Source organism: Paenibacillus sp. J22P15 (assembly GCF_056269345.1).
The window spans coordinates 1-54,227 of record NZ_JBWDNT010000029.1 but is presented as its reverse complement, the minus strand read 5'-3'; the positions used below and the strand labels follow the sequence as shown (position 1 = coordinate 54,227).

The window sequence follows — 54,227 nt, the reverse complement described above, 5'->3', positions numbered from 1 at the left end:
TCAATAAAATGTGAAGCTATTGGCTATCAAATGAGCCCTTGACAAGCTAAAGACCGATTCTCTGTCAGAATCGGTCTTGGGTTTTGCCTAAAGAAGCGGCGGTACGATATACACTTGGCAACATACCGCATTGCTCACGGAATACCTTGCTGAAGTATTTCTCGTTCGGATACCCAGTCTGCACCGCAATCCAATAGATTGGCCGGTTTGTTCTTCCTTCTCCGTCGTCAACTCGAACCATAAGCCGTCGGCGACAGACTCCAAATTACCACTGCCCATAGAAGGACGGTATCGTTCAAATTTAATCTTTGTGCTGTAGCTACTTCATATAAATGAACTTCAAATTAAAAAGGCGGGTCAGGCATTATGTTACCTGCCTGACCCGCCTTATCTTGTATAAATAATCATCAATATGCATAATAATCAGTTTCCAATGGATTCTGCAACAAATGGTCTAACGAATTGTTCGATGACAAAGTTAGTGAAACACTTAGCTTGATAAATAAGTGAAAAAACACACCCATTGACAAAATAAGTGGATAAAAAATGACTGAGTTTCTACGTTAACCACACCATTTTGACAAAGTACAAGGTTTCAGAAAGAAATAAAAAACCATCCAACCCAAAAAAGACGGATGCAGCCACAACTCCAGCACTACTCAAATAGTAACCTTCTGACCAGCGGAAAGACGGCACATCACATTATTAACACCATATTTTATGGATGGAAAATCTCACTCATTCATCAATACACTAATCGCAATTCAGAGGTTATTGAAGAACAGAAAAAAGAGTGGAAGCCCGCTCCACTCTTTTTTATAACTCTTACACTATTTCAGAAGAAGATTTGCGCAGTAAAGATTGATCATTGATACGTCCATAGGACGGTTTACGTTTCTCGATTGCCAAAGCTCTCTGAGTATAATAGGTCAGACTCATTTTTTTCCCAGTTGCAAAGCATGGCACCTGCGAATAATGCTTTGCCCGTATGTCTTTGATCAAGAGAGAGCTAAGGTCCCAGGGATCATAATGGAACTCCACAGTGTTTTGATTAGAAGACGAGAACAGCATTTGCAATTCAACCGAATCATAGTGGAGATTCATCCACTGAATACCGTTCGACTTGAGAAAACTCTTTGCTGTAGGTAATAATGCGATTGACCATGTGGGGACATCTTGCACGAATCGATTGACTTTTGGACTTACTTGCGTATGAGGCGCTACCATGCTAACAAGACAACCTTGTTCTCTCTGCGTACATGCTTCCAATACGGCGATAAAATCTGAGAATGACATGGGATTTATCGGCGCAACTTGCCTACTTAGTCCTCCACGCTCCGCCGTTATCGCTTTTGTTAAACCACGAATCAGGCTTTCCTGCAACTTTTTGCAAGTTATTCCCAGTATTCTGAGGGGTCTGTGTGTGAGAATAAAACAACGATATACCGATTTCTTCGGAAATGGTCTTAATCTTCTGACTGTGAAACTCTTTTCCTTTACCTAGGATCAAGTAATTTGGTATATTATCCGTTTTCAAATTGTTATGGTCATTTGAATTTTTTTCTCGGTATTGATGAGTAGCTAGCAATGCGTTTCGAAGCGCCAAAAGCGCATGTTCGTAAGACGTTGAGTGCAAGGCCACATGATATCCGATCAAGCGATCAGAAAACAAATCAACGGCAAAGGTGACATATGGTCTTCCTAATACCACTTCTTTCACTTGATCCATCAGGGTAACATCAAAAACAACATCATCGATCAAAATACTCTGAAGCGTGCGTGTTGTTTTCTCCATTCTCTAGGAACCCATAGTATAACCTCCCTTTAGTACCCTTCAATGCAACCTGCCTCCCCCTTCATATTAAGAGGCAATACGCTCCTTCATTAACTTAGACAAAAGGATTCTTTAATAGCCTCCCCTTCTCGTCCTTGGAAATGAAGTTATTTCTCTCGAATGCGACTGACAAATCCCTTCGTGTAATACATTGGCGATTATCTTTAAAAACTACCTTTGACGCAACTTCAATTATTTTTTTCACAGAGTAAATTAACCCGCCAGAAGCTTCAAAAAACAAGTCAGCTACTTCTGGTTCCCCTAGATTTGACAATTCCTCAAAAGGTAACATCTTATCAATTTCCTTTAATAACTTTGTAAACTCTTCTCTTTCTTCTTTGCTATCATATTTAAATCGTTCGATTTCATGAGAAAGCATCGTGCGTCTAAAGAGTTGGCTATTTTCAGTTAGGATAACTTTGGAATTCAGGTATCGATCATCGGGCACATCGAGTCCGAAAAATGCGAAAGCAATGCCTGTTTCGTTAATAATATCCTTAAAAGTATCAGCGGCTTTTTTTAGTGTTTTCTTTTTATCACGATCAATGATATTGTGAAATTCATCGACCATGATTAGTTCTACTCCACATTCACGTAAGGTGTTTGTAAGTCTGTTCATCAATACAGTAAGGTTTTTCCCCGCGGTTGGATTAGGGGCCATTAGGGCCCTAAGCATTTCGATAACTATGCTATTTGGAGACATAGATCCTTTCAATGTGACGTTTAATATATTCTTCTTAATCTGTCTCCCATATTTAGTTTCCTCCTCTCTTTCTACATAAAAATTCTTGTAATACTGTCTAAATAATATCGTCTTGCCAACACCTACCTCGCCCGTAACAAGTAGTGATTGTGGATCTCGTTCTACGATGGCATCTTCATGGCAGCTTCTTATGTCCTTCATGCCGCGCATGAACATTTTGTATTTAACTGTAATCGATTCAACAAGGGCTATTTTCTGTGCGTTGGAAAGATCACCCATATGACGTCTCACCCCAGTCATCGTCGTCATAAACTTCTAGCAAGTCATTTCGGATTTCTATGCGTTCCTCAAAGGCAAGCTTAATTTCTTTCTCCATTTTTTGAACCTGCGTTGGATCTTGGTTAGAGTTGCCAAGTAACATTTTAGTTAGACCCCGCTTCATCTTTCTAAATTTTCGTACTTCCTGCTTAGCTTCCTCGATGTTATCGTGATAGGCGTAAGCGATAGTTAAGCCATATTCTTCTTCGGCTTTATTACGGATGGCTGAAACCTTGTTCCTCGTTAGGTTATGAATCTCTAAATGTAACCCTTTCGCATAGTCGTATCTGGTGCAGTATACTTCGATGTAACGTTTGTTCATGTCGTCATATACATATAAAGTTGAAATATCTTCAGGGTCGTATTTCAAAAGCACCTGATTGTCGGCTCGATCGCGGAATAACGTTAGTAGGTCATCTGATTTGTACAATAAATTGGACCAGTGAATACCATCTTTTTGAATTTTTCTGAAAGCATGAGGGAAGAGCATAATGGTGGCTTCCCTCATGTCGTGATATTGATGTGGGGGAGTAAGAGCGACCCCCTCCTTCCAAAGATCCATTGGCACACCTTCCACACCTGTGTGAAACGATAGGGAATAATCGTGCAGAAGCCACCGAAAAAACATTCTCAAAAACGTTTTGAACCCAATACTCGCTTTTCCTTCCGAATCGTATTCCTTATGTTTTCTCATTTGTGTGTTATTAAAGGTGGTTCCAATTAAAGCATGGCTTAATTGTTCGTTAAAGGTTCTAAGAAAGCGCTCGATAATACCTTTGGTCCATGGTCGTTTGATTTTGCAGTATTCTGGTGATATTCCTAATTGACCACAAGCATTTTCAATATTTTTGTTCTGAAACTCTGGACCATTATCTAGCAATATTTTTTCTGGCACGCCATTCGCATACCATTCATATTTAAGAAATGGATATTTTTTCTGGATATTCTTTTTAGATATCATATTTCGAAGTGTAAGCATGGTGGTTTTATAACCAGGACTATCAAAACCGATGTTTACACCAACAACATACCGTGTACGCATATCAATTGCTGCAGTCAGAAAGGCACGTGGCAACAGGGCGCCCGAATCATCGTCTCGTAAAAACAAGTCGATCGGTGTTGAATCCATTTGAACAATTTCCATCGGCTTTGACGGCATTTCCCATTCTCTGATGTGCCCGAATTTCGATTTAACATATAGCGGACCGTATTGTTTTTTCAATAGTTGATATTTGTTTAACCGCTCGACGAGCCGATATATAGTTCGAATATGTGGTAATACAAGCAATGGTTCGCCATTTTTTTGCCGCGAGAAATTTTTGTGATTGATTTGAACTTTAAGTTCCTTGAATACACCTTGTACTGTTCTCTTTTCCTTTTTAGCATAATGATCTCGAACAATCCGCATAACGAGTATATATTCGTGTTCACCAATGGAACGGTACACCCCTTTTCCGCCACGATTTCCCTTGTTATTTATTAGAGATCGTTCATCTCGACCGTTCTCTAAATAAGTACTGCGCCATCGGACGAGCTGCGAACTTGACGTTTTGATTCCCTTTTCCCTCAATTGAATCAACCGTTCCTTATATCTTTTATTTAACGACCTGCCATCTGGATCAGGGTACAGAAGCGGCTGGATGCATTTAAATCTAAATTTCGCTTCGCGTTGTTCCTCCTCGGAGTAAAAGCTGAGGTCAGGCTTATGCCGATCTTTAATATCCTCGTTCGTTTCTTCTTCCTTGGGGGCTAGTGCATTAGGTGTTAGGAAACGCAGGCGTTTTTTCGGATCCATCTCATTCAACAGGTCAATGATCTTGTCGTAGCTATATTCATTGATTATATTTCGATTGGATTTAGCAATAAAGATTGTCTCTTCAACACTACTATGATTTTCTTTTCTGCTGAACTTACCTGTGATGGCGTAACTGATTCCTTCTACAAAAAATTCCGTACCTACATCAATGTCAACTACGCTCACTTTTAAACCTCCCTCCAAATGAAAATCTTGCTTTTTAAATATCATTCGAGACATTTGTACTAAGCATACGGTTAAAGACCCTTGCCGTTAAAAATTCATTTTTGATTAAGCGGATATCGCTGGCGCGTATATGAAAATCCCCGAAATTCTTGGCGTTCCAGGTTATACCTAAGTCAATCGTTTTATTTTGAATTAAACGAAACAGACCACCATATGAAACTCGTTTAATCGAATGTAATTTTATCCATTTCGCCTCCTCGCAGTTAATCGTATATGCATTTTGGATTAATTCTTTAAATAATTCATCGACGTGGCGGGAAGCAAAGAGATTTTTTTTATATCCATCAATGTTAGGTCCAATTATCGGCTTCAAAAACCCGTTTTGCACAAGACTGTAAACAGCGTTTACACCAACGTTTAATTTTCTTGAAACGTCGGTCAGACAAAGTATAGATCCGTAATTCATTATCCATTCATCTACCACCTCAGGTTTAAATACCATTATTTTTCCGTCTTGATATTGCTTAGTCTCATATGAAAGAACGCCTGTTTTTGCAAGATGTAATAGTCTTTTCCTCGTTAATCCAACGCGTTCCTGCGCATCATTTAGAGTTAAATATGCGGTCAAATCCTGGACTTCATCCCTCGGTATCCATTGCTTCATCAGTTCATTTCTGTAGAGCTTCTCTTCATTTTTCAAATGATAGATAGTAAATAATTCTCGGTAATGTGGTGCTGAATGAAGAATTTTGGTTAATGCTTCCTTTTGGCTACGATTATAGCGAACATACCTTTTTTTCATAACTCGAATTTGCCTGGATTGGACGGCCATTAGTAGCCTAGTAAATTTCTCCTCAGTAGCATTAACAATTAAATTGTGCGCAATTGCAACGACCATTGAAATTCTTGATAAACTACTGTCGTCGCGCTCGAGTTTGTGGCTACAACCTTCGATATCAGAATTGATAATAAGCGCACGGAACGCGTGGAATAGTTTAAAATAATCACGCTTTGTTAGCTTTTCCTGTTGTATATTCTCTATATAGTCTATATTCATGAGTAGAGACTGAATAGAAGATTGTGTTTCAAGAACAATTGTGTCAGGTATGTTAAGAGGCGCATCGGTATACCTGTAGGCACATTCACATAAATCATTCATCAATTGGGTCATCTGGATTGATTTAAAACAAGAGGGACATCGATCAATAAGCAAACATTTATGTTTGACACAAATACATACGGTTTTCACATCCCAAAGGAGACGATGGTAATGGTTTTCTTTTAAACACAAAGGGCAATACCGCTTTGCATGAGTACAGTAAAATCTTGCAAACAAAAACCTGTTACCATCATCTTTTTTTCCTATATAATCTTCGTCAAATTGGTTTAGTGCCATCCTTTCTATTTGATCAGAGTAATGTGAGCCGATTATTGCTGGCAGGTTGAATCTGATGACCTCCCATCTTAAATAATTGAGAACTGGAATTTCGTAAGTGTTCAGCAATTCAGTGACACTAAAAAGGTGATTCGCCGCCGCCACACGGTGAAGGTAGCTGTGCAAGCTTTCGCGTTCGAAAGGTTTCGGTCTAGTCAGTACCACTCGATCTCCTCCATCATATTTGACGTAACATTTGTCTTTTATACATACCGATATACATAAAGTAATGTCCATTTAGTAAATTTAAACACGCAATAATCCCCATTTATTTTCCCTTTGTTTGGTTTTTAATAGAAATAAATAAATAAAAAATAAAAAAACATATTTTTTATGCAAGAAAATATAATAAAAATTTAATGAGAATTCTCTAATATTAATAAAAAAGACGACCTCTATTGCAGGTCATCTTGAAATCGAATTAACTTCTTGCCATTATTAATTCATTGCGTTTTAACAGAAGCAATAACTCATGCACTTTAGAAAGTCCAATACAAAACCCATTAGCGATAGCTCATACTGCTGTTTTTGTTCATATTTGATATCTTCATGTTTCTGATCAAAGGCTCCCAGAACTAATGAAGATGATCTGACAAGTTGTCATACATCCAGAACACGTTGGCGTATGAAAGTGCATATTTCACATTTTTGGGAAAGCCATCCCTTCTTTTGCGCTACTTCGGGTAGCGACATATACTCCTATTTGGGAAGTATCAATGCCAGCCCCACATCCTTATAGGAAAGTGGATGAAAACCTATCGTACGAAACTGTATTTTGCAGTTATTACGCGATTAACTAGTGCCTTATGCAGCTGGCACTCATTTGTTATCCCACTCTATGTGATAACATTTTTTTGTTGGAAGCATATTTCAATTTCCACGCTCTAAAAGTAACTTTCAAGTGCTACAAAAATAACCATATTTAGAAATTGCTTGTAAGGTTCGTCGGAACAAAAAAATAACAAAAAAACGAACCTAGAATTTGATTCTAAGATTCGTTGGGACACAAGTTGTATATTAAGCAAAAAAGAACCTCAGATTGTTTTCACAGGTAAATGGTTAAACAACATTATTTGATGTTGCTAACATTAACAAGGGTCACTAATCATATTTCTTATTTCTACGACATTCAACCAATACTGCCGCGCGTAACCTTTGCTTATGTCAGTCAGTCTGCCATCCTTGATCCACCTCCGTAACCGATATTGAGATATTCCAAAATTAATAGCCGCATTGGGGATGGTCAAGTTGTTTCGCAAAAAAAACTCCACATATGATTTATCAAAGAAAAAATGCTTTCTGCCATCTTTGAGTGTCAGAATTTTACTCGGAATAAGGATTTTATGCTCAATAAACTGATGCATGGTCTTTTCTCCAATATGTAACATGTTTTTGACTTGTGTCATATTGAAGCCTTTTTCCCGCTGTTTTTCTTCCTTTAATAAAAGAACACATTTTCCGAGCTCTTCTCCATCAAAATAAAAATCCCCAATCGTCGAAATTCGTCTACTAGACACTGGACGGAGCCGTTTGTCTATCATCCATTGAATGAGTTGCACTATAGTAAGTCCCAGATTGTTGTATTTTTGAATGGCTTGAGTTATTGAAATCTTTCCATCAATATTATCTGTACAGAAGCATCCACAATCCCGTAGGATTTGTTGAACTTCCTTTTTATAAATCAATCCGCTTTGATCGAGTGTATTATCGATATGGAGCAAACCTGCTTCAACTAGCGCTGGAATGATACTACGTCCTAATCCTAGATACTCAGCCGCGCATTCACGCGTAATCCATTTGTTCTTTTCTAACAGTGCCTTTCGAAAATCAGTTTCATTGATCTTCAACAAGGTTACTTTTCCCTTAACGATATGTCTTCGATCGATTCCCTTTACTAGCCTATTGATCCCCTCATAGGTAAGACCTGTAGTTTGTTTTAACTCTTCTTTTGATACATATTTACGCTGCATAAGTAAATCCCTCTCTTTTTTAAACACAGACAAATGAGGTCGAACATTTCCCTTATCCAACTGTTCAAGATAAAACTGGTTGTAGGCAGCCCGTAACTTAAGAAAATCATCACCACTGATCAGAGCTTCAAATTGTGACTTTTGCATATACTTCACGTCATGATGTTTTTTATTAAACTCGTGAAGCACCTGATATAAATGATGCGGAAAGTCCTGATACATCCAAAATACATTCGCGTATTGCAAAGCATTTTTGTTGTTATCCCTCGATCCACTTCTACGATTGTGGAAAAACTGGAGTATTCCCTTCTCTTCCGTAAAACTATAAAGTCCTTCTAATAAAAAAAAGCTTGCGTAAGCCAATCTTAACTGGAAGCATAATGAAAATTCGCCTTCCCTTGGATTGCTGTCACCAAACATTAAGGATTGCAACCACTTTTGCGAATGGTAAAGCATTGAGTCCTGATCAATGCTTTCGACCTTAACATGAATGTATTGAAAAGCACAACGCATGCAAACACCGCCCATTAATTGATGGAGAGTTATCATACTATTACATCGTTGACACAAATCAAGCAGTTTTGTAGCGTGTTCAACACAAATTGTCACAGGATGAAAGCACCACGCAATGCGGTGATATTGTTTTTCTTGGATACACAGCGGGCAATACTTCACTCTATTCTTTATTATGATCCGATTGTAGTTTACGGCACTCACTATTAATTGAAACTTTGATGCAGTCATTTGCAGCAGTTCTCTTTCGGTAACACACGAAAGTCTCGCAATCAAATTAATCGATTGTTCTGAAAATTCGTTATTGATACTAGCCCGCATTTTTGCACCTACAATTTCCAAAAAGGAGCTGTCGAGATCACAACCATTTAATTTTGCTGCTCTATACAAATAACTGATCAAACTTTCTCCACGACAAGTTTTCGGCTGAAATAATAATTTCATCACACAATACCCCTTCTACGTAATCTACAAATTGTATGAAATATAATTATAGAGTTTAACCTAAACGACATTTTTATTATTACTTCTTTGATTATTTTACTTATTTGATTTATTTTGTATCTTGCAAACTTCGCCTCTGCTTCCCTTCTTCAGAAATCAAAATTTATTTTTCTTTTTACTCTCAAATTATGTAGGTCATTTGACCAGTCCGCCTCCTCAGTACGTTCATTCGTTTTCTCATACTTACCACTAAACGATAAAAAGTTTAAGCTTCCTATGATATAAAACTCTTCATCACAAATTAACAACTTCTTGTGTGTGTTCTGGCGCTTCATTTTAAAAAGTTCACCATATTTTTTAAATGAATATTGAATAATTTGTGCATTTTTAAAGGTTATCTGTTCCATGTTTCCTATTAGATCTCTAAACCCATATACAAATTTGATTGTAACACCCCGCTTTAAGGCTTCTTCCATCAATGGTAAAATCTCATCCTCCATTACATTCATACTTATCCATGGAACGATTATATCGAATTCAAATTTCGCCCCTTTTAAGCCATAAATCAAATTTTCTCTTATTTCTTCATTTACTAGTGTCCTTGTTGTCGTGATCAATCTGCTATTAGTGATACCATTTATTATTTTAGATACAAGTTGATCCATATCATTTTGAAATAATGATCTTTTCTCTGGAACATCAGACATAAATTCGATTCTCCATTTATATATATTTAAAAACATATATTCAGTTACTAAAAATCCAATTGACTCAGATGCTCAATTTTTACTCCGCTACTGAAAAGAATTCAATTGATTAATCTAACTCAACCATCATAAATTGTTGACTATAGTCTACAGTTTTATTCCTGTCACACATTTTTTTGTAAGAGCTAAGATTAAAGGTATGTGGTTAATAAATGTGAAATCTGGGAGGCGCTTATTTTGAAAGATGTTCAAAACGCATTCGGCCAAATCCTTTATGCGCGTAGAAGCCAAGCACAGATGTCTCAAGAGTTATTAGCTACACAATCTGGATTAGATAGGACATATATAAGTATGCTAGAGAGAGGTAAACGACAGCCAACTATTACAACAATATTTTTGTTGTGTAATGTTCTAGGTATATCACCCAGTAAATTTATTAAAGAAGTAGAAAATACCCTATATTCTTTTTGAAATCCGAGAAAAGATATAATTAATACGATAAAGTAAAAAAGCCAGGTCAAAGACACTCTTTGACTTGGCTTTTTATTCAATAATTTATCTATTCTTTAAATCTTTAAAAAGATTTCATTTCACACAAAAAAAAGGAACAATGATCAAAACGTAAATAATCAAACGATCAAAAAGAAAAAAAAAAAAAACAAGCCTTGTTTAATGAATGGATTGTTTTTTACTAGACTTAGTTAAATGATAATGTGCCTTTGGTTTATTTTTATGGTTCAATACCTTTGCTTATCAGCAGGCTATTGATATGCTCCTCTGTTAAGGGATCGGAATAAAGTACCTCGATTAACGTTATTCCCAGTTCACTGCACATCCTTGCCTTTTTTTCATCTCGCTCTATTACTTTTTGGAGCGCAGCTTCTCCTCCCCACGCTTTAATCGGGTGAAAATGTTGTTGCCCTTGGTATTCAAAACCTAACTTCAAATCAGGAATATAGATATCCAGTTCCATACCTTCCAGCCATTTTGGGTGATGATGCCTAACGATTTCGTAATCAAGAAAAATATTTTCAACGATTTGATAAAGCAGGGTCTCGCTTACCCAGACTTCTCCAACTTTTTTGAAACCGAATTCTTGTCGAACGATATTCTCAATCTTTTTTGTAAAAGTTCTACTCGTTTGGGTAGTTATTTTATTTAACCGCAACATCTCTTCGGCTTCTTCCACTCTTACATTCGTCAAATATACGATCTCTTCAGCAGCGATATCTGTTCGTTTGGGGCCATATACCATATCCTTTATACGTGCGGTCACTTTTTCTGATTCGTGATTGGCAATGATTATGTTTTGAATATCTTCTAGAAATTCAATCGGACAAACATCTGGTAAATATAAGGTAATGGTATCTGAAATACCAAGCTTATAAAATTGTTGCTTATAATACCAACCAAATTGCTGCATAAATCGTCCGCCGTACATTTCGTGGCAATATCTTAACGTTGGTGGTATTAAGTTACAGCGATGACATACGCCTTTTACAAATCGAATTTGGGATAATGGGTTTTCGTGATTCATCATCGATTTTTTGGCAATAGATCTAAGAAATTGATAACTATCTAAAGGAGCGTGATGACCTGGGCAAGGGGTTCTTATCAGGTTGTGAGATACTTTTAACTTTAAAAAAGGTGGAATCATCATTATCACTATAATTGATGCTAATCGAAATCTTTTGTTCATATTTGTTCCCCAGTAAATCAGAAAAATTTACCGTTAAGGAAAGCGTATTTCCTCCGTATCCACTTGGAGGAAAATCTGCTGATAACTCGACATACTCTTGATCGCCGACTTTTAAATTTAGATTTAGTGGTGTAACGTTCTTATCGAACCTATCTAGCGTAGGAAATTCAATTTGAACGGCGCTTCCTAAACCAATGTTTTGTATAGCAAACTTGAGCGTACGCAAATTCATCATATGCCCGTCTATTTGATTTTGCATAAGAAAAAAATTAATCATATGATACTTTTCAAACTCGTCGTCATCGCTTTGATCGGTTACATTTAAGTAGGGCATGATGCTTATTCGTTTTTGATCTTCCACCGATTTTGCATCTGTTATATCTTTATCACGGTAGTAATTTAATGATAACTGGATACTAACTAATGTAACGACGCCGCTAATGACCGAACCCAATATGCTCCCATTAAAGCCAATCCAGTCATTATCATGAGCGACTTTAATAAAGGATTGCGCTCTGAGAATAAGGTTTAAAATATAACTAATAAGTGACCATCCTGCAATGCTTATTAAGGCTATAACAATTATTTTCCCTGGTTTCATGAGATAGCTCCCAACAATTTTTAATCATAGTTTACCATGTGCAGCGCAGCTGCTAATAGATGAAAATAAACGAAAACCCTTAGTTAACTAAGGGCTTTTTCTTTCTACGAATCTAACTCATTATTGATAATCCGTTATTCCTACTCTATATGTTTTAGCTTCCACTCGGCTTTTCACCGTGGCCTCAAAGTATTTTTGTTCATTCGGCAAAATCTCTTCACTATCAACCGCATACGTCCAGTCCGTGTCAATAACGTCCCCGTTAGCGTCTATTAATGCGATTTTCACCTTCACGTACGAGTGGTTATCCAAACTTTCATTTTTTATTTTCCCTGTTATGTAAACATAATCTCCATCAATGTTATACGTGACATCAGATATTTTAAGAGGTGCTGCAGCCTCTGCAGCCTGTTGTATTTGTTCTTCCAGTAATTTGCCCGCTCTTGGCGCTATGGCACTGATTCGGTCAGCCTTTTCCACTTTGTCCAATTTAGCAATCATTAGGGCAACCTCTTCTTTGAGATCAAACTTCTCCTTTAGCTGGTCTAGATAAGCCCCTCTTATTTCGGAAAATTTCGCACTTAAACCCAGTTCCTCTGCTTTTTCTTTTTGACTATCCACATAAAGAAGGCCAAGTAACAACGTATCAAGCGCTTCTTCATAATTTGAATTAACGCCTGTTTTGTAGTACACATCATTGTCTAGATACATGCTGGTAAATTCAATAAACTGAATCTTTTCAAATAATTCTTTGTCTTTTGCTTTCGCGGTTAATGTTTTCGTTAAATCATAGGCAGCATTGTAATCACTCGTCTCGTATGCTTTGCGGGCATCTTCAACCTTATTTCTGTAGTTTTTCTCGATTAGAACATTGACAATAACGCTAATCGCAACGACAAGCAGCAAACCTAAGCCTACAATCATAAAAACTCTTTTTTTCTCCGAATTTGATTCTTCCATCTTTCTTACTCCTCTACTAGATTTATATAGGTCTTTTACACTATAGCATATATTCCTATTATTTCCGTGTTAATAATTTACATTGTACATTCGCACACAACCTTCTAAGTCATGAATTCTAAATTAAGGCTTCAAAAATGAGCAGGCCGTCGCAGCGTCTGCTCATCAATGTGTGGTATTCAACTTTCGTTACCCTAACCTCAATCACCGCCAATAGCGTCACCTTCCAGTTTTCTTAATTCATTTGTTAGTTCAAAGATAAAATCACAATGAAGTTGTTCCATATGTGAATACTCTCCATCCTCTTTGTAAACAGAGAATTGACAAACAAAATTTATGTAAAATCGTTCTTTACCAAAATAAAAACCTGTGGTGCTTCCGCTAAATCTGATCAATATTTAGTTAGAATATACTTCACAAACAATAGCATGGTAAGATCTTTTTAACTATATTTATTACTTTTAGTCTTGAATTTTAAATCAAATGAAAACAGCTTTTAGTAAAACGGATAATTACACTATCGTTACTCGTTAACTGAGTGAGACTGCCAAACGAACCACGGCAGTCTCGTGGTATTATATTATTGAGAAAGATCATTTCATAAGCATATCGAGTCACGTAGGGGCGAATGGTATTAGGTATATAATATAGATATAGCTTAGTTGAATAGTATCTATTTACAGAATATCGTTACACATATGAAGTACCTAAAATAGGGGGAATATAATGAGTAATGTTAATAAATATGGTCTGTCAAGGGATATTCGGGAACCGATAAAACGAGAAATCCGTCAACGGTGTGGGTTTGGTTGTGTTAATTGTGGGCTAGCAATATATAAATATGAACATGTAAACCGCAATTTTCATTTTTTTAATCCCTTTCCATACATACATTTTCGCTTTTCTATATGTAAGGACAGGACACTACATTTAACACATTTGCATGCTATCTTCACTTTCTTCAAAGATGCATTATTGAACTATACTGCCCGTTAGCTTAATAAAATGAGCAGACCATCGCAGAGCCTGCTCATTCATGTGTATTATTTAACTATCGTTCCCCGTTAGTTCAACAGAGTATCTTATCAAAATTTGTCTTTATTGTTTCATTATTTTATATGTCCTTGACTAATATCTTGTTTCGCCAAATCTAAAGCCACTGCGATTTTAATCTGATTCCACTTGCTGAGCCCCTTACTCAAAAACTCAATAGGTCGCACATCTATAATTGGATCAGTTTTATTATCAACGCGATTTAGCTCAATTTTAATAATCGAGTGAGTATCCACCAAAAATGTGATAATGTCCTCGCCCTGATCGGGTATCCAATAAAGAATATAAGCTGTTTTCATTGCAGGAAATGTTTCTTTAATAATGTTTAAAAACCTACGCATGGACATATCGTTAAATAAATGAATTCTTAAGGCTTGCAGTTCTGTTCTGTATGTCTGTTCTGTAAGAGTCCCTCTAAGTTTCATTCTATGCCTTCTTTCCCAAAAGACCCTTCAGTGATAATCGCAATTCCCAAAGATGAGGTTTAACGAATTAGTACAGTGTTTATTCAAGATCATACCACGTTATCCTGCCCGTTAGTTTAATAAAACGAGCAGGCTACCGCAGTGCCTGCTCGTCGTTGAGTGCTATTGAACTAACGTTCCCCGTTAGCTTAATCAGAAATGCCTCATGTGGACCGAGGAGCGAATGCCCCGAAGCGTGGATTCGCTTTTAGATGAACTATCCTATTCATCGAAATTAACCTGCAAGTTATTAATAATCATCCCATAAATGTCCTCTTTCACGATATCCAGCATAGTTGTAATGACAAATATTCATTCCAAGCGGTTCTTTGCAAATATTAATTTTGAGTAAAAAATCAATTATTTCATCTGGTAGCTTTGGATGATAAAAAGGTAGTTCTGAATTTTTTATTTTCATAAGTTTTTGTAACAATGATTTATTTGGTCCTGCTTGTCCTTCAGGATTAGAGACAACAATCGTTTCCTTTGAATCAATATCATATCGTACATCATTTCTACAGAACATTTGGATTGAGTAATGATTTAGAAAAGTTTCATCTGCTTTTTCATATGAGATTATCAAATAACCAATTGGGGTAATATTTCTTCCTCCAGATTCATTCGTTAGAAAATGATTAATCTTTATAATTGTTGTTCTATCGCTCTGATTTGTTATATTCAATTCATACTGGTTTAAGATGAATGTTTCCATTTTTCTTCTCCTCTTTTTCGCGAACTTCGAAGAATCGCCTTGCCTAAGGTATTCGTGAAGTGATTACGCTATCCTGCCCGTTAGCTTAATGAAAAAGGAGCAGCTGCCGCGGTGTCTTTAATGAACTAACGTTTCCTGCTAGTTCAATCACTGTTCGTAATTGCCGACCAGTTAATACACTACAATACATAAGATAATTTAATGTGTTTCTCATATGTTTCTTTATCAATAGTATTATCAAAATACTGCCTGTCTTGATCAGATACATATCCAGCAAAGTCTTTTGATTTGTTCAGCATGGTGAAAGGCTTTAAAGTATTAATGACACGTTCAGCGATAGAAACTAGCTCCGCTTCGAATAGCTCATTTTTAACTGTAACATCATGATCAAACCGTGGTTTCCCTTGTCCATCATAGATTTTAAGATAAAGTTTCATGTAGCTGTTTAAGGGCTCAGGCAATTCTTCATGGATCATATATTTAAAATCCCCAATACCATGATACTTTTGCCATTCTTGTCTTTTAGGTTCTAGCTGTTTTCGTTCCAGGTAGGAATTCAATGCATCTTTCGTATTTACGTAAATGATGATGTCACTATAGTACGGATCAACATATAGAACATAGGCATATACTTGATTATTACTTGTTGTCTTGGAAAATTGCTCAAGCTTTACCTCACAATAATTCAGTATTAATTGGTACAATAAATTACTGTCTACAACTGTACAAGACATATCATTGTCCTCAGTATACTCAAATGTACCATCCATCTTATAGACGATGTAACCGCCTGAATTAACAGCAATATTTTGAAATTCATCAAAAAAACTCTTCATACAAATCCCCCATCATTAAATAACTACAAAGCAAATATGTAGCTCTTTTATTCGATTAAAGTTGAAAATATCCTTTATTATTCGCAGAAATGGTAAAGAATAACTACTCCGCTAAACTGTCCGTTAGTTAAGAATACGGCAGCCAGATTCATGGCAGCCGTATCATCGTGTTTATTCAGCTATCGTTTCCCGTTAGGTTAATAAATTAATTTATCGTTTTATTCACTTGTGATGAGTTCCACCTTATCATGCGTAACATTATATGATGCTATAAAGTATTTGGAAGACAGAAGAATTGCAATTTCTTTCTGATAGTCTATCCCTGGTATTTGATAAACTTTTTTTGAACCGAACACCTTGTTGGATTCTGTTGTACCTAAAGGCTTTCCAATTGATACAACTTGTTGCCCAGTTATTTTATAATCTTGTTGATTCCACTTAACATGACTTGGAAGCAATCCGATTCTTTCTTTTTTTACTTGAACAGATGTTGCTAGTTGAGAATTACCACAAGCAGACAAAATAAACAGGAAAATTAGAATAACAAACTTAAACTTCATCATTTACTCCTCCCAGTTACTTGTATCATTTAATCCGCTATGGCGTTCTCCTAATTTATTTCTATGACAGGGGATTATTTAATAGAATTTATTTGTCCAATTAGAGTTAAATTATGTATATTGATGGCCAACTCAACTATCCTGCCCGTTAGCTTAATAAAATGAACAGGCCACCGCAGCGCCTACTCATCATGTGTGTTATTCAACTATCGTTCCCCGTTAGCGTAACATAGGACTAGCGTTTTTTTCTATATGGAAGTAGAATGCTTTCTACCCATTCATAAAATTTATTTTCTGCTTCTTCGTAGTCATACACCTTTAAAATCACAGCACCAAACAATTCATGTCTTGGCTGAGTCTTTGCAAACAAACCCGTATCATGACTATCATCGTAGTAAACAACCCATTTGCCATCTTCAAAAAAAACAACAGCTTCTATATCATTGCCATCCTTGTAATACCCCAAGTGCCAATGGCTTATTTCCATTTATTCTTTAACTCCTTCATTGCAGAATAATTCACCACTAAGTATAGGTTCTAAACATTATGGTTTATTCAACTATCCTGCCCGTTAGTTCAATGAAAAAAGCAGGATACCGTAGTACCTGCTCATCAATGTATATCATCGTGTCCCGTTACCTCAAAAGATCTTGATAATTTGGGGGGAAATCATTCTTATCTGGTCCTCTAACATGTTCAAAATTTTTAAGCTCAACTCCAGCTGGCGAGATTCGATATATAAAAACATCTTCACCGACAGGGATATGAGGTCCAACTGTTGGACGTACATCAAGAGTAATCAAAAAATCAAAACCACGGAAGCCATTAACCCTTTTTATATCCTTCACATCAACAAAATAAGGATAAATATCGGGTGAACCTGGTACAGAAAATACATCCGAATACGCCTCAGCAAGTTTCTCTCTCATATGAGGAAGCAAAAGCAATACGAGCATATCTTGAAGTTGCAATTCTCTTGAGTCCTTAAGTGGCTTCTCATCAACTGCATTACAAAATTGCGTTCCAACCAATGAGAATAGGATTACAAAGCATATTATTACCCTCAAGAACCTCGATCCTTCCTTTACCTTAATCCACCAAACATAGATTAATCTGTCCAGAAAAGAGAGGTTTATTCATTAACCTAAACTGCCCGTTAGCGTAATGAAGGGCTACCACATGGCAGCCCTTTCGGTGTTCAACTATCGTTCCCCGTTAGCGTAATGACGGTTCAATAATTTTCGAGTTCCTGCTTTATATCATTCAGCAGCACGTGAACCTCAAGAACTGCAGAATCATCTCTGTTCCAAAAGATGGACGGCTTATGCTGTGCTTCCTCTATACCAGGTAACCAGTCATTAATAAACTCGTCCAATGAGATACTCTGTACGTTATAATTAGACCACTCTTCAAAGGCACAATACTCCGCAAACTCTTTCTTTGGCCAGAATGGAATAAGCAATCTCCCGTTAATGTCTGAAGTCATTGCCCAACTGTCATCATACAACCCCCAAACTTCTTCAGAGTCAGCAATCTTCTTAATAAAGTACTCATATCGAATATTCGCTGGAAGATTGATGATGGCTTCGAATTCTTTCTGATTCAAAATATCTTCTCCTTAAGAATTGAACTAAAGTTACCCGTTAGCTCAATCATTTATTTCATTTTCCTAGTTTTCTGTTAATTCAAGAACGTTACTCAATCTTTAAACCATCTGGAAGAATAATTTCACCATCATCATCACTAACATTGAAAAATCCAACGTCATGCTTAATTGCTAACTTGCGAACATGTTCATACGCCTCTTCAGCTACTGACCATGCAAAGGCGATATAAATAGCATTCGATGCAACGCAATAATCGGCTAATCTCTTCTCTAGCTCCTCGTTCTCGTTTATTTCCTCATCAGATGGTGCAAATGTACCGTTCATTGTCGGAAATGTTTTAATACTTTCTTGAAACCAATTTTGTAGTGATGTAGTTGTGTGTGATATCTCGTTATAGTCGACATCTACGCTCCAGGTTGTTAAGTTTTCATACCAAGCCATAAAATCTTTCTTTGTTTTTGGAGCTTTCGTTTTTTCAAATACCATTAAATCGTAGCTCATTAATCTTATACCCCCAATGGTAATTCGGTAATTTAGGTGTTGGCGTAAATTTTAGCAGCTGTTGCTATTGAAGATAACTGCCCGTTAGTTCAATGAAAAAAGTAGGATACCGTAGTACCTGCTCATCAATGTGTATCATTCAACTATCGTGTCCCGTTAGTTCAATTAATCCTTGCTAATAGCTCATCAATTTATTCTTCAAAGTCCTCGTCTTCTTCATCCTTTGTTGGCTGGTATTTCATTCGTTCAAGATCATCTTTTAGCTCCAGCAAGTGGTGAAAAATGTATTATCGTCCCTATAATTTTTAATATAGTAATTTGTAAATTATATACCCTATAACCAATAATAAAATTATTATTCCAGTTCCTTTCCACCTCAAACCGCCAAATAAACCAGCTAAATTTCCAAATTCAGCACGATTTACTCCATCACTAAACGCACCAAAAGGGTTGTTTTTTAATTCTTCTTGTCTTAAACGTTCTCTTAGTTCTTCAGGTGTTTCTTTTCGAGAATCCATTTAACCACCTCCTGAATAAACCTGCCCGTTAGTTTAGTGACTCAATCCAAGGATGCTCGGTATATACGAGCTTAAGCGATGTTTGCAGCCAAGTTTTTTGTTCATCATTCAGGTAATTAACAATATTCTTAAAGTCCATTTCGTCTTTTGGTTCTGGGTTCTTTGATTTGAATAGCAATGTAATTTCAGGACTTAAGTATGGGATTCCGTTAGCTGTAATTAATATCGTTCTTTGCATCTCTCGTTGTATTCGAGAATCCCTGCGATATATCCACCAATCATTGTCGGATTCATTTAAGAGGATCTCGATCTTCTCAGTAACTTTTTCTGCGTAGGTTTCATGGATAGGCAGTTCTAATATTTCATTTTCAGACCACGTTATTATTTTCCCACCTTGGACCTTCTTATAATCCCAACCAGTCAGATATTCTCGTATAGCTAATTGATGGTCTCTTAAAATAGCTATTTCAATGTCAGAGTGATCTCGTGTTACTTTGCCTAGATAGAGATCGATCGACCATCCTCCAGCAATAGCCCAAGGCATACGAAATTCATTCATTATTTTGTTTACTTCAACACACTTTTCGATTAGAGCTCACCTCACAGTCTCATTTCCAGTTTATTTCTTCACCATTGTTCCAGTATCCTGCCCGTTAGCGTAATGAAAAATGGAGCAGCTGCCGACTGCAACTGCTCCATTTTGTATTTAACTAACGTTACCCGTTAGTTTAATTCCGCGAGCCCCTACCGCGCTTTGTATTTGATTTCAAGAACGATAAATTCAATCACTCCTTAAAATCGAACGTCTGTCTTTCTGATTCACCAAGTTTGCGTTTCAATTCCTCGATTTCGGCGATTAGGATGGCTTCTTCTGCTATGCGTTTGGCTCGATTTTCCTGAACGATCTGCAGCGCGGTCTTTTGATTTGGAAATGGAATCACATTATCATCGGTCATGCAAAAATCCCCCTGTCGTATCCTAGTTTCGAAAAGGAGCCAAGTTTCAGCAACGGATCGCGAGGAGCTGTTTTATTGAACTATCGCTCCCCGTTAGTTGAATCATCTTTGAGTTTTTCGACGGTATCCCTCTTCTAGGAATTGTTTCAAACCTTTCGTTCTTTTTTGGATAAATGTATTCCAAAAAAACCTTCCTTTTTCAGCCAATTCTTCGTGTGAATAACTTCCTTCTTCGAACTTTCCCCAACAACCATCTTGAGTAAGTTTGTCCCATCCTAAGTAATCTGCGTAAAGACGGTTTTCTGAAGGTATGTCTGAACCCATTGATTTTGTTTTAACCAATTCAGGACAAAGCCACATAGCTGTACAAACGGACAATAAACCACCATGCATTTCGTTCAAGCCTTGTAAGCCTGCCATTTCTAATGATTCTTCCCATGCATTTTGGTTGTTATGATATGCGGAAATTAAGATTATCTCAGGGTACTTGTAATTAATATGCTTGACAAATGCCCCCTCCCAATATGAGCCTCCATGTCCAGTGCACACCAAAAACTTCCTAAAACCTTGTCTTATTAGGTTGCAAATAATTTCCTCCAACATGGCTGTCAAAATATTAGGACTTACCGTAACTGTCCCCTTGAAATTGGCGTGTTCTTCAGAGGTATTAAACGGGATTGTAGGTAAAACGTAAGCATTCAATTCTCTCCCATAAGCATCAGCGTATAACTCTGCCATAAGCGTATCTAAATGCATTGGCAAATACGGTCCAAACTGTTCGGTTGCCCCTACCGATAGAACAACAGTGTCAATCCCGCTAATTGAAATTTCCGTTGTCGTGTTCTTAAAACTAAGCATACTAACACTCCCTAAAAAGCACGATTACATAATATGTATTAAATTATACCATTTTAAAGCTGTTGAAAATGCCTATAACTAAACTATACCTACAAATGAATATTGAACTCTTCTGCCCGTTAGTTCAATCTTGTCTGTCAATTTTCCTGCCGTACAAGACAACAAAATTATAATACTTATATATACAGTCTACATCCGAAAAACCAATCTCTTTCAACCATCTTATCTGACTTTCTAAAATTGCCATTTTATCAAGTTTAGTTCGTTCATACGCAGAAGCAATTTCTTCTCTTAATAATTCACTGGACTCTACTTTTCTTTTCCAATCGTTTTTATATAATGAATCGAGAAACTTTGTGTTACCAAGAATTTGGTCGGCATTTATGAACACCCCACCTTCCCGCAAACTCTGAAAAGTGTTTTTGTATAGCACCTTTTTTTCTTCATCTAGAAGATGATGTATAGAAAGGGCAGACACAATAACATCGAACTTATTTTCATAAACATAATTTGTATAATCAGCGACAATGTATTTTACATTATTCATACCATCGAATCTCGATTTAGCTACTTCTATCATCTTTTCAGAAATATCAATCAAAGTGAGGTTTGCTTTCGGATATTTTTTTAGCATCAAAGATGACAATAATCCCGTACCAGCACCTAAATCTAAAATACTTGGGGTCTCGTTTCCTGTCTCAGCAATTGATACCGCTGTACCATAAAAATCATCAAAACAGGGTATAAGATTCCTACGTTGCTTGTCATACGCATTCGCAACTTGATTAAACTTTAGAACTACATCATTATTATTATTTTTACTGTTGTCCACTGCGCACACCTCCAATTAATTCCATTACAATTCAAATCATATAACAATTCAGTTCATTAAAATAATATATAATATCTATACTTCTAATAGTATTTGCCTATAATCATTTGGTATCGCATGACTAAGCTATCCTGCCCGTTAGTTGAACAAAAGGCTGCCAAGCGGCAGCCTTTTCAGTATTAAACTATTGTATCCCGTTAGTGGAACCCCTGTAGGTAATTAATCAAATCGATAAGAAACCTTGCCTTCGTCCAAGTAATAGGTTTCTCCTTCGTCGCCTTGTACTATTGCATTTAACTTACTAGCCAGATCTATCATTTTTTCAATAACATGATCTTGGGCTCGTGGTATGTATAATTTTCCCATGTCGTACCAAAAAATAGCTGCATCTTCACCTTCAAAAGTCCAGATATAAAGCGGCCCGTCTTCGTGTTCTATGGTTACTCCCTCTAATTCGGTTACTGGGCCATGAGCGACTCTGAAACTGCTATCGTTTTTTACGATTTCTTCGTATTCTTCATAATTTATTGGTGTCTCTTCGCTATAGATCCATCGTTCAGCACGGGTAATATGAATATCATATGACATATAATTATCCTCCCCATTAATTTTTTTGTTTTTTACTTATTTCGGTAGGAACTTTTAAATCCCTTTTTTGAGTTTCTTCATTAGCGTAATCTGCCCGTTAGTTCAATAGAAAAGAGGAGCTATCACATAGGAAGCTCCTCCGCTATCGTCTCCCGTTAGTTGAACGAGAAAGCAAACTTATTTTAACACCTTCACTTTGTACTTAGCTTCTAATCCAATAGAATTGGCTATTTCGATTAAAGTATCTGCAGGCACTTTATTCTCAATTCTTTTATCAACCCATACCCAGTACTGCCAACCGTTTCTTTCAAAGACAAGAGCGTTTATACGTTCGTTAAACATAGTGCCATATACAGCATTTGTTCCATCCTCTAACTCATATGTTCGGATGACCTTATTTTTTCGTATAATCTCTTTTTGATTTTGTGCTGCTGGTCGAATATCAATTACGTAGTGATTCGGGGCCGAGTTATCACTAACATATTCGATTCGTAATTTATCATTAATATTATAATTAGTATCGATATTGCACTTTCCAAAAACATGTGTGAATGCTACTGGAGGTAACATGACTGGCAGTTCGATGTCTCGATTGAAGTGTTTTTCAAATTCCAGTACGGCATCGTCCACAGATTTGTAACCAGATTCAAAGTAGATTTTTTCAAAAGGTACACGTTCATTATTCGGAGATTGATCAGCGTAAGTGGTGGAAGATGCATTGACAAACAGACAGTAAATAATTAAAACATACAGTTTCATTTTCATTATCGCACCTGCTCTTTTTTCAGGTATTCTTCCCTAGATGATTATGATTAATGACTGTCTGTACTATTCAACTAATCTGCCCGTTAGTTGAACAAAAGGCTGCCAAGCGGCAGCCTTTTCAGTATTAAACTATTGTTCCCCGTTAGTTCAATGGAATTTCTTACATAAAACTGCTTATAAAGTAGAAACATAACCATGAGGTGACGAGAATGTCAAAAGTACGCCATGGTTATGTTTTAAGGATATCGATATCAATATTATTGACTTTCTTAGTTTCATTCACAACTTCTTATGCACAAGGGTTTCCAGATTCTCATTCAAATGACACCGAAGATGTAAATAAAAGTATAGAAGATCTAGAAAAACGTTTACAACAGCTTGAGCCACCTAAACCGATTACAATTGTGACATTACCCTGGGAAATAGAAACCGAAAAACACTATCCTTCCGATACCATTCCTATTTCTGAGGTAATGGATAAAGGAACAAAAATTCACTTCAACGTTATAAAGAATGACCCTAACTATAAAAGACCCGTATATGAAGAACATTGGCATAGCACAGATTGGGGAGGCAGATGGAGTTATGTTCCTACGCGAATACATTACGCACTCCATCGGCTTTTTGTCACTTATGACATTGGAATATCTTGCGAGTTAAATTTCAAACAAAACGTTGGCATTGATTTCCCCATGTTTCAAAATAAAACTGATCTTGATTTGTATATCGTTGTTTTCCAAACGAATGTCACCGATGTATATACAAAAGGAAACCAATTAATTGTCGTGGGTACTCCCGAAAGAAATGGAGTGCAAGTCTTGACCGTTAAAACAGGTGATTTACATCCTTCGGATTTAAAGAAATTGTTGCTTATTCAATTAGCAACTCCCCTTGGACATGAACTTGATCACTCACTCATTGTTTACGAACCACCAGATTTTTGGTTAAAACAAATACAGAAAGCAAAAGAACGAAAACGATAAAGGCGCTTAATTAGCGTCTTTTTTCATGGCTTTAATTGTAACTAGTTCTGCCATTTAGCGTAATGCCTTTATGGTTCTTTTGTAGTTATATTAATGGATGAATTAGATTGCGTATAACTATCGCTTCCCAACGCCTGAACATGAATGTGGTCATGAAGTCTCAGATTGCCGAACTTCCATGTTACAGACCATCCATCATTTCCATCTTTGTCATAACCAATGAGTTCTCTTTCACTCCAGGTCTCCGTTCCTGTCGGGATTAACCAAAATAGAACGGTTTCTGTATTTTTGGCCTCGGCATGGATTGTCATCTTACTAACACCTTTTGGAACAACCCACCACCCTGATTCTTTGGGTAAATCCGTATACACACGTAAAAGCTGTGCGCGTTTATCCTCATGGTTTTGAGTTTGTCCAATAAGAAAGCTTATTGCTAGTATGACATGACTTAGTTTCACTTAAAATTCACCTCACTGGTTAATCTACCCAGTATATGCAAATGTATTAAGAAAACCTGTCAAGTTTAACAGGCAGCCGATAAATTCGGCAGCCTGTTGTCATTGAGCTATCGTTCCCCGTTAGCGTAACGAACACTGCAATGGCGTTCGAAATTTCTACTTTTCAATAACATTTTCAAATTTTGCACCAAAACCATTTTTCCCTATATGGGGTTCAATTGCCCAGTTTTTACCTTGTAATAAAACATCGTTATTTTCTGGATATATGTAGATCCTTTTATCCTGATTCGCATTATTTTCAATGGAATGTCCAATGTTACCATACGGATCAAGAAGTTCATACCCTTTGGAATTGATTATTTCACTGCAATAATTGAATATTTCTCCGATGGTGTTTGCATTTTTTGAAAAATCAAATGTTTTTTCAAAAATCTCTTTTGCATCGTTTATCAAACCCGAATAAAATAAATCATCCCCCACTAAAATAGTCTCGGAATAATCCCCCCAATAACCATAAACAAGTGGACTATAATCAACAAGGACTATATCGTTCTCTCTTAAGTAGATATCGTCAGAAGGCAAATGGTCACCCCTAGTACAATAAATACTGTTAGTACCAAAGTTGACCAACATCGGATACCACAAATCTTCGGCTCCTAATTCCTTCATGATATTTTCACAAATAACCGCAAATTCCTTCTCACTAATACCTGGTTTTAAATACTCTTTCGAACGCTGGCATGATTGGACTGCAATATCTTGTGCTTTCCTAGATAGTTCAACTTGTTTACTAAATATCATTTGCTGCCTCCATAAATTTTGCTGATGATCTTATCGATTTGATTTGTCATATTCCTTAGTACATAACGCACAATTTCTAAATGTAGTGCTATCGTGTCCCGTAAGCGTAACAATCATGCCGCAAGCAATCTTATTGTGAGGTGTTTTATGATAGATGTTCATAGAGTTCATTTAAAGTTGTTATCATTCGCTCAACAGGCCTTTCAAGAAGTTCATTCCGCCTGTTTAACCAGATACCTCTCATATTGAGCTTTTCACAAGGAGCGATATCTGACGAAAAATCATCACCTATATATGTAATCTCGTGCAGGTGTTTACCAGTAATTTCAGACGCTATTTCAAAAATCCTTGTATTTGGCTTAGAGAATCCAACGTCCCCTGAGGCAATCAAAACTTCGAAGTGATCCGAAATTCCCATTCGTTCAAGCTTCTGTCTTTGTTGATTTAGATCGCCATTCGTAATAATACCTAGCCGATTATCTTTTAAGTTCTGAAGACAAGGGATAACATCCTCATAGGGCCTCCAATTGTTTTCGAAGCTCTTTAAATAATATTGAAAATGCTCCGCAGCTTCACTATCCTGAAGCTCGCCCAAAAGTTCTTTCATCCTTTCAATTTGTTGTTGCTCAAAGGACAGCTCGCCTTGTAAAAACCGTGAATAATGTTTTTTTCCGATACTGCACCATTCTTGATAAAAATCATTTTGATTATCAGTAAAATTGAATAAAGAGCTGTATTGGTTGTGAAACGCATGAACGGCTAAGAACTCTGCACCCTTAAAATCTAGAAGTGTCCCATCTAAATCAAAGAAAATCATTCTTATTCCTCCACTAGAGATTGAAGTGTTTTCTATTAATACTTCTTTAAAGTGATTGCGCTATCCTGCCAGTTAGTTGAACAAAAGGCTGCCAAGCGGCAGCCTTTTCAGTATTAAACTATAGTTCTCCGTTAGCTTAATAAACTGTACAAGTACATAAACAACGCTTTAACCATCAAGATAATTATTACAGCAATCCACCCAAAAAAGAAAAGCCCCATACAAACGCTAAAAAATTGTTTACCGAAACTATGATTTGTATTAGAAACCCTAAGAGTGATTAACAAACTTATGAATAATAAAAAAAATAAGGTCCAAAGAAAGCTATTTAATATAATAATTGTTCCGCCATATACAATCGAGCCTGAAATTAAATAAAGCACAAGTTCTTTCTTGTTCAATTTTTTCTCTCCACTTCTTTTACCTACTATTCTATATTTAATATGTAAATAGAACCTTGAATCAACAAGTAAATTCATCCATTAAACTGCCCGTTAGTTGAACAAAAGGCTGCCAAGCGGCAGCCTTTTCAGTATTAAACTATCGTGTCCCGTTAGTTTAATGTTTCGGTCTGACATCATTCGCGTGGTTGCCTAGAAACAACGCTCAAACCAACAGCTTTATACCCTTCTGTCTGATCCACCCGAAAGGTAATCTCTACTGTTTCAGAACTTTCCAAAGCGGAAAACTCTTCCCAATTTAGGGAAGTTTCAACCTGCAATATGTTATCCCTAAGACTTAAAATCCTTACTTTATCATCATCAGTTATATCTGTGTCAAAAAATATTTGAACGGTGCTAATTCTATTTGAAACTATTACATCTTCCTGATTGTAAACATTAAGTTGGTCTTCCAGAGGATACAATAGCCTAAAGCTTTTGGAAACTTGCCTTATTCCTGTTTGTGGCCTTGAACTTAACCGCATAGTCCACCTCGTTTCAATTATAGAGATTATACTATCATGTCTTCAATTATCCTGCCCTTTAGTTCAATAGAAAAGAGGGCTACCACTCGGTAGCCCTTTCGTTGTTCAAAATCGTTCCCTGTTAAATTAACACTCACCGCCGTACTTTCTTGCCAACAGTGAGCCCTAGCCCCAACCAACGTCCTTCATCATGCAGAATAAAATCCTTTTCGCCATCGTAATATTGGAAATTATCGAGCATCCATTGGTAACCCTCACTGAAGTAATAGCTTTCCGTAATACAAAAACCTTGACCTCGAAGTAAATTACGATTCCAGTCCAACGTCCGAAGCCATTTTTTATAAGATTGAAAGATATCGAAATTTTCCAAACCAGGCGGCACTGGATTCAATGTACACAAAGGCTCCGCAAAACCAAAAAAACCGTTAATACGAGTAACGCGTGTGATTTCTTTCAGAGCTTGTTTCCTATCCTCAATCATAAAAAAGGAACCGATACTAAAGACTGCATCAAATGATTCGTCAGGAAATGGCATAAGTTCAGCGTTCGCCTTCACTGCCAGAACGTTATTTTCTACGCCTAGAACTGATGCGTATTCTTGGATAACATTCAAATTTTCCCACAGTTCTAAAGTAATAACAGCTACTCCCCAATGTTTAGCTAACGTTGCCGCAACTTGACCAGTGCCAGCGCCTATTTCCAACACACGCATACCTGGCTTCAATTCTAAAGCAGTAATCAGTGGCAGTGCCATTTCGTATGATCCCGCGCCTAATGGAGTTGGGTTTTGGATATTTAGAAAAGGATTATTCAAGACATTTTTCTCCCTTATGGGGAGTCGCAGTTAAAGGGCTAATTATGCGCTGTGTTCCCCGTTTTTTGGCCCATTATAGTTATTACTTTTCATGTAAATCGCCTCCATTTCCTATATATTCCAATCCTATCATAAGATAATCAACGACACCAACGTTTTGACTATCCTGCCCATTAGCTTAACAAAGAAAGGAGCAGCTGCCGCAGCAAACTACTCCATGTTTGTTCAACTATCGTTTCCCGTTAGCTTAACAAACAGCTACCGAAGCAACCTCTTTAATAAACTCAAGTTCGCTCGTTTATCGGACGCGTGTTTGAAACCATCTGGATTCCAGACAATATTATTTTTGCGATGCAGAATCCTATCACTGATCCCATTGAATTTAAAATTAAGTCAGTAACACTAGCTATTCTACCTGTTGGTAATAAATATTGCATGACCTCAATGAATAATGAAAGCATCATGCCAAAAAATATTGGATTTACGTTTCTCGCATTTGTATGAAATGTCACAAAAGAAATCAGAACTAAATACATGACTACATTGATTAAATACTCCAGATCCCCTGCCAGCAGAGGAATTAGTTGTATTTTAATGCTGAATTGAAAAGTTAAATAACTGTTCGAAGGTAAGAGTGATACAGACAGTATGCCTAACATAACTAATGAAATAACCAGTTCACTCATTGTCGTTCTGATGGCATTTAATTGATCTCCACTCTTTTGTCTTCTGTAATAAATAATAGCAAACACAATAAAAATAGTGATCAATGTAGTCAAAACAAAAGGGAAATACTTGCCGAAAATTCCCCAGTATATGCTAAAGTTACCCATTGAAAGTATATCCCCCAATCATATCGCCTTGACATTAAGTATTCGTCGATATAATTAAACTATCCTGGCCGTTAGCTTAATAAAATGACAGGCCACCGCAGCTCCTGCTCATCAATACGTTATTCAACTATCGTTTCCCGTTAGTTTAACAAAGGCTACGGCATTTACCGCCCCACTAATCCAACTACCCTAATAACCATGTTTTATTTACGAGCGTCTTTTCCTACAACCTGGTTTGATACAGCATCGATGTAAATCCCTATTGCCCCAATTAAATCGTCTTGATTTGTCTTAAAGGTAACCTTATAAATGTTATTTGATGTCTTTATAGAGTTCTTCTTAATTGGCACTTGTTCAAAACTCGATTTATCTATGGGGGCTTCCTTCCAGTCGCCGATAACAGTTTCTTTCGCGTTGTCACTTACTTGTTCCCAAGCAATTTTTCTTAATACACTATCATCACTAGGTATTCGATCTTCAAAGGGAATAGAGGAACTGATCGGTATCGAAACTGGTTCCTCTGTCTCAACTGATTTCGATACCTGTATATTATTTTCCTTATCCTTTTGAAAATTACCACAGCCTGATAGGAATAAAATCAACAGTGCGGTACCAATAAAAACTGGTCTCATTAAGTTCATATGTAAACCTCCTTTGCATTTACAGACGATCAATGAGAAGTTATGTTGCACTATCCTCCCGTTAGCTTAACAAATAAAGGGAGCAGTTGCCGCAGCAAACTCCTCCTTGTTTGTTCAACTATAGTACCCGTTGGTTCAATGAATTTATCAATATTGGGCATAATTTGTTACTCGGTCTCTGCGATTTTTTGTATTTCCCCCGAACGTCTATCAATGTAGAGCCATGTAATTTCCTTAACAGCATCTACTGGAGATAAGTATACAACCCAAAAATCCCTTTCCCTGCTTATCCCTCCAACGTTCCATTTAAACGATTGACTAGCGATATATCTTTCAGCGATTTGCCTTGATTCCACTTTTGATACTGTGAAGAAATCATAAAGTAATACGGTCGTGATGATAATGGCTGTCACAAGCAAAATACTGCCACTAATTTTCTTCATAACTGCGGCTGGCTACTGCCACGCTCTACTGCCCGTTAGTTGAACAAAAGGCTGCTAAGCGGCAGCCATGTCAGTTGAACTATCGTTCCCCGTTAGCACAATGAGACTAGCTTATTTTTTCTCGAATTTCATACAATAAAGGGTTCACCTTCATTAGTAACGCTGCCCGTATTTTTTGTCTATTTACCTCTATTCAAACTCTGTTAATTAAGGAATAAGAATTTTCCAGTAATCCCACGCTTTTAAGTAATCATCCAAATCATGTGGATGGTGTTTTAAACATATCCCTATTCGACAATAAAGCTGAATGATCACTTCTTCAATTAGCTTTGATCTTTCCATAGGTTCGTGTTTAAGCAAAGTGAATGCTGGAATTAATGTTTCAAGGTTCAAATCGTCAGGAGAGGAGCAAAAAGCATATATGAAATCATATAACAGAGGACCGACAATCGGGGAAGGATCGATAACTCCTGTTAAGGTGTTCTGGTCAAAAACGAAATTATGAACACCACAATCGCCGTGAAGCAAAAATCTTTCATGTTCTTCACCTTTCGATATGTTTCCAACAAATGATTTCACTTTATAATAATCCTCGGATGGTAAATGGATACCCACATTAATTCGAGCGTATTCTACACCCTGATCAATAAAATCACGCCAAGTATGGCACGGATCTTCTGTCCAGAAGCCCCACTTGTCTGCTTGTTGATAAATTTCATAATGATTCAAGAGTTCTTCGACCAAAAGCGTTAACCAGTTTATTTTGGAACCTCGATTATAATGGGTTGTACCAGTAATGTAAGAATACAAAATGAACGTTTTATCAAGTTTGGTATAGAGCAGCTTAGGTAATAGAGTGCTATGTATATAATATTGATGTAATTGTTCCACCAAGGAAATATTTTGTGGGCTATCCAGCTTCAACACGTATTTCGGTTCGTCATTGACAGTAAGAGTATATACGAGTCCATCTGTGGTTCCATCCATCTTATTAGTAAGTTTAGAGGTAGAATCAATTACACTTATTTCACGAAGTTCTTTAATGATGTCGTTAACATCTAGTTTTAGTGTCATTACTGCCTCCTGAGCTTTCACCATATATTTCAATTGTAATTCTCAGGTGATTTAAATACTAGGTACAGTTTGGATATATTTTAACTATCCTGCCCGTTAGCTCAATAAAATAAGCAGGCCACCGCAGCGCCTGCTCAACTATGTGTTATTCATCTATCGTTTCCCGTTAGCTTAACGTCTTCATATTGTTCCAATCTTCAAGTAATACCCCGTATGTTTTTACATCGCTAAAAGCTCCATTCTTAAGTAGTGTATCTTTCCTAAGTGTCCCTTCTAGAACCATTCCAAGCTTTTTCATAACATGTCCAGATGCAGCATTGTCTGCATGGTACCATGCTACTATTTTGTGCATGCCTAGTTCTTCAAATGCAAATCTCATGACTTCATAAGCGGTTTCCGTTACAATACCGATATTCCACCATTTTGAACCGATATAATAGCCCAATTCACAACGACATGACTTATTTGATATATCAAGCAAATGAACTGAACCTATCACTTCATCTTCAAACTCAATCGCCTAACGGTAAAACTCGGGATTTTCGTATCCTGATATCCATTTGGTAAGCATTTCAGCCGTTTCTTCCAGCGATTCATGAGTTTCCCACGACAAATTATTTAGTCATTTGAGCATCACTTGTCATGTTGTGGTATACCGCATGTTTGTCGTTCTTTGCAAACTTACGTAAAACCAGCCGTTTCGTTTTTATCGGAACTGTTCCTTTATGTATCAGCACAATTTATCTCCTCAATATGTAGAATTTGAAACTAGCAGCTCGCAATATTTACAATTTATTTCTATATGTTACTGTCTCTATCCTACCCGTTAGCTGAATAGCCAAAAACAGAAAAGCTGACTGTTCACGCAGTCAGCTCTTTATTTTATTCAACTCTTATTTCTCGATAACACAAACAAATATTACTTCATTCAGCTATTACAAGATCCTTCTCTTCACACCATTCAATAACTAATTCCTTTATCTCTTTTTCTTTGAATTCATACCATTGTTTTTCGACATCATGTTCTCTGATCCTGTCTTTAAATCTTCTAAATGCCCCTCTTCCTTGAATTGCTCCAAACAATTCTTCTCGAACCTCTACTTCGCTTAATGTCCTGATAAATTCTTCTACAATTTCATACTCATGGTACTCGTTTCTTAATGTGAAATCGAGGTAAACCTCGTCTTCATCCTCTATAATTTTTATTGCTTGTTCAATGTTCTCTCTTTGCCATTCTGGATATTTTTCAAGTGGCTCTTCATCTTCAGCCGCTCTCATCTCGTCTCTCGATAATGTTATAACTTCTCCTGTCTGAGTGTTTATAAAGGTAAATGTCTCATCCATTTGAATTTCGATTTCATTAATTAGATCATCTAATTTTACCACTGCTTTTTTCTTCATTTCATACCTGTCCTTTCATTGAAATCCCTTCTACAATACAGTTTATTTAAAATACCTGAATAAATCAAAGAGGAGCCACTTTAGTAAATTTAACTCATCCTCAACAATTGTTACCCGTTAGTTCAATAACATATGGTTTAGCATTTTGAGTATATTTCATTAAATAAGGGATACAAGTTTTTCCCCACGTTTTAAATACTTAGTTAGATGTTCTTTTAGGAGTATATCTTCATTATTCTTTATTAAATTTATTGTTTGAGCAGTAAAATTCCAATTTAAACAACCTGATAACCATAGCAATGAAGGGAGTCTGCTAAAATCACTTTGATTAAGAATTTCTTTTGCCTCATAACCGCGTAAGACAGCCTTTCCAAGAGCAGGAAACATTTCATGGGAGCCTATTCCATGAGGTCGTGAATACCATTTTATTAGCCATGCTAAGCCTTCTACTCTATCCGTATAAGTGATTGACTCAAAATCAACGATTCCAATGATTTCACCGTTACTATCCCACAGTATATTTAGATTGTTTAGGTCACTTTGAACTATGAACTCCAATGATTCAGATTTGGCTTTTTCTATATGATATTCTACAAGAGATATGTAGTTTTGTAACAATTCGTCTGTTCTTGCCGTAAACTTGATTGAGCCTAATTCTCTACGAATCATTTCAAGAAATTGTTCTGAACCATAAACATGGGATTCTTTCGTAAAGACCTCACTTTCAAATTTTACTGATATGTCGTGAATCTTTCGTGCCAGTTTACTAAATTTTTCTGATACGGACTCAGTACAATGAGTAATATGTTCACCTTCAATCCACTCAAATAATACGAATCTCCATTCCTTTTCCCCATCATTAACCAAAGTAAATGGTTCATTATAAACAGTTGACCGATGCTTCATAAAAGGAATTCCAGATTCACGCAGATAATTGCAATATTTAATTTGTTCTGTAAGAACTTTATCCGTTAATTTAACAAATACGCTACTTTCATATCGCTCATGGCTAATAAATCTTGCTGAGAACGACTTTTCTTTTAAATGAATTTTAAAATGTAAATCCCCATGCCAAGTATTCGATTGAAGCTCTTTTTCGACAACCAAATCTTCAGGATTATATCCATATTGCTTTACTGCCACTTGAAGTAACTTAATGTTATCCATAACTGAAACACCTTCCTCAGCTTTTACTAACTTAGTTTTACATTACCATAAGTTGTTGGTTCTGCTAAGGTGTTACTCGACTAAACTGCCCGTTAGCTTAATAAAATGAGAAGACCATCGCAGAGCCTGCTCATTCATGTGTATTATTCAACAATCGTTCCTCGTTAGCGTAACGAGCTATCTCTCAGTCTCAGTTATAAATTGCTTTCAAATACTCCAACCTCATCCTGAAACATCATTTCTAAATGTTGTTTTATTCCATGGACATCCTTTAAATTTATGGGGAACTCCACAATTAGATGGTTTGCAATTTGAAGCTCCTTCGAAGTATCGGAATCAAGAAATATTTCAACTGAACTGCTCTTTAAAATCAATTTTTCAACCACTCCATAGGTTGAACACATATCTTCCTTGTATGTAATGTGTACTTTATCTAATCCAAGAGTTTTGTCCTGCTCATCACTTTTCATTGACTTTTGCAAAAGTAAATACTCATTAGTATCATATTCATCATCAGCAAAACCAACCAGAACGACATCAATCTCCTCATCAGAATTTGAATACAGAAAATTGGCTTGTAATTTTTGCATCCGTTTTTCAACACCCTTTAACAATTCTACTCTATTGCGCCTGTATATCATGTTAACACATATTGGTATTGAGCATAACAGCCAGTTAGCGTAACGAAGGGCCGCCCGTTGGCAGCCCTCATGGTATTGAACTATCGTTACCCGTTAGTTTAACCACCTGTTATGTGTTCATCAGTTCCATCAATGTTCGATTATATACTTCTCCCAGTGTTTGATTTCGTCATCATCAGGTTCGACCAGTAGTTCATCTGTTGAAGATGCTTTTTCAGCATTATTAACATAGTTAGGATGTTCCCAAGTTGATTCACATTCACTACAACATAGAATTAGCTTGTTTGATTCAGCCTCTTTTAAAATTTCAACCCAGCCCTGGTCACAAATCACACACCATTTTACTTTGTTTTTGTAGTTATTAATACTAATCATCCTATCTATCATAGAAGTCATTCTTTTAAGCATCCTGCCCGTTAGCTTAATAAGGTGAGCAGGCCACCGTAGCGCCTGCTCATCCATGTGTGTTATTCAACTATCGAGTCCCGTTTGCTGTCTAGGGTTTCTTTTTCAAGCCTCCCAATCAACTCTTTCAGGGCTCTAATGCGTTCGAAATTTTCTTCTTCAAAATCATCCAACATTTTCCTTGAATCATCCCGTTTCCCTTTTATAGGCTCAACGAACTGCTCATACATGTTTTTCTTAGCCAAGTAATCCATGTGTTCAGCACTGGCGTATAAAAAATCAATACGTAAATCAAAGTGAGTAAGTGCCTCTTTATAAGTCTTACGGTTTTGTTCCAACGTAATAAGCTCATCCTTCAGTTCACCAAGCCACACTCTAAGACTAAGTTCTCTGTCCGCATTCGACACTTAATATTACCTCCAAATCGTTGAATACACTGAATCATCTTTTGTACAGGTTGCTGCGTTGTCATTTAATTCTATCTATTGGAACTATCCTGCCCGTTAGCTGAATAAAGGGTTTGTTACCATCCCTATGTATTTCTTCAGGTCATCCTTCGCATGTTGATTATGATGCCAAACACTAAGGTTCCAACTCATATAACGAATTCCAAGGTAACGAGACGCTATTGAGAATAATTCTTCAAACCGCGCCTGTGGAATATCGATGCTGAGAGCGCCTAAAAAGCTTTGATAATCTTTTATTTGTCTCAAGTTGCTACACCGCAGAGGAATGTCAAAGAATAGTGATCCGTACTGTGCTTCCTCCCAGTCAATAAAATACACATCCACATTGTTATATACTAATACGTTTCCTGGATTGAGATCATTATGTATCAAGGTATGTGTACTTACATCATCGATAACAACACCGATTTCTTCAACTATGCTATTTGCTACATCCTCAATTTTTGATATTATGTGTGATCCAAATTCCTCAATGAATGCTATATTTTCTTTTGCAGCTTCCCACGAAGGTTTCCATCGTCCATTTATCATTTCTATAATATGAGTTCGATCAACGCTAGGTATCCATGATAATTCTTCTTTAAAACCCATATTGCTTCGATGGATATAGGCTAGTGCTTGTAATTCCTTTTTTTGAAGCATCTCAATATCCAGACTACTATATTCCGTTTGATAGTCCACATCTTGAATACAAATCAAGCTACGGCCTTCGGTGAGCGAATTTTTTGACAAACTAAATGGGACATTTGCTTTTTGGCAATATAATCTGGAGAGTGTGGATCGTTCAATTAACGTTGCCTTCTTTGTAACGAGAGAAATGTCTGTTTCTTCTTCGTTTACCTTTAGTTTTACATTGTGCCGCAACAATTCAACTGCCTGAAATCCCATACCTATGGGTTTACTTTCGATACTTAAGATTTGGGCATCAGGGAAAATAAAACGATCAATTGTATCTTTTAATAATTCATGTACTTCGATGTTTTCCTTGCTCATTCGACGGTCTCCATTATCCATAACCTCACAATAAAATGTTTAATCGTAACATAACAGACAACCTGCTATTCAACTATCGTTCCCCGTTAGTTTAGTCCTCCACGCCACCCCAAGAAAGTATATGAATTTCTAATTGTAATTTAAGGTCTGACAACTTCTTTAGCACACCTGGCTCCAGTACCACACCCACTTGGGCATAATCGGATTGAAGAAACCATGTAAGATATACCTTATGTTCCTCAGACGCTCGATGAATATAATCTGACTTTGCGATTAGTAGTGAAAGAAATTCTCCTAATACATTATTAGGATTGTCTGATTCACCGTATTTGACTTGATATTGCCAAAGATTCTCCTGCATCCTTTGATTCAACGCTTTACTAATAAAATCACCTTTTTTCTTACTATCCGTTGGTTTTAATCCAATACTATTCGTAATATCATCAATATTCAGGTTATCAGAACGAATTAACAAAGTGAAACTGCCCGTCAAACTCAATTGAAACACTCCCTTGTATATCAGAGATACTTCCTAAAAAATTTGCCATTAATAATTCTTTACGATAACACCATTATCCTGCCCGTTAGCTTAACTCCAACTTCCTGTACCTCTTCAATTTGTTTCCGATTAATACTTTTTATTGATATAACTTCCTTCTGGCACTTTGTATAGAATATAATCTTTTGTCCACTGTTTCCCTGAAATAATAACCCGTTCCCCATTTTAAAAAAATATCCCTGAACCCTCATAATAGTCGTATTTCAACCCTCGATCTTCCATTTGCTTGATGACTTCGTCTCTTCCCTCTCTTTGATTCCCTCTAAAACCTAGCCAATAAAAGCCATTAATATTTGATAATTCAACTAATTTATTGTTATTCTTATCCAATTTCTCAACGACTTCTTTTTTTGATCCTCCTTCAAAAGGAAGCTCTGGGTAATAAGCTTTGTTAGAGTAAACCCAAAAACCTATGAAGATAAATACAGCCAGTAATGTGACGGTTAGAAATAGTAAGTTCTTATATCGTTTCACGATGTCGTTGTTTCCTTTCTCAGTAAATAGTTAGAGACACTCAAGCACAATATTAGACGAACACGAGGGAGAATTGTTGCGCTATCCTGCCCGTAGTTCAATATGAAATTCATTAACTTCAAGCAATTACCGACATTATATCGTCTTTGTCATCTTTTTCTAAAAGAGTTACATTTCCTTTTACAACCCTGAATTTCCAATAACTAAGAACAACCATATCATTGACTTTCATGTTCCAATCTTTGATAAGTGTAACTTCGTAAGTATCTTTATCGATTACAGCAACCTTTGTGGTTAACTCTAAATTTGCTTTTGAACCTAAGGGGCCTCCTATTGGGACCTTCATTTTCTTAGTTCCAGTTCGTTTAGGAAAATCCACATTTAAATGGGGTTCATTTAATTTATTAACTTCCGACAGAGTGAATCTTATTGCATCAGTTCGACTTAAAGAAGTATTGCAAGTGGTTAGTACAATGAGGCTTATTATTGTTATGACGATAATTCCGAATCTCATCGTTTCATCCTGCCCCTTTTAATTCCTTTGATTATATTTATGAAGTGGAAGCCACTTTCAATGCATTGGTTGTTTTATTCTCAGCATTACTGTCCGTTAGCGTAACGAAGGGCCGCCCGCTGGCAGCCCTCATGGTATTGAACTATCGTTCCCCGTTAGCTTAATGTTAAAGTCAGAATAAGATGTCATTTTTCATTCTACAATTTTATTTTCGCGGATTTTCTGTCTCCTTAGAACGATGCAATGTGCTATTAGAAACATTGCAGCTCCGCCAGCGGTATTATATATAAAATAGGGTAGAACATAATTTGTACAGTAAAAAGGTAGTTCTTCGCAAAGTAAGCTATAACCAGCTGTTGGGAAATCGCGTCCATACCAACTTGCTGGAAAACCTTTGGCGAGAATAGTCGCTAAAAAGGCAACTCCGAGCTTATCAACTGTTAGGGTTACCAGAAAGGTATGTACCAACGTTACATGATTATATTGGACTCGAAAGCTTATTACATAAACTACAAATAACACGCCAATATTAGGAATAATGGTAAAGACTATCCCATAATACAACCACGAGATCGACCTGGACTGATCTGCTGGAATTTCAATTATTAATGAGTAACTAATTGCCGCAAACATGTATGTTAAGAAGTAAAAGATCGTATAAGTCAAACCGATAATCATCGTTATAGAAATATAGGGATACTTTTTCAAAGTCATGAACTCTCCTCCTAAATACATATAGCATTGTACCATGTAATCAATATTCCTATTTTATCGCAGTTTTTAGTACATAACTGCCAGTTGGCGTAACGAAGGGCCGCCCGCTGGCAGCCCTCATGGTATTGAACTATCGTTTCCCGTTAGTTAAAGTAGGCATCCCTTCATTTTAGTATGTCTCCTTTCAGAGCACCATGTATCAGTTCATTTGTGATCTCCAATGCATCATCCCTTTTTTGTGCAGGTGCTGATATGATATACCCGCTACGACCATCAAAACCTGATTGATCAGGGTTCTTAGCATCTTTTGTAAATTTTAAAATTGTAAGTTTACTAAAATCGTCGTTAATAAAAATATTACCGTAAGCAAAATGTTTAGGCTGTCCCTTTTCATTATAGGTATAAAATAGAACTGCTTCACCATATTCGTTCAGTGTAATCTTTAATTGTCGATGCTCTTCTGGAACAGGTATATTTTCACCTTTAATATCGATTATTCCTGTGAATGATCTTACTCCTTTTATGCTCTTTTTCATTTTACCATTTACAAATATGGTATCTGGCTTCACAAAATCACTATTTTCTTCACCCAATTGATACAATACTCCTTGAATCGTAAATTTATAGTGCTTTGGGTATGTATACATTAATATCCATACAATAAATGCCACTATAAGAAGTACAATTGGTATCCTTAGTTTTTTCTTCAATTGTCAACCACCACCTCAACTAACATTAAATGTAACTATCCGCAAGTACAATGAAAGGCTTGAATCTCACCACTAAATAAGTAGAGTAGTGATTAAAGTATCCTGCCCGTTAGCTTAATAATTAAAGGGAGCAGCTGTCCCGTTTCTTATTAACGCTAAATCTGCGATAATATTAGACCCATCAGCATTGATTAAATCTATGTGCCATTTGCCTACTTGTTCCAGTCCCCAGTGCATCTCTGCTCCATAGAAAGTACCAGGAGCGACTGTTGCTTCAATCCACTTATTACTTAAAGGAGACTCTAAACGAAGAAACAACTCTTTCTTACCTGTATTATGTACGAAAAATTGCAGCGGTTCCCTTTTACTATCTGTTTGTGTGCTGTACTCAAAAGTGAGTGCGCCTTGACCGTCAGCAAGTACTGTTTGACTAAGGAGAGCCTCCTTTAAGGCAGAGTCACTTGGCATTGCGTCTACTTCGAACACATGAATAGTAGGGTCTTCAGCAAGTTTATTTAATGATGCCCCTTTCACTTCTCCAGTGTTAATTGGGTTGTTCTCATTGGGATAGATTTTATTCGGACTAACTGATGAAGAAAAATGTGCCCCCCATGCAAGTAATACAACTGTAAGGGTCAAAAGACTGTATATTAAGTATTTTTTTTTCATTTACTGCACCTCTAATTCTAAAATAAATATATGCTCTTCTATATACATTACCATATATTAACTCAGTACGGTTACCATGTTAACCTGCCCGTTAGTTTAATGAAATGAGCGGGCTACCTCAGTGCCTGCTCATCGTTGTGTACTATTCAACTAACGTTACCCGTTAGCTTAACAACAAAGCACTAACATTTGTCTGATTAAGATAGTAGGCTTCCCACGAATACCACCCAAGATTCGAATAAGACTAGGGCAATAGAACCGAGAATTGCAATTATTGATTGGAAGGCTGATCTCCAATTTTTCATCCCACCTAGACCCATCACACTTAAAAAGAACACGATAATCGACGCACTCAAGATTGCGTAATGTCGATTAAATGGAATTGATGGTAGAGGTATAAAAATTGCTACCCAGCAGAACAACATTAATACCATAGACCATAAGTTTAGTTTTGCTGAAATCTGCATAAATCCTCCTTAATCCTTGGGACTGGAACTGTTATGTATTCTATATTAGACCACAATTTACATCTATCCTGCCCGTTAGCGTAATCAAAAATTGGAGCAGCTGCCGTCTGCAACTGCTCCAATTGTGTTTAACTAACGTTCTCCGTTAGCTTAACAACTAATTGTTTATTTTCTATCCCATCCAATAGCTAATTCAACTAAATTGTTTCCACCTATTGTAATACCCTTCTGTCCAATTATCCGACCACCTTGTGCTTTATAAAATTCTATGGAAGGATTATCTTTGAGAACCCACAACATCATTGATGAGTAGCGATTATCCTTTAATGATTCTACAACTGAATTAAACAGCATTTTTCCTAAGCCTATTCGTTGGAAGCCCTTTAACAAATAGATTGCATATAGTTCTCCATCATATTCAAATTCATCATGCCGACTTCGACCCCCACTAGAAAATCCAACGATTTTACCTGCACTGTCCTCTGCAACGAATATCTTTTCATGTACGTTTAGATTCTCAAAAGTCCATAACCAACTTTTCATTCTATTTTCAACGGAGAGATTGGACAAATACGATTCGGATATAATGCCGTTATAAGTGGTTTTCCAGCTATCAACATGAACAATTGCGATTTTTTCAGCATCCTCAATGTGAGCTTCTCGTATTTTCATCAGTTTTCCCTCAATCCGATAGACAATTTATTCTAATATTACCATATGAAAGAATTGAAGATAACTGCCCGTTAGTTGAGTGAAAAATAGAGCCTCTGCACCGTGGCAGCATACTCCCCTATCGTTCCCCGTTAGCTCAACGTTTAATTGAATTCCCCTTTAAATGGCTTTTTAAAATCCCGTATTTGTTTGTTATTTTGATCGTATTCAGCCCAATAGAACACATCTCTAAAATCTATTTTTGCAATGTTGAGATATTTTTGAAGCTGTTCAATACTTCCTTCAGATAAAAACAAAATTGATCTAATTAATCTCAATATAAACTCTTCTTCGGTGTGGAAAAAACTTTGATTAGTTAATAGATCTTCAACAAAATCGTATTGATCCTTATATTCCTGCTGTATTTTTTCAATAATATCCAAAGGAAGAATTAAACTCATATTTCAACTCCGAGCTTAATGGATTTTTGAAATTAATGGCACTACCGCAGTTTCTCATAACGTCTTATTTGCGATGACCCTAAATTTCCCATATCTGAGGTATTCGTGAAGAGATCAAACTATCCTGCCCGTTAGCTTAATAAAGAAATGGAGCAGCTGCCTCAGCAAACTACTCTTTGTTTGTTTAACTATCGTTCTCCGTTAGTTGAATGATTTAAGGTCGAATTCCGATAGCTTCCTGGTGAACACATTCAACGCATTCGACTTATTTATGTCCTGAAAAATCATCTTGGATCTTTTTCAATCTTTCAAGGTGTGGTTTCAATTGCCGCAGTATCTCCGCTTTATAAGGCGCTACTTGCTCTTGGAAAAACATGCGATGTGCGTCTTCCTTAAACGACGCAATTGTCTTGTCTAATGCACGGAGCTCCATCGCCAGCAAGTGCAAGGTTTCTCTAGTCTTGGCGTCTATCGTTTTAGGATTAGACTTCCAATACGAGTAGCTTATACTGTATAACGGTCCCCATACCCGCGCTTCAAGAGCAAGAATAAACATGTCCTGCTGCTCATCCGTTGTCATTGCCGTATTATTAACTAAAAGCTTAGGGACAGCATTGTTTGTGTAGATATCGCTAAATTCAATGAGTGTTAACAGTTGCTCATCAATTTCTTCTGCTTGTATCTTTGCCTTATCAATCAATTGTCGAATCTTAACAGGATCTTCGTTTTCCTTCGACTCACTGATTGCCATCAAAGTGTCAGCAAGCGGAATCGTTTCAGAAGCGTGCTTCACTAAATAGGCAAATGCCGAGTCGTTCTTCAGCTGATACAGTGAATTTAGGCTGTTGTATTTAACAGATGACTGGTTTTCCAAATGTCTGTACACTGCAACGTTTATTAATATGATAATGATAAGTAGTAGTGCGTAGATCTTTATGTGCTTTGGCAAAGTGTACTTCCTTTCTGATCAAATGTATTCTAATAATTCTTAGTCGCCCAATTGAACCACATTGTAGCACATGATGCCAGTTTAGTCAGATTCTATTTAATTCTATTTTCTACACCCAACAACACTTAACATACTCCCATATTTTCGGAAGCCTGCTTTTGTTGCGTTAACCTGCCCGTTAGTTTAATCTTTATGGAGATATAAGCCAATGAGGTTAATGCCCGCCAAGTAAAACGGATAGAACATTAAAGCAGCGATTATAATCAACCCAGTAACAGGATTTGGATTATCAGCTGGACTACTTATTGAGAAGAAGGTGATGAAGATAAAGACATATATGACGAAATAAGGAATCCAGAGAAAAGTGGAAAAGAAGCTTATTTTTTTACCCTTCAACCAATGTTTTATTAAAATCACAAAAAATATAGTCGAAAAAATTAGTGCAACAACATTAATAAGCGAAACAACTTTATTAACCATCCCTAGTTCTATCCCTGATAACCTACTAATTCGATATACATTGCCCATTAGTTCAAGACCGACGAAGGGCAGGAAAGCAAAAATGGCACTTACCACATTTAACTTCAAGAAAAATTTCATACTAATGCTGCTCCCCCACGTTCGCTTCTCAAAACTATCTTACCAATAAGACGAATATAACCCAATTAGGTTTCGTTATCCTGCCCGTTAGCTTAACAAAGAAAGGGAGCAGCTGCCACGTAGCAAACTGCTCCTTATTTGTTCAACTAGAGTTCCCCGTCACTTCAATGAAGACCATGATGAATAATTTGATATCGAATTACCTCATTACCGAAGGTAAACCAAATTAGTAAAAGCCAGACTACAATACCCATTACCAAACTAAACAACGCAAAAAAACGGCTTTCCTTTTTCAACAATGGATACAGTACGATTAATAATGTTCCGATTCCCAGAGTGAGTACAACAGTTAGTTGAGCTGCTAAAGTTTCGAAAACCAACTAATTCTCCCCTTTCCCTGCGAAACTAATTTTAACACAAAAACAGGAAAAATAGGGTATATTTAAAAAAACTGCATAGATTCCTTTTGTTCAACTATCCTGCCCGTTAGTTCAACGACGAACGGCAGCCGATCGACGGCATAGAAGCCGCGGTGTCTTTAAAGAACTAACGTTACCCGTTAGTTCAATGACCTACACCATTTAAGAACTGCTTGGTCAACATCATCAATATAGCCAACATCATCAATTAAATTCCAAAGTATAATTTTATCTGCTTCGTCGTTTTCTTTAAACGGGGTTATGTAATCCAACTCAGCATAATAAATCGGGTTAAATTTTATTGTTCCATCTGGTTTCCTTACTTTCAGTAAACCTTTAAAATCCATATCTTGAACAACCTGCGCTGTTTCCTCTAAAAGCTCCCGAATAGCGCATTCTTTAGCTGTTTCATTGTCTTCTCTTCCTCCAGCAGGTACTTCCCACTGTTTTCTCCATGTATTAAAACAAAGAAGATACTTACCGTAAAAACTAACCACGGCGTATGAACCTGCCAACGGAGTGAAATTTATTAGTTCATGTTCATTCAATGGAATGCACCCTAAAAACTCGTAGCCATTTTTATTAATAATAGCTGTCAATTTAAACCCTCCTTCACCAAAAATTGTACCATAAATTTGAAGGAGAATATTGCGCATAACTGCCAGTTAGCTTAACAAAAAAAAGGGAGCAACTGCCACGAAGCAAACTGCTCCTTGTTTGTTCAACTATCGTTCCCCGTTAGTTGAATACTGCTGCTTCTTCAAAAGCCAATTTATAAACCTCACTGCTTTCTTTTATTTCGATACTTTTCATGGCTGTTATATACTTGATAACTTTTTGCTCATCAATATATGAGAATGTATCAAGTAAATCTTCATGGTGAATCAGCCAACTTAAAGTAATCACGATTGCATAAAAGATGTTTGGAAACTCCCGCTCAATTTCACTCTGGCGTTGTAATAATGCATCCATATATTTCTCAAAATCATGGCATTCGTAAAGTTCTTTTCTGGTCCTATAAAAAGGAAATCCACTGCCATCTTGCCACTCAGTTAATAGTCCAAAAAATGCAATAAGAGAGGCTGAACGATACCTAATTTTATTATCGTCGAAATGCAAATGGTAAGGGTAGAGTAGCCCTGTACACCAATCCAAATCAACGATGCCTCCTTCCTCACGAATGCATTCATATAACAAGTTTATTTTGTCTTCCAGCTTAGAATAATCCTTTATTTTACTCACCTCTATTGTTAACAACCGAGATTTAGCTACGCTATTTAACAATCGTATCCCGTTAGTTTAATACCTAGGATGGATTATTCACTTTGCTTATTAGATCAAGTTCTTTTCTAAAAGTATTTCAATCTTTTCTTGAGGGATACTTTTTAATAGATCCCCGTTTGAAACGTCTATTGATTCCCAATCTGAATAAACAACAAAATCATCAGAAATTGGTATAATGTCACTCCAGTTATATGCATTTAATTTTTTTGCGACTTCAAACCGTATTGTCTGACAACCTTCCCAAAACTCTTCCCATTTCTCATTTCCAAATAAACTCACTAATGTTTCCTGCTTATGTTGAAAAGTTTGTTCTTGATCTTCAAAACCAGTTTGATAATTAGCGGGCATCTCTCCAGAGTTCCATAAATACCACTTATCATCAGTTCCCGATTCCTCGATCATCTTGTTTCTGTAAGATTCAATTCCTAATGTAATTAGCCCAAGAACAGGTTCATAATCGGTTCCAAGTAAAGATACATAGCAAACCTTATCTCCTTGATTTAATTTAATTTTCTGTACCGCATTAGGTATTTCTCTTAGGAGCACTTGCTTCAATTCTAAAAGCAACTCATCTTTCCCCATAATACACCTCTTATTGTTATTTATTTTAATTCCAAAAAGTGGATCATAATAAAGTTCGATTCCTATTGAATTTTTCTGGGTATGGCTACCCAACTACCGCTGCTTTAATAAACAAAAAGAGGAGCTGCCGCAAAGCAAGCCCCTCAACTATCGTTTCCCGTTAGTGCAACTCCCCAGGGTTGAATATTCTATGTACAGTTGTTATTTATCGCACGGGAAAACGGATTTTCCGTTTCGTACATCTATCGTCAAATCGTCTATCCACTGCAACTTTCGGTCCCTCGTCAACTTCACGAATAAATAATAACTATCACCGCTATTATCATTTATTACCATTTGGTAATCACTATGTCCCAAGATAGGACGGCAAAACTTCGTTAACTCCAGAGCGTCTTGTTCGGAATATTGTTTTTGGATGTAGTCGAAGGTCAAACTCTTAGCAATTTCTTTTCTTTCTTTCAATTCAATTATGTATTGGATTGCCAGCACAGTGAAGACTACGAAAAATCCGCTTAGAACAACAACTATCATTTTTTTTGTTATTTTTGCCACCTCCCGTATTCTTCACCGTCAGCAACGATAACGATACTACCCAATAATTAGCTGACGCCGTTATATATGATGGCAGCTGTGTTTTAGTCTCCCATAATTCCCCTAATTTGAAATTACTATATAGACGTTTTGAATTACTACTTGTTGCGCTAAACTGCCCGTTAGCTTAACAAAGAACGGGAGCAACTGCCACGTAGCAAACTGCTCCTTGTTTGTTCAACTATCGTTACCCGTTAGTTGAACAACTTTACTGCCCCGAAACCCCCAGGAGACCATAATCGAACGGATGCTTAAAATCCATCATCAGGTTGATTATTATTAAGTTCTCGCAACAAAATTTCAATAGTATCTCTAATTTCAAATCTGTCTTTAGACCGTTTTGTTTTTAATTCATTCCAGTCCTCATCTACAAGCACTAACCTATACGCCCCATTTATACTACTATCTGGGTACCAACCTAAATCAATTATACGTGCATTACTTTCTGGAATGACATATCTTCCATTTACATTTTCGAGTTTTTGAATATACATAATATCTTCCGTGAAGTATTCCCAGTTGCTTAACAAGTCATCTTCTTCGGCTTGAATTGGATCAACATCATGAAATTTATTATTAATTATTGCATAACCATTTGGAATTTTTATTCGCATTAAACTCATGATGTTATCACTCCTAAATAATTTGTTTGAAGTATTCGCTAAAAGTTTAAGCAATCCTGCCCGTTAGATTAATAAAAACAAGGAGCAGCTACCGTAGTATCTGCTCCTAGCACTGTTCAACTAATGTTACCCGTTAGTTTAATGATTCTTAAAGTCGTCCACATCTTTACTCCAATCGGTTTCAATCCACACTTTTAATTCTGGAGATACAATTCTACATGCTTTGCCATTTTGATATACAGTAACCTGATTGGGAATGGACTCGGAGTGTACTTCAGTGCTACCGTTCTCCAACTTTTTGGCTATGGCACCTACTGCGTCTACAATCTGTATTGTGTCACCATTTTTAAATTTAATAACAAGAGACGTTGGACTTCCACCTATGGGTGTAAACTGGTTGGAAGCCTGCCCAATGAGCTTAGCTTCTTGGAGATGCCTTATAATTTTTGAAATAACTTGTTTGTCTTTTGTACTCTGAGCGTCAAACAGAATTATCATATTATTAGATCCGACTCCGACTTGGGGAGGAAAAAGCCGAACGGAATCAACGAGGTCAACACCCTGTACTTGAATCAACCTGCTATTATTCTTATGAAATTGAGTGTAGGCAACCAGTGCAAGAATTGCGGTTAAAAAGCTAAATAAAAAAACCTTCATCATCACATACTTTTTAGTTTTCTTCATGACCTCACCCCATATGTTAATACTAAAGAAATTAGATTTTAGTTGCGTTATACTACCCGTTAGCTTAATAAAGAAAGGAAGCAGCTGCCGTATTCTTGTTTGTTCAACTAACGTTACCCGTTAGTTGAAAGCTGTAACTCTTCTTTATTGCCATTCCACTCAACGGTTACATTAATTATCGAATCTTTCGGTGGAAGGGCACCATTACCCCCAGTTTTTGAAACAATCGAACTGCTTCCCGATAATTTATGCTCCCCACTGCCCCCGATATTGGTTCCATTATACTTATATTTGATATCACTTGTTTCTTGTGGATTTTTCCCTTTGTAAATGATCTTCAATGTTTCGTTATGAGATTCCCCCTGTGGATTCTCAATTGTATAACTTGCTGACCAGTTCTTACTCTCGCCTGTATAAACTGTGGGGGAACTGTTTAAACAACCACATAAGGGTATAAACATAAATACGAAAATCAGAATTTTCTTCATTAAACCTACCTCCTTGAAGTTCACAATCTATAATGTCCGTCATTCATTTTAACACAGGTTTATTGAACAAAACTGCCCGTTAGCTTAACGAAAACAAGGAGCAACTGCCGTGGCAAACTGCTCCTTGTTTGATTCAACTATTGTTACCCGTTAGTTCAATTAGACCGAGGGGGAAAATGTAGGTTTTTTATTTTTATACTGATTATACTTACATCCTAATGTTATAACCGATAATTTCATTTGCATCTGTATCGATATAAATACAGTTTGAACCTAATAGGGCATCAAAAGTAGTCTTAAATAAGACCCGAGCTATGCTTTCAGGTTTTTCTTTGGTTGTTTTTAACCCAATGTCATCCCACTTAGCTAGCGTGACCTCAGCTTGCTTCCAGTCACCAATAACTGTTTCTTTCTCAGCTTCCTTCAATGAATTCCAGGCGATCTCTCGCATCTTCATTTCATCTAATGACTTTGACTCTGTTGTTCCTTTACTACAACCTATAAGAGTCATAATTAATACGAAACACAGTAACATTAGTTTAATCTTCAAATATACACCTCCTGAGCTATCACGTTTAATAGTTTGGTTGTATCTTCTACCATTTATTAGACGTAATAAATTTCATTTTGTTCCACTACACTGCCCGTTAGCTTAATGCCGTGAACGCCGCGCCCGAGTAGAGAGAAGGAGCCAAGTGTCAGCAACGGATCACGAGGAGCTGTTTTATTGAACTATCGTTACCCGTTAGTTGAATAATGACAAAATCATTCATCTGTTGTGTCGATACCCAATCCCCTAATTTGAATTCTCAGACGGGATGGGCGGCGCTGACTCATATCGCCAGGCTCGGGTATAAATTCCTTGTTTTTAAGCCGTGATTCGAAATAATCTTTTTTGACAACTTCTATTTCTTTCAACATTTTGACCATTGTTGTGCCAAAAGCATGACATCCAGGAAGTTCTTCTACGAGACCAAAATAATAACCCGAACGATTATTGCTCTCAGGTATATATTCGGAAATAAAGTTGTAACTCCTTGTCATGTAATATGCAATATCTTTACTCACACATCCACAGCCTTTAAGAGTTATTCTGTAACTGATTAACAAACAAATGTACTCGTTAAATAATTCGTTTTGGGAGTTTCAATATCCTTCCAGTTTAACAAAGTGAACCCCTAAACACCACGTTAACCTGCCCGTTAGCTTAATCTCTTGACCTCTTCTGATACCCGTACTTCTCTGGATTTTCAACATACCAACTAAGAGGAATGCAGTCTTTCACATCAATTGAAAGTATAAACTCATTCTCAGCGTAAATCCGTAGACTGCCGCTTCCAGATGGCCAGTCCGATATAAAATCTATGTAATACTCCTTCTTACTAGGTGATATGATATTTCCCCAACTCCGCGTAACTCGTACAATACCCTCTGGTCCGTATAAAAAACCTTCGTCATTTCCTTTATAAAGTGCAACTTTAATGGCTCCTGCCTCGATATTAGGAAATTTTACCGAAACCATCCCAGAAACATATATATCCCCTTCGACTTCCAGATGCTTCTTTAGTTCCTTATATAGAGACGAGTAACTGTTATAATCACCCTCCTCTTTACCTACATGCCTTTTTAGTTCCTTATTTAGAGGAGTCTCACATAACACAGCAATCCCCCAAGCTTGGAACGTACACATTCGCTCAATCGGTGAAGAGAAAAAGACCTGCGCTTCCGTAAAATCAAGATGCTTATCAAAATCATCATGATTTACATGAAAATCTATCCGCATAAGTAGACCTCATCTCATTATAATTTAATTTTACAAAATGTGGATATTTAAATAATAACACATCTCTCAACGTTTACATGTTTACTTTTAGCGAAAATGAGCTGCCGACCATTGCGTTAACCTGCCCATTAGCTTAATACAGAACGGGAGCAGCTGCCGTAGCAACTACTCCTTGTTTGTTCAACTATCGTGTCCCGTTAGCGTAACAAAGGACTAGCGTTTTTTTCTATATGGAAGTAGAATGCTTTCTACCCATTCATAAAATTTATTTTTTGCTTCTTCGTAGTCATTCACCATTAAAATCACAGCACCAAACAATTCATGCCTTTGCTGAGTCTTTGCAAACAAACCTGTATCATGACTATCATCGTAGTAAACAACCCATTTGCTATCTTCAAAAAAACCAACAGCTTCGATATCATTGCCATCCTTGTAATACCCCAAGTGCCAATGGCTTATTTCCATTTATTCTTTAACTCCTTCATTTCGGAATAATTCACCACTAAGTATAGGTTCTAAACTTTATGGTCTATTCAACTATGCTGCTCGTTAGCACAATACTGAGGTCCTAATCATTTGTCCCATCTAGCCTCATATAGAGGCTTCTTTCAATGAATCCAAGAGATTTCCAAAACTGATATCCAGAAGTATTCCAATGCAGCACTTCAATATCAATGTTTTTAGTGTTTAACAAATCAAGTAACTTTTCAAAAGCTAATTTTCCATATCCTTTCCTTCTACTGCTTCTACAAATAAAGAACTGTCTTAAATACAAAGGCTGCTTAATATGATTTACCAAAGCATAACCAATGATTTCACCATTCTCTTCAAATTTATAGGCTTTATAGCCTGTGTTTATAAAAGCTCTCATTCGTTCTTTTAACTGCTCAACGTTCATTTTGTTATCATGTTTTTCATCCTCAATAAGATGCTTGTTTAATACAGCAAGAACATCCATATCTTCTTCAGAGCAGGTTTGTATTGATATTTCATTCATTGCACTCACCTCGAACTGAAATATTCGTGAATCAATTTAACTATCCTGCCTTTAGCGCAACGAAGGACTGCCACGCGGCAGCCCATTTCGATATTGAACTACCGTGTCCCTTTAGTTGAATTCGGAGGTTGGTATAATTGGAGAAAATCATGAATTTAAATTGTATTAGCTACCTTTCTGTTGAATATAATAGCATGTAAAATAAGATCTACGTTTTCAGTACGAAAGGAGATTAAAGAATCATGTTGTTATTTCTGCTAATTAGTATTATATGTATTGTTATATTAGCGAAAAGAGAAACCAAAATCCCAAAAACAGTAACAAACACATTTTTAATTGCCTCTCTATTTGTTGGCGCATTTGCAGCCGTGAAATACAGTACTCATACAAAAATAAAAACAATACAAAGTCCAGGAGTAACAGTAGTTCAAAATGCAAATTACCAATAATTACAAAAATAAACACAATAAATGTTCGAATCGCAGACGCAGCAACAGCAGTAGCCTTGGGAAAATTCCTGGCTGCTGCTGTTTTTCATTCAACTAACGTGTCCCGTTAGCTCAGTCGAAGCCGAATTAGCATTCCATTATTTTTTTTCATATCCCTGAACTTTGCCTATAACATTACCAATGGGAAGTGGACCATATATCTGACTGTCAATACTTCTCCACCAAGTATCACCCATGACAAATAGATGACTATCTGGTACTTTAAACTTCTCCATATCCATATTAAAGTAATCCTTCATGGTTTTCTGGCATGATTCGTTACACTCAGCTGCTCCTGACTGATTGACTGTCTTAAAATACTCTTCTTCATCCAGTCCCCTACTTAAAGCCTTTCCATAAAACGTATTTAACTTTTTTCCATTCACAAAAATCTGACCTTTTTTTATTTGCACAACTTCACCAGGGAGAGCAATCACCCGCGAGATGTTTTGTTCAGGCGGATTTAAACGCGGATATTTACTCTTATCAATTGCGGGTGTTTTATAATAAACCACTTCACCACGTTTAAATTCATTTTGAATGAAATAGTTGGGATCAACCACAAGCTTCCCTTTCTCCTGCGAGTCGTATTCTAGGTTGCGACGGGACATTCCATCGTTATTGTTCTGAACAAGGATTGAGTCCTGATTTTTCTCTACTGTCGCTGGCGACTCCTGAGTAGAATGGTCATTAATATTTTGCCCTTCGCAACCAACAATCAACAAAATGAAGAACACACTAAATATCATTTTTAACCACATTACTAATCCCCCTTCAAGTGTTCTCCTGCCATGATACTTGTTGTAGATATAAACGAATTAAACCCCACATAGTTGCACTAACCTGCCCGTTAGCTTAATAAAGTTCTGATTCCCTTTTACAGTGATATCTCAGATCATCTAATGAAAAAAATGCTGTCATAGGATAGCCTAATGAATTGTTTTTGGACCATGTCAAATGCACGACCGCATATTTTTGTAATTCTTCAATCCAAAAGATTACATCGTCGTTATCAATACGATGTGCCATGGCAGTATCTGCTTTTCCGAAAAGTATATGAGTATCCACTAATTCACTATTTAATTCTTTCTGATAAGCATTAGCCATATCTGCCGTTGTTGTTTCCCAAGGTTCTGTTTCCAAAAAATCTAACTGATCCATTTTTCAGACCATTCCTTTTATTAATTTGATATCTGAACGATTCAACATAGTGCTACGTTATCCTGCCCGTTAGTTTATTAAAACGAGCAGGCTACCGCAGTGCCTGCTCGTCGTTGAGTGCTATTGATCTAACGTTTCCCGTTAGCTCAATCCCTTATCTGCTGCCTCTAAATAGTCGAGAAGCACCAGTCGAGTTTTCTCGAAGTTCTCGTACTCTTTATAGAACTCCGCGTACTTACCGATACTTCCCTCGATGAATCTATACTGCGGGTACCAATTAAAGAAAGAAAGCTCTAACAATTCTCTTTGTCGGTGAGGAATATCTTCTATTTTACCAGTCAAGACATAGCTTAAAGTACCCGCAATATTCATACAGTAGGTGTTAAAATCGCCATTCAATGAGTTTTCCTCATCTCTTAGCTTCATAAAAGCATAACGGAAATCCTCCTGAATTTTATCGGAATCTCTATACGGAAATGGATTATCTAATTCAATGCTCTTCAATTCATGAACCATTTTATCCATGAGTTACCCCTTTATTAGCGTTTTTGCCATTCTCTATTTGTGAATTTCATTCTTTATCTTCAAGTAGTTTGTGCTGCTTCATATAATCTTCATATGCTTCATTTACTTTCTTTTTACAAATATTTTCCCATGATTCTTTTAGTTCCGATACCATCTTATCGTTATAAGGATTAGGGTCCATATCGCCTCCAAATCCTATCCACGCATCAGGGGCTACTTCACCCTTTTCATCTGAATAGGCTATTTCAAGAGGTGCTGGTGCATGCCCTGAGAACTCACAATTTCCCGATAAACAATGGTACCCTGGTTTACGAACTCCGTTTTTACAAAAAGGTGGAACAGGATTAATTTCATCTTGGTCACCTATCCCGTAAAGACAGTGCAACTCCACAATGAGATGTGCAAACACCACGTATTAACAACCTACTTTCTCAATAAACGTTCATGGTTATAATTCTTGCCACGTTCGAAGTATCCTGCCCGTTAGCTTAACAAATAAAGGAGCAACTGCCGCAGCGAATTGCTCCTTTTTTGTTCAACTATCGTTCTCCGTTAGTTTAGCGATCTAAAGAAATAGAATGTGTCAAAGCCATGAATAAATCGCTTTTACCATCAGGGGATATATACATTCCTTTTGCTTTTAAATGTTCAACAGATAACGCAGTTAATTCGTGTGCCATTGCCTCGTCACAGTTAAAGTATTCCTTCGTAAAAATGCCACTCCCTGTGATGGACTCTATTTCTCTCAATACTGAGGACTGTGCCCTGGTTTGATCTGTCATGCTGTTGTTTGCCCACGCCCACATCCAAGAGTTGCTTTTACTTGACCATGAACCAATAAATACGATACTAAATTCAATCATTACTTTACCATCATTTTTAAATTGAATTTTGCTTGATTCCTGGTCAAACCAATACTCTTGAAAATTCCCAAGACCATACTCTGCAAGTAATATTTCTTGTCTCTTCTGTAAATTTTCATAGCAAAAATCTAGGTATTCATCAAACTGGCTATCTGACATTGACATAAAATACTCCTTGCTTCCATATCTGATTTGTTGAATAAAATAGTTCGCCTGCTAAGATTAATATTACACTAAACTGCACGTTAGCATAATGAAGCAGCCGATCATTGTGGTCGGCTGCTTACGTGTTTTTATTGAAGTATCGTTACCCGTTAGTTTAACGATTATCTATCAGGTACTTGTATAGTACGCTCTTCTAATGAGCCATCTGTAATCATTGCACTTTTGTATCTTAGAGTCCATACCGCTGATTTTTCATCATAATTCACTTCTTTGACAACAAGGATGTTAACATTTGAAATGTCTTTATTTGTAAGTGCTTTACGTATTATTTCATCAGGAGAAAGTATTGCTTTTTCAGGTTTTTTTATTTCGGCAATCGTGACCTTCGCCGCCTTTCCCTGACCAGGGTAAGAAGTAGCCAATTCACCCTCAAACCATACATGAACGATTTCTCCTACTTTTACATCTGAAGGGATGTTTGAAACCCATACTGCGTCGTAGAACTCTTTCCTTGTTTGGTTTATTTCT

General features: G+C 36.8%; 73 protein-coding genes and 1 pseudogene. 3 read left to right on the top strand and 71 right to left on the bottom strand.

The genetic code is table 11. From position 1 onward, the window contains the following. Window positions 1-64 precede the first annotated feature (64 nt). The 8 genes and pseudogenes from AC0YN6_RS28845 to AC0YN6_RS28810 all read right to left on the bottom strand — a co-directional run. A pseudogene (locus AC0YN6_RS28845) lies at window positions 65-211 on the bottom strand (helix-turn-helix transcriptional regulator); the annotation flags it as partial. A 614-nt stretch (window positions 212-825) separates the two neighbouring features. Next, window positions 826-1,227, bottom strand: coding sequence for a hypothetical protein (locus AC0YN6_RS28840; RefSeq protein WP_475751488.1), 402 nt, complete (start codon window positions 1,225-1,227; stop codon window positions 826-828). Between the two features lie 91 nt (window positions 1,228-1,318). Continuing rightward, window positions 1,319-1,795, bottom strand: a complete 477-nt coding sequence (locus AC0YN6_RS28835; protein WP_475751486.1) for a hypothetical protein — start codon at window positions 1,793-1,795, stop codon at window positions 1,319-1,321. 94 nt (window positions 1,796-1,889) lie between these two features. Then, the gene (locus tag AC0YN6_RS28830) at window positions 1,890-2,816 is read right to left on the bottom strand and encodes an AAA family ATPase (RefSeq protein ID WP_475751484.1); all 927 of its coding nucleotides are present in this window, start codon (window positions 2,814-2,816) and stop codon (window positions 1,890-1,892) included. After that, window positions 2,809-4,836 carry a Mu transposase C-terminal domain-containing protein gene (locus AC0YN6_RS28825; RefSeq protein ID WP_475751482.1) on the bottom strand — a complete coding sequence of 676 codons (2,028 nt, stop codon included), beginning with the start codon at window positions 4,834-4,836 and terminating at the stop codon, window positions 2,809-2,811. The genes AC0YN6_RS28830 and AC0YN6_RS28825 overlap by 8 nt, the downstream gene beginning before the upstream one ends. 34 nt (window positions 4,837-4,870) lie before the next feature. Further along, window positions 4,871-6,436 carry a TniQ family protein gene (locus AC0YN6_RS28820; protein WP_475751480.1) on the bottom strand — a complete coding sequence of 522 codons (1,566 nt, stop codon included), beginning with the start codon at window positions 6,434-6,436 and terminating at the stop codon, window positions 4,871-4,873. Between the two features lie 923 nt (window positions 6,437-7,359). Beyond that, the gene (locus AC0YN6_RS28815) at window positions 7,360-9,198 is read right to left on the bottom strand and encodes a TniQ family protein (RefSeq protein WP_475751478.1); all 1,839 of its coding nucleotides are present in this window, start codon (window positions 9,196-9,198) and stop codon (window positions 7,360-7,362) included. Between the two features lie 149 nt (window positions 9,199-9,347). Further along, on the bottom strand, window positions 9,348-9,905 hold the full coding sequence (locus AC0YN6_RS28810; RefSeq protein WP_475751477.1) for a phospholipase D-like domain-containing protein: 558 nt from the start codon (window positions 9,903-9,905) through the stop codon (window positions 9,348-9,350). Window positions 9,906-10,142: 237 nt separating this feature from the next. Here AC0YN6_RS28810 and AC0YN6_RS28805 point away from each other — a divergent pair, with 237 nt between their 5' ends. Next, window positions 10,143-10,376, top strand: coding sequence for a helix-turn-helix domain-containing protein (locus tag AC0YN6_RS28805; protein WP_475751475.1), 234 nt, complete (start codon window positions 10,143-10,145; stop codon window positions 10,374-10,376). Between the two features lie 259 nt (window positions 10,377-10,635). On the opposite strand, the gene AC0YN6_RS28800 is transcribed toward AC0YN6_RS28805, so the two are convergent. From AC0YN6_RS28800 to AC0YN6_RS28715, 18 genes are all read right to left on the bottom strand, one after another. Next, entirely contained in the window at window positions 10,636-11,328 is a 693-nt protein-coding gene (locus tag AC0YN6_RS28800) for a PDDEXK family nuclease (protein WP_475751474.1), read from the bottom strand. Between the two features lie 151 nt (window positions 11,329-11,479). After that, a complete protein-coding gene (locus AC0YN6_RS28795) occupies window positions 11,480-12,205 on the bottom strand; it encodes a hypothetical protein (protein ID WP_475751473.1) in 726 nt (241 codons plus the stop codon). A gap of 120 nt (window positions 12,206-12,325) precedes the next feature. Then, window positions 12,326-13,165 carry an FxLYD domain-containing protein gene (locus tag AC0YN6_RS28790; protein WP_475751471.1) on the bottom strand — a complete coding sequence of 280 codons (840 nt, stop codon included), beginning with the start codon at window positions 13,163-13,165 and terminating at the stop codon, window positions 12,326-12,328. A gap of 1,109 nt (window positions 13,166-14,274) precedes the next feature. After that, window positions 14,275-14,643: a hypothetical protein gene (locus tag AC0YN6_RS28785; protein WP_475751469.1), complete on the bottom strand. Its 369-nt coding sequence runs from the start codon at window positions 14,641-14,643 to the stop codon at window positions 14,275-14,277. Window positions 14,644-14,932: 289 nt separating this feature from the next. Then, window positions 14,933-15,394 carry a hypothetical protein gene (locus tag AC0YN6_RS28780; RefSeq protein WP_475751468.1) on the bottom strand — a complete coding sequence of 154 codons (462 nt, stop codon included), beginning with the start codon at window positions 15,392-15,394 and terminating at the stop codon, window positions 14,933-14,935. 179 nt (window positions 15,395-15,573) lie between these two features. Then, on the bottom strand, window positions 15,574-16,230 hold the full coding sequence (locus AC0YN6_RS28775; protein WP_475751466.1) for a hypothetical protein: 657 nt from the start codon (window positions 16,228-16,230) through the stop codon (window positions 15,574-15,576). 218 nt (window positions 16,231-16,448) lie between these two features. Next, window positions 16,449-16,793, bottom strand: a complete 345-nt coding sequence (locus AC0YN6_RS28770; RefSeq protein ID WP_475751464.1) for a hypothetical protein — start codon at window positions 16,791-16,793, stop codon at window positions 16,449-16,451. Between the two features lie 232 nt (window positions 16,794-17,025). Next, window positions 17,026-17,277: a DUF3986 family protein gene (locus AC0YN6_RS28765; RefSeq protein WP_475751463.1), complete on the bottom strand. Its 252-nt coding sequence runs from the start codon at window positions 17,275-17,277 to the stop codon at window positions 17,026-17,028. A 148-nt stretch (window positions 17,278-17,425) separates the two neighbouring features. After that, the gene (locus tag AC0YN6_RS28760; protein WP_475751461.1) at window positions 17,426-17,857 is read right to left on the bottom strand and encodes a DUF3888 domain-containing protein; all 432 of its coding nucleotides are present in this window, start codon (window positions 17,855-17,857) and stop codon (window positions 17,426-17,428) included. A 164-nt stretch (window positions 17,858-18,021) separates the two neighbouring features. Continuing rightward, entirely contained in the window at window positions 18,022-18,396 is a 375-nt protein-coding gene (locus tag AC0YN6_RS28755) for a DUF2750 domain-containing protein (RefSeq protein WP_475751458.1), read from the bottom strand. Between the two features lie 88 nt (window positions 18,397-18,484). Next, window positions 18,485-18,898 carry a hypothetical protein gene (locus tag AC0YN6_RS28750; protein ID WP_475751457.1) on the bottom strand — a complete coding sequence of 138 codons (414 nt, stop codon included), beginning with the start codon at window positions 18,896-18,898 and terminating at the stop codon, window positions 18,485-18,487. 305 nt (window positions 18,899-19,203) lie between these two features. Further along, window positions 19,204-19,416, bottom strand: a complete 213-nt coding sequence (locus AC0YN6_RS28745; RefSeq protein ID WP_475751455.1) for a DUF6366 family protein — start codon at window positions 19,414-19,416, stop codon at window positions 19,204-19,206. A gap of 28 nt (window positions 19,417-19,444) precedes the next feature. Continuing rightward, on the bottom strand, window positions 19,445-19,978 hold the full coding sequence (locus tag AC0YN6_RS28740; RefSeq protein ID WP_475751491.1) for a nucleotidyltransferase domain-containing protein: 534 nt from the start codon (window positions 19,976-19,978) through the stop codon (window positions 19,445-19,447). 223 nt (window positions 19,979-20,201) lie between these two features. Beyond that, window positions 20,202-20,372, bottom strand: coding sequence for a hypothetical protein (locus AC0YN6_RS28735; RefSeq protein WP_475751453.1), 171 nt, complete (start codon window positions 20,370-20,372; stop codon window positions 20,202-20,204). Window positions 20,373-20,474: 102 nt separating this feature from the next. Next, window positions 20,475-21,230, bottom strand: coding sequence for a creatininase family protein (locus AC0YN6_RS28730; RefSeq protein ID WP_475751451.1), 756 nt, complete (start codon window positions 21,228-21,230; stop codon window positions 20,475-20,477). A 124-nt stretch (window positions 21,231-21,354) separates the two neighbouring features. Beyond that, window positions 21,355-22,062 carry a class I SAM-dependent methyltransferase gene (locus AC0YN6_RS28725; protein WP_475751449.1) on the bottom strand — a complete coding sequence of 236 codons (708 nt, stop codon included), beginning with the start codon at window positions 22,060-22,062 and terminating at the stop codon, window positions 21,355-21,357. A gap of 219 nt (window positions 22,063-22,281) precedes the next feature. Further along, window positions 22,282-22,650: a hypothetical protein gene (locus AC0YN6_RS28720; protein WP_475751447.1), complete on the bottom strand. Its 369-nt coding sequence runs from the start codon at window positions 22,648-22,650 to the stop codon at window positions 22,282-22,284. Window positions 22,651-22,827: 177 nt separating this feature from the next. Continuing rightward, complete coding sequence (locus AC0YN6_RS28715) at window positions 22,828-23,415, bottom strand: hypothetical protein (RefSeq protein ID WP_475751445.1); 588 nt, start codon at window positions 23,413-23,415, stop codon at window positions 22,828-22,830. A 209-nt stretch (window positions 23,416-23,624) separates the two neighbouring features. Between AC0YN6_RS28715 and AC0YN6_RS28710 the strand changes: the two genes are divergently transcribed. Continuing rightward, entirely contained in the window at window positions 23,625-24,398 is a 774-nt protein-coding gene (locus AC0YN6_RS28710) for a hypothetical protein (RefSeq protein ID WP_475751444.1), read from the top strand. Between the two features lie 68 nt (window positions 24,399-24,466). Here AC0YN6_RS28710 and AC0YN6_RS28705 read toward each other — a convergent pair whose 3' ends face one another. From AC0YN6_RS28705 to AC0YN6_RS28515, 39 genes are all read right to left on the bottom strand, one after another. Then, the gene (locus tag AC0YN6_RS28705) at window positions 24,467-24,856 is read right to left on the bottom strand and encodes a hypothetical protein (protein WP_475751442.1); all 390 of its coding nucleotides are present in this window, start codon (window positions 24,854-24,856) and stop codon (window positions 24,467-24,469) included. A gap of 156 nt (window positions 24,857-25,012) precedes the next feature. Beyond that, a complete protein-coding gene (locus tag AC0YN6_RS28700) occupies window positions 25,013-25,657 on the bottom strand; it encodes a M24 family metallopeptidase (protein WP_475751440.1) in 645 nt (214 codons plus the stop codon). Window positions 25,658-25,802: 145 nt separating this feature from the next. Continuing rightward, a complete protein-coding gene (locus AC0YN6_RS28695; RefSeq protein WP_475751438.1) occupies window positions 25,803-26,474 on the bottom strand; it encodes an HAD family hydrolase in 672 nt (223 codons plus the stop codon). Between the two features lie 577 nt (window positions 26,475-27,051). After that, a complete protein-coding gene (locus AC0YN6_RS28690; protein ID WP_475751436.1) occupies window positions 27,052-27,399 on the bottom strand; it encodes a hypothetical protein in 348 nt (115 codons plus the stop codon). Window positions 27,400-27,532: 133 nt separating this feature from the next. Next, window positions 27,533-28,213 carry a class I SAM-dependent methyltransferase gene (locus AC0YN6_RS28685; RefSeq protein WP_475751434.1) on the bottom strand — a complete coding sequence of 227 codons (681 nt, stop codon included), beginning with the start codon at window positions 28,211-28,213 and terminating at the stop codon, window positions 27,533-27,535. Window positions 28,214-28,497: 284 nt separating this feature from the next. Next, a complete protein-coding gene (locus AC0YN6_RS28680; RefSeq protein WP_475751432.1) occupies window positions 28,498-29,046 on the bottom strand; it encodes a VanZ family protein in 549 nt (182 codons plus the stop codon). A gap of 203 nt (window positions 29,047-29,249) precedes the next feature. After that, window positions 29,250-29,687, bottom strand: a complete 438-nt coding sequence (locus AC0YN6_RS28675; RefSeq protein WP_475751430.1) for a hypothetical protein — start codon at window positions 29,685-29,687, stop codon at window positions 29,250-29,252. Between the two features lie 167 nt (window positions 29,688-29,854). After that, complete coding sequence (locus AC0YN6_RS28670) at window positions 29,855-30,130, bottom strand: hypothetical protein (RefSeq protein WP_475751428.1); 276 nt, start codon at window positions 30,128-30,130, stop codon at window positions 29,855-29,857. A gap of 207 nt (window positions 30,131-30,337) precedes the next feature. Beyond that, entirely contained in the window at window positions 30,338-31,204 is an 867-nt protein-coding gene (locus tag AC0YN6_RS28665) for a phosphotransferase (RefSeq protein WP_475751427.1), read from the bottom strand. Between the two features lie 166 nt (window positions 31,205-31,370). Continuing rightward, on the bottom strand, window positions 31,371-31,721 hold the full coding sequence (locus AC0YN6_RS28660) for a GNAT family N-acetyltransferase (protein ID WP_475751489.1): 351 nt from the start codon (window positions 31,719-31,721) through the stop codon (window positions 31,371-31,373). A 97-nt stretch (window positions 31,722-31,818) separates the two neighbouring features. Further along, on the bottom strand, window positions 31,819-31,941 hold the full coding sequence (locus AC0YN6_RS28655) for a hypothetical protein (RefSeq protein WP_475751425.1): 123 nt from the start codon (window positions 31,939-31,941) through the stop codon (window positions 31,819-31,821). 187 nt (window positions 31,942-32,128) lie between these two features. Continuing rightward, the gene (locus AC0YN6_RS28650; protein WP_475751423.1) at window positions 32,129-32,605 is read right to left on the bottom strand and encodes a UPF0158 family protein; all 477 of its coding nucleotides are present in this window, start codon (window positions 32,603-32,605) and stop codon (window positions 32,129-32,131) included. A 159-nt stretch (window positions 32,606-32,764) separates the two neighbouring features. Then, entirely contained in the window at window positions 32,765-33,772 is a 1,008-nt protein-coding gene (locus tag AC0YN6_RS28645; RefSeq protein WP_475751422.1) for a phosphotransferase, read from the bottom strand. Between the two features lie 194 nt (window positions 33,773-33,966). Next, window positions 33,967-34,362 carry an Imm10 family immunity protein gene (locus tag AC0YN6_RS28640; RefSeq protein WP_475751420.1) on the bottom strand — a complete coding sequence of 132 codons (396 nt, stop codon included), beginning with the start codon at window positions 34,360-34,362 and terminating at the stop codon, window positions 33,967-33,969. Window positions 34,363-34,542: 180 nt separating this feature from the next. Continuing rightward, entirely contained in the window at window positions 34,543-34,809 is a 267-nt protein-coding gene (locus tag AC0YN6_RS28635) for a hypothetical protein (RefSeq protein ID WP_475751418.1), read from the bottom strand. Between the two features lie 71 nt (window positions 34,810-34,880). Continuing rightward, window positions 34,881-35,225, bottom strand: a complete 345-nt coding sequence (locus tag AC0YN6_RS28630) for a hypothetical protein (RefSeq protein ID WP_475751416.1) — start codon at window positions 35,223-35,225, stop codon at window positions 34,881-34,883. Between the two features lie 96 nt (window positions 35,226-35,321). After that, complete coding sequence (locus AC0YN6_RS28625) at window positions 35,322-36,278, bottom strand: phosphotransferase family protein (RefSeq protein WP_475751414.1); 957 nt, start codon at window positions 36,276-36,278, stop codon at window positions 35,322-35,324. A 91-nt stretch (window positions 36,279-36,369) separates the two neighbouring features. Next, window positions 36,370-36,777, bottom strand: coding sequence for a DUF4279 domain-containing protein (locus AC0YN6_RS28620; protein WP_475751412.1), 408 nt, complete (start codon window positions 36,775-36,777; stop codon window positions 36,370-36,372). A 225-nt stretch (window positions 36,778-37,002) separates the two neighbouring features. Further along, on the bottom strand, window positions 37,003-37,311 hold the full coding sequence (locus AC0YN6_RS28615; protein ID WP_475751410.1) for a hypothetical protein: 309 nt from the start codon (window positions 37,309-37,311) through the stop codon (window positions 37,003-37,005). Between the two features lie 118 nt (window positions 37,312-37,429). After that, the gene (locus tag AC0YN6_RS28610; RefSeq protein WP_475751408.1) at window positions 37,430-37,825 is read right to left on the bottom strand and encodes a hypothetical protein; all 396 of its coding nucleotides are present in this window, start codon (window positions 37,823-37,825) and stop codon (window positions 37,430-37,432) included. A 192-nt stretch (window positions 37,826-38,017) separates the two neighbouring features. Further along, window positions 38,018-38,539 carry a hypothetical protein gene (locus AC0YN6_RS28605; RefSeq protein ID WP_475751406.1) on the bottom strand — a complete coding sequence of 174 codons (522 nt, stop codon included), beginning with the start codon at window positions 38,537-38,539 and terminating at the stop codon, window positions 38,018-38,020. Window positions 38,540-38,703: 164 nt separating this feature from the next. Beyond that, the gene (locus AC0YN6_RS28600) at window positions 38,704-39,249 is read right to left on the bottom strand and encodes a hypothetical protein (protein ID WP_475751404.1); all 546 of its coding nucleotides are present in this window, start codon (window positions 39,247-39,249) and stop codon (window positions 38,704-38,706) included. 114 nt (window positions 39,250-39,363) lie between these two features. Beyond that, window positions 39,364-39,918 carry a hypothetical protein gene (locus tag AC0YN6_RS28595; protein ID WP_475751402.1) on the bottom strand — a complete coding sequence of 185 codons (555 nt, stop codon included), beginning with the start codon at window positions 39,916-39,918 and terminating at the stop codon, window positions 39,364-39,366. Window positions 39,919-40,550: 632 nt separating this feature from the next. Continuing rightward, window positions 40,551-41,057 (bottom strand): N-acetyltransferase family protein, encoded by a 507-nt coding sequence (locus tag AC0YN6_RS28590; RefSeq protein ID WP_475751400.1) that lies wholly within the window; start codon window positions 41,055-41,057, stop codon window positions 40,551-40,553. A 143-nt stretch (window positions 41,058-41,200) separates the two neighbouring features. Next, entirely contained in the window at window positions 41,201-41,497 is a 297-nt protein-coding gene (locus AC0YN6_RS28585) for a hypothetical protein (RefSeq protein ID WP_475751398.1), read from the bottom strand. A gap of 265 nt (window positions 41,498-41,762) precedes the next feature. Then, window positions 41,763-42,446 carry a hypothetical protein gene (locus AC0YN6_RS28580; RefSeq protein ID WP_475751396.1) on the bottom strand — a complete coding sequence of 228 codons (684 nt, stop codon included), beginning with the start codon at window positions 42,444-42,446 and terminating at the stop codon, window positions 41,763-41,765. Between the two features lie 183 nt (window positions 42,447-42,629). Further along, window positions 42,630-43,046, bottom strand: coding sequence for a hypothetical protein (locus tag AC0YN6_RS28575; RefSeq protein WP_475751395.1), 417 nt, complete (start codon window positions 43,044-43,046; stop codon window positions 42,630-42,632). Window positions 43,047-43,605: 559 nt separating this feature from the next. Further along, window positions 43,606-44,064: an NUDIX domain-containing protein gene (locus AC0YN6_RS28570; protein ID WP_475751393.1), complete on the bottom strand. Its 459-nt coding sequence runs from the start codon at window positions 44,062-44,064 to the stop codon at window positions 43,606-43,608. A gap of 139 nt (window positions 44,065-44,203) precedes the next feature. Further along, window positions 44,204-44,749 carry a hypothetical protein gene (locus AC0YN6_RS28565; RefSeq protein ID WP_475751391.1) on the bottom strand — a complete coding sequence of 182 codons (546 nt, stop codon included), beginning with the start codon at window positions 44,747-44,749 and terminating at the stop codon, window positions 44,204-44,206. A 48-nt stretch (window positions 44,750-44,797) separates the two neighbouring features. Then, window positions 44,798-45,331, bottom strand: coding sequence for a hypothetical protein (locus AC0YN6_RS28560; RefSeq protein ID WP_475751389.1), 534 nt, complete (start codon window positions 45,329-45,331; stop codon window positions 44,798-44,800). A gap of 201 nt (window positions 45,332-45,532) precedes the next feature. Beyond that, window positions 45,533-45,883 carry a hypothetical protein gene (locus AC0YN6_RS28555; RefSeq protein ID WP_475751387.1) on the bottom strand — a complete coding sequence of 117 codons (351 nt, stop codon included), beginning with the start codon at window positions 45,881-45,883 and terminating at the stop codon, window positions 45,533-45,535. A gap of 290 nt (window positions 45,884-46,173) precedes the next feature. Continuing rightward, window positions 46,174-46,545: a hypothetical protein gene (locus AC0YN6_RS28550; protein WP_475751385.1), complete on the bottom strand. Its 372-nt coding sequence runs from the start codon at window positions 46,543-46,545 to the stop codon at window positions 46,174-46,176. Between the two features lie 138 nt (window positions 46,546-46,683). Then, on the bottom strand, window positions 46,684-47,229 hold the full coding sequence (locus tag AC0YN6_RS28545; RefSeq protein WP_475751384.1) for a hypothetical protein: 546 nt from the start codon (window positions 47,227-47,229) through the stop codon (window positions 46,684-46,686). A 113-nt stretch (window positions 47,230-47,342) separates the two neighbouring features. Beyond that, window positions 47,343-47,717, bottom strand: coding sequence for a hypothetical protein (locus AC0YN6_RS28540; RefSeq protein ID WP_475751382.1), 375 nt, complete (start codon window positions 47,715-47,717; stop codon window positions 47,343-47,345). A gap of 208 nt (window positions 47,718-47,925) precedes the next feature. Beyond that, a complete protein-coding gene (locus AC0YN6_RS28535) occupies window positions 47,926-48,267 on the bottom strand; it encodes a hypothetical protein (protein WP_475751381.1) in 342 nt (113 codons plus the stop codon). 215 nt (window positions 48,268-48,482) lie between these two features. Then, complete coding sequence (locus AC0YN6_RS28530) at window positions 48,483-48,785, bottom strand: type II toxin-antitoxin system HicB family antitoxin (RefSeq protein WP_475751379.1); 303 nt, start codon at window positions 48,783-48,785, stop codon at window positions 48,483-48,485. A gap of 139 nt (window positions 48,786-48,924) precedes the next feature. Then, on the bottom strand, window positions 48,925-49,500 hold the full coding sequence (locus AC0YN6_RS28525; RefSeq protein WP_475751377.1) for a hypothetical protein: 576 nt from the start codon (window positions 49,498-49,500) through the stop codon (window positions 48,925-48,927). 213 nt (window positions 49,501-49,713) lie between these two features. After that, window positions 49,714-49,965 (bottom strand): DUF3986 family protein, encoded by a 252-nt coding sequence (locus AC0YN6_RS28520; RefSeq protein WP_475751375.1) that lies wholly within the window; start codon window positions 49,963-49,965, stop codon window positions 49,714-49,716. Between the two features lie 103 nt (window positions 49,966-50,068). Next, complete coding sequence (locus tag AC0YN6_RS28515; RefSeq protein ID WP_475751373.1) at window positions 50,069-50,497, bottom strand: GNAT family N-acetyltransferase; 429 nt, start codon at window positions 50,495-50,497, stop codon at window positions 50,069-50,071. Between the two features lie 242 nt (window positions 50,498-50,739). On the opposite strand from AC0YN6_RS28515, the gene AC0YN6_RS28510 reads away from it, so the two are divergent. Further along, entirely contained in the window at window positions 50,740-50,946 is a 207-nt protein-coding gene (locus AC0YN6_RS28510; protein ID WP_475751371.1) for a hypothetical protein, read from the top strand. Window positions 50,947-51,083: 137 nt separating this feature from the next. On the opposite strand, the gene lepB is transcribed toward AC0YN6_RS28510, so the two are convergent. The 6 genes from lepB to AC0YN6_RS28480 form a co-directional block, all read right to left on the bottom strand. Then, window positions 51,084-51,746: a signal peptidase I gene (gene lepB, locus AC0YN6_RS28505; protein WP_475751369.1), complete on the bottom strand. Its 663-nt coding sequence runs from the start codon at window positions 51,744-51,746 to the stop codon at window positions 51,084-51,086. Window positions 51,747-51,840: 94 nt separating this feature from the next. After that, window positions 51,841-52,146, bottom strand: a complete 306-nt coding sequence (locus AC0YN6_RS28500) for a hypothetical protein (protein ID WP_475751367.1) — start codon at window positions 52,144-52,146, stop codon at window positions 51,841-51,843. 141 nt (window positions 52,147-52,287) lie between these two features. Then, the gene (locus tag AC0YN6_RS28495; protein ID WP_475751365.1) at window positions 52,288-52,671 is read right to left on the bottom strand and encodes a YxiJ family protein; all 384 of its coding nucleotides are present in this window, start codon (window positions 52,669-52,671) and stop codon (window positions 52,288-52,290) included. Between the two features lie 46 nt (window positions 52,672-52,717). Further along, the gene (locus AC0YN6_RS28490) at window positions 52,718-53,083 is read right to left on the bottom strand and encodes a hypothetical protein (RefSeq protein WP_475751363.1); all 366 of its coding nucleotides are present in this window, start codon (window positions 53,081-53,083) and stop codon (window positions 52,718-52,720) included. A gap of 145 nt (window positions 53,084-53,228) precedes the next feature. Next, window positions 53,229-53,693 carry a DUF6882 domain-containing protein gene (locus AC0YN6_RS28485; protein ID WP_475751362.1) on the bottom strand — a complete coding sequence of 155 codons (465 nt, stop codon included), beginning with the start codon at window positions 53,691-53,693 and terminating at the stop codon, window positions 53,229-53,231. A gap of 167 nt (window positions 53,694-53,860) precedes the next feature. Beyond that, the coding region (locus AC0YN6_RS28480; protein WP_475751360.1) for a DUF3221 domain-containing protein at window positions 53,861-54,227 on the bottom strand (367 nt) is incomplete at its 5' end.

Coding starts and splice junctions, on each gene's coding strand:
- AC0YN6_RS28810 (WP_475751477.1), bottom strand. CDS start 9,905: ATGTCTGATGTTCCAGAGAAAAGATCATTATTTCAAAATGATATGGAT.
- AC0YN6_RS28550 (WP_475751385.1), bottom strand. CDS start 46,545: ATGAGTTTAATGCGAATAAAAATTCCAAATGGTTATGCAATAATTAAT.
- AC0YN6_RS28545 (WP_475751384.1), bottom strand. CDS start 47,229: ATGAAGAAAACTAAAAAGTATGTGATGATGAAGGTTTTTTTATTTAGC.
- AC0YN6_RS28775 (WP_475751466.1), bottom strand. CDS start 16,230: ATGAAGAGTTTTTTTGATGAATTTCAAAATATTGCTGTTAATTCAGGC.
- AC0YN6_RS28830 (WP_475751484.1), bottom strand. CDS start 2,816: ATGGGTGATCTTTCCAACGCACAGAAAATAGCCCTTGTTGAATCGATT.
- AC0YN6_RS28795 (WP_475751473.1), bottom strand. CDS start 12,205: ATGAAACCAGGGAAAATAATTGTTATAGCCTTAATAAGCATTGCAGGA.
- AC0YN6_RS28640 (WP_475751420.1), bottom strand. CDS start 34,362: ATGCAAAAATTACAAGCCAATTTTCTGTATTCAAATTCTGATGAGGAG.
- AC0YN6_RS28735 (WP_475751453.1), bottom strand. CDS start 20,372: ATGACCGATGATAATGTGATTCCATTTCCAAATCAAAAGACCGCGCTG.
- AC0YN6_RS28575 (WP_475751395.1), bottom strand. CDS start 43,046: ATGAAATTTTTCTTGAAGTTAAATGTGGTAAGTGCCATTTTTGCTTTC.
- AC0YN6_RS28515 (WP_475751373.1), bottom strand. CDS start 50,497: ATGAATGAAATATCAATACAAACCTGCTCTGAAGAAGATATGGATGTT.
- AC0YN6_RS28520 (WP_475751375.1), bottom strand. CDS start 49,965: ATGGAAATAAGCCATTGGCACTTGGGGTATTACAAGGATGGCAATGAT.
- AC0YN6_RS28595 (WP_475751402.1), bottom strand. CDS start 39,918: ATGAAAAAAAAATACTTAATATACAGTCTTTTGACCCTTACAGTTGTA.
- AC0YN6_RS28500 (WP_475751367.1), bottom strand. CDS start 52,146: ATGGATCAGTTAGATTTTTTGGAAACAGAACCTTGGGAAACAACAACG.
- AC0YN6_RS28590 (WP_475751400.1), bottom strand. CDS start 41,057: ATGAAAATACGAGAAGCTCACATTGAGGATGCTGAAAAAATCGCAATT.
- AC0YN6_RS28695 (WP_475751438.1), bottom strand. CDS start 26,474: ATGATTTTCTTTGATTTAGATGGGACACTTCTAGATTTTAAGGGTGCA.
- AC0YN6_RS28700 (WP_475751440.1), bottom strand. CDS start 25,657: ATGATATTTAGTAAACAAGTTGAACTATCTAGGAAAGCACAAGATATT.
- AC0YN6_RS28710 (WP_475751444.1), top strand. CDS start 23,625: ATGTCAAAAGTACGCCATGGTTATGTTTTAAGGATATCGATATCAATA.
- AC0YN6_RS28785 (WP_475751469.1), bottom strand. CDS start 14,643: ATGAAACTTAGAGGGACTCTTACAGAACAGACATACAGAACAGAACTG.
- lepB (WP_475751369.1), bottom strand. CDS start 51,746: ATGTGGTTAAAAATGATATTTAGTGTGTTCTTCATTTTGTTGATTGTT.
- AC0YN6_RS28495 (WP_475751365.1), bottom strand. CDS start 52,671: ATGGATAAAATGGTTCATGAATTGAAGAGCATTGAATTAGATAATCCA.
- AC0YN6_RS28605 (WP_475751406.1), bottom strand. CDS start 38,539: ATGACTTTGAAAAAGTATCCCTATATTTCTATAACGATGATTATCGGT.
- AC0YN6_RS28770 (WP_475751464.1), bottom strand. CDS start 16,793: ATGATGAAGTTTAAGTTTGTTATTCTAATTTTCCTGTTTATTTTGTCT.
- AC0YN6_RS28625 (WP_475751414.1), bottom strand. CDS start 36,278: ATGAGCAAGGAAAACATCGAAGTACATGAATTATTAAAAGATACAATT.
- AC0YN6_RS28680 (WP_475751432.1), bottom strand. CDS start 29,046: ATGGGTAACTTTAGCATATACTGGGGAATTTTCGGCAAGTATTTCCCT.
- AC0YN6_RS28720 (WP_475751447.1), bottom strand. CDS start 22,650: ATGTCATATGATATTCATATTACCCGTGCTGAACGATGGATCTATAGC.
- AC0YN6_RS28690 (WP_475751436.1), bottom strand. CDS start 27,399: ATGCGGTTAAGTTCAAGGCCACAAACAGGAATAAGGCAAGTTTCCAAA.
- AC0YN6_RS28635 (WP_475751418.1), bottom strand. CDS start 34,809: ATGACTTCTATGATAGATAGGATGATTAGTATTAATAACTACAAAAAC.
- AC0YN6_RS28765 (WP_475751463.1), bottom strand. CDS start 17,277: ATGGAAATAAGCCATTGGCACTTGGGGTATTACAAGGATGGCAATGAT.
- AC0YN6_RS28485 (WP_475751362.1), bottom strand. CDS start 53,693: ATGTCAGATAGCCAGTTTGATGAATACCTAGATTTTTGCTATGAAAAT.
- AC0YN6_RS28750 (WP_475751457.1), bottom strand. CDS start 18,898: ATGAGCTACGATTTAATGGTATTTGAAAAAACGAAAGCTCCAAAAACA.
- AC0YN6_RS28560 (WP_475751389.1), bottom strand. CDS start 45,331: ATGGGGAAAGATGAGTTGCTTTTAGAATTGAAGCAAGTGCTCCTAAGA.
- AC0YN6_RS28610 (WP_475751408.1), bottom strand. CDS start 37,825: ATGAGATTCGGAATTATCGTCATAACAATAATAAGCCTCATTGTACTA.
- AC0YN6_RS28650 (WP_475751423.1), bottom strand. CDS start 32,605: ATGAAGAAAAAAGCAGTGGTAAAATTAGATGATCTAATTAATGAAATC.
- AC0YN6_RS28675 (WP_475751430.1), bottom strand. CDS start 29,687: ATGAACTTAATGAGACCAGTTTTTATTGGTACCGCACTGTTGATTTTA.
- AC0YN6_RS28835 (WP_475751486.1), bottom strand. CDS start 1,795: ATGGAGAAAACAACACGCACGCTTCAGAGTATTTTGATCGATGATGTT.
- AC0YN6_RS28790 (WP_475751471.1), bottom strand. CDS start 13,165: ATGGAAGAATCAAATTCGGAGAAAAAAAGAGTTTTTATGATTGTAGGC.
- AC0YN6_RS28510 (WP_475751371.1), top strand. CDS start 50,740: ATGTTGTTATTTCTGCTAATTAGTATTATATGTATTGTTATATTAGCG.
- AC0YN6_RS28585 (WP_475751398.1), bottom strand. CDS start 41,497: ATGAGTTTAATTCTTCCTTTGGATATTATTGAAAAAATACAGCAGGAA.
- AC0YN6_RS28715 (WP_475751445.1), bottom strand. CDS start 23,415: ATGAAAATGAAACTGTATGTTTTAATTATTTACTGTCTGTTTGTCAAT.
- AC0YN6_RS28800 (WP_475751474.1), bottom strand. CDS start 11,328: ATGCAGCAATTTGGTTGGTATTATAAGCAACAATTTTATAAGCTTGGT.
- AC0YN6_RS28730 (WP_475751451.1), bottom strand. CDS start 21,230: ATGCTTAGTTTTAAGAACACGACAACGGAAATTTCAATTAGCGGGATT.
- AC0YN6_RS28525 (WP_475751377.1), bottom strand. CDS start 49,500: ATGCGGATAGATTTTCATGTAAATCATGATGATTTTGATAAGCATCTT.
- AC0YN6_RS28840 (WP_475751488.1), bottom strand. CDS start 1,227: ATGGTAGCGCCTCATACGCAAGTAAGTCCAAAAGTCAATCGATTCGTG.
- AC0YN6_RS28815 (WP_475751478.1), bottom strand. CDS start 9,198: ATGAAATTATTATTTCAGCCGAAAACTTGTCGTGGAGAAAGTTTGATC.
- AC0YN6_RS28670 (WP_475751428.1), bottom strand. CDS start 30,130: ATGAAGAAAATTAGTGGCAGTATTTTGCTTGTGACAGCCATTATCATC.
- AC0YN6_RS28645 (WP_475751422.1), bottom strand. CDS start 33,772: ATGGATAACATTAAGTTACTTCAAGTGGCAGTAAAGCAATATGGATAT.
- AC0YN6_RS28745 (WP_475751455.1), bottom strand. CDS start 19,416: ATGGATTCTCGAAAAGAAACACCTGAAGAACTAAGAGAACGTTTAAGA.
- AC0YN6_RS28780 (WP_475751468.1), bottom strand. CDS start 15,394: ATGGAAACATTCATCTTAAACCAGTATGAATTGAATATAACAAATCAG.
- AC0YN6_RS28540 (WP_475751382.1), bottom strand. CDS start 47,717: ATGAAGAAAATTCTGATTTTCGTATTTATGTTTATACCCTTATGTGGT.
- AC0YN6_RS28665 (WP_475751427.1), bottom strand. CDS start 31,204: ATGACACTAAAACTAGATGTTAACGACATCATTAAAGAACTTCGTGAA.